This window comes from Kosakonia sp. CCTCC M2018092 (assembly GCF_003864115.1).
Taxonomy (GTDB): domain Bacteria; phylum Pseudomonadota; class Gammaproteobacteria; order Enterobacterales; family Enterobacteriaceae; genus Kosakonia; species Kosakonia cowanii.
The window spans coordinates 1778969-1833142 of the sequence record NZ_CP034225.1; the positions used below are offsets into that span (position 1 = coordinate 1778969).

At 53.9% G+C, this 54174-nt stretch carries 63 protein-coding genes, 5 tRNA genes and 1 pseudogene (2 of these 69 only partly in view); 30 read left to right on the plus strand and 39 right to left on the minus strand.

Translation table 11 applies throughout. The annotated features are described in order from the left end of the window. The 4 genes from ldtA to EH164_RS08345 all read left to right on the plus strand — a co-directional run. Positions 1-130, plus strand: the end of a protein-coding gene (gene ldtA, locus EH164_RS08330) for a L,D-transpeptidase (RefSeq protein WP_124971353.1). The gene continues 827 nt to the left of window position 1, outside the view; the window shows 130 of its 957 coding nt (coding positions 828-957); the start codon falls outside the window, past its left edge; its stop codon occupies positions 128-130. Between the two features lie 122 nt (positions 131-252). Further along, the gene (locus EH164_RS08335) at positions 253-1278 is read left to right on the plus strand and encodes an LLM class flavin-dependent oxidoreductase (RefSeq protein WP_124967902.1); all 1026 of its coding nucleotides are present in this window, start codon (positions 253-255) and stop codon (positions 1276-1278) included. Positions 1279-1645: 367 nt separating this feature from the next. Next, positions 1646-2503, plus strand: a complete 858-nt coding sequence (locus EH164_RS08340) for a glucose 1-dehydrogenase (protein ID WP_124967903.1) — start codon at positions 1646-1648, stop codon at positions 2501-2503. A gap of 16 nt (positions 2504-2519) precedes the next feature. Beyond that, the gene (locus tag EH164_RS08345) at positions 2520-3584 is read left to right on the plus strand and encodes a class I mannose-6-phosphate isomerase (RefSeq protein ID WP_124967904.1); all 1065 of its coding nucleotides are present in this window, start codon (positions 2520-2522) and stop codon (positions 3582-3584) included. A 59-nt stretch (positions 3585-3643) separates the two neighbouring features. Here EH164_RS08345 and EH164_RS08350 read toward each other — a convergent pair. Beyond that, a tRNA-Asn gene (locus EH164_RS08350) sits at positions 3644-3719 on the minus strand. A gap of 5 nt (positions 3720-3724) precedes the next feature. Here EH164_RS08350 and EH164_RS22915 point away from each other — a divergent pair. The 6 genes and pseudogenes from EH164_RS22915 (at position 3725) to EH164_RS08375 (ending at position 8377) form a co-directional block, all read left to right on the plus strand. Beyond that, positions 3725-3883: a DUF5951 family protein gene (locus EH164_RS22915; protein ID WP_219846320.1), complete on the plus strand. Its 159-nt coding sequence runs from the start codon at positions 3725-3727 to the stop codon at positions 3881-3883. Next, positions 3883-5370, plus strand: coding sequence for an EmmdR/YeeO family multidrug/toxin efflux MATE transporter (locus EH164_RS08355; protein WP_124967905.1), 1488 nt, complete (start codon positions 3883-3885; stop codon positions 5368-5370). The genes EH164_RS22915 and EH164_RS08355 overlap by 1 nt, the downstream gene beginning before the upstream one ends. Before the next feature lie 80 nt (positions 5371-5450). After that, positions 5451-5526, plus strand: a tRNA-Asn gene (locus EH164_RS08360). A 170-nt stretch (positions 5527-5696) separates the two neighbouring features. Beyond that, positions 5697-6976, plus strand: a pseudogene (locus EH164_RS08365) (tyrosine-type recombinase/integrase). Between the two features lie 175 nt (positions 6977-7151). Next, a complete protein-coding gene (locus tag EH164_RS08370) occupies positions 7152-8045 on the plus strand; it encodes a hypothetical protein (RefSeq protein WP_124967906.1) in 894 nt (297 codons plus the stop codon). 107 nt (positions 8046-8152) lie between these two features. Continuing rightward, positions 8153-8377, plus strand: coding sequence for a hypothetical protein (locus EH164_RS08375; protein ID WP_124967907.1), 225 nt, complete (start codon positions 8153-8155; stop codon positions 8375-8377). 61 nt (positions 8378-8438) lie between these two features. Here EH164_RS08375 and EH164_RS08380 read toward each other — a convergent pair whose 3' ends face one another. The 9 genes from EH164_RS08380 to EH164_RS08420 form a co-directional block, all read right to left on the minus strand. After that, complete coding sequence (locus EH164_RS08380; RefSeq protein ID WP_124967908.1) at positions 8439-8846, minus strand: hypothetical protein; 408 nt, start codon at positions 8844-8846, stop codon at positions 8439-8441. A 13-nt stretch (positions 8847-8859) separates the two neighbouring features. Then, positions 8860-9222: a hypothetical protein gene (locus EH164_RS08385; protein WP_124967909.1), complete on the minus strand. Its 363-nt coding sequence runs from the start codon at positions 9220-9222 to the stop codon at positions 8860-8862. 139 nt (positions 9223-9361) lie between these two features. Next, positions 9362-10816 carry an AMP nucleosidase gene (locus EH164_RS08390; protein ID WP_124967910.1) on the minus strand — a complete coding sequence of 485 codons (1455 nt, stop codon included), beginning with the start codon at positions 10814-10816 and terminating at the stop codon, positions 9362-9364. 133 nt (positions 10817-10949) lie between these two features. Next, positions 10950-11927: an MDR family oxidoreductase gene (locus tag EH164_RS08395; protein ID WP_124967911.1), complete on the minus strand. Its 978-nt coding sequence runs from the start codon at positions 11925-11927 to the stop codon at positions 10950-10952. After that, positions 11924-12625, minus strand: a complete 702-nt coding sequence (locus tag EH164_RS08400) for a TetR/AcrR family transcriptional regulator (RefSeq protein WP_124967912.1) — start codon at positions 12623-12625, stop codon at positions 11924-11926. Before EH164_RS08400 ends, EH164_RS08395 begins: the two co-directional genes overlap by 4 nt. A gap of 104 nt (positions 12626-12729) precedes the next feature. Continuing rightward, on the minus strand, positions 12730-12918 hold the full coding sequence (locus EH164_RS08405; protein ID WP_023479145.1) for a YjfB family protein: 189 nt from the start codon (positions 12916-12918) through the stop codon (positions 12730-12732). Between the two features lie 105 nt (positions 12919-13023). Continuing rightward, positions 13024-13332 carry a YciI family protein gene (locus tag EH164_RS08410; RefSeq protein WP_164483607.1) on the minus strand — a complete coding sequence of 103 codons (309 nt, stop codon included), beginning with the start codon at positions 13330-13332 and terminating at the stop codon, positions 13024-13026. Positions 13333-13342: 10 nt separating this feature from the next. Beyond that, complete coding sequence (locus tag EH164_RS08415; protein ID WP_124967914.1) at positions 13343-13957, minus strand: FMN-dependent NADH-azoreductase; 615 nt, start codon at positions 13955-13957, stop codon at positions 13343-13345. A 16-nt stretch (positions 13958-13973) separates the two neighbouring features. Continuing rightward, the gene (locus tag EH164_RS08420) at positions 13974-14651 is read right to left on the minus strand and encodes an alpha/beta fold hydrolase (RefSeq protein ID WP_370277129.1); all 678 of its coding nucleotides are present in this window, start codon (positions 14649-14651) and stop codon (positions 13974-13976) included. 205 nt (positions 14652-14856) lie between these two features. On the opposite strand from EH164_RS08420, the gene EH164_RS08425 reads away from it, so the two are divergent. Further along, entirely contained in the window at positions 14857-15849 is a 993-nt protein-coding gene (locus tag EH164_RS08425) for a GlxA family transcriptional regulator (RefSeq protein ID WP_124967916.1), read from the plus strand. A gap of 45 nt (positions 15850-15894) precedes the next feature. Here EH164_RS08425 and EH164_RS08430 read toward each other — a convergent pair. Continuing rightward, positions 15895-15970 (minus strand) — tRNA-Asn (locus tag EH164_RS08430). 341 nt (positions 15971-16311) lie between these two features. Here EH164_RS08430 and nac point away from each other — a divergent pair. Together nac and cbl are read left to right on the plus strand one after the other, a co-directional pair. Next, positions 16312-17229 (plus strand): nitrogen assimilation transcriptional regulator NAC, encoded by a 918-nt coding sequence (gene nac, locus EH164_RS08435; protein WP_124967917.1) that lies wholly within the window; start codon positions 16312-16314, stop codon positions 17227-17229. Positions 17230-17330: 101 nt separating this feature from the next. Next, positions 17331-18281: an HTH-type transcriptional regulator Cbl gene (gene cbl, locus EH164_RS08440; RefSeq protein ID WP_124967918.1), complete on the plus strand. Its 951-nt coding sequence runs from the start codon at positions 17331-17333 to the stop codon at positions 18279-18281. Between the two features lie 41 nt (positions 18282-18322). Here cbl and shiA read toward each other — a convergent pair whose 3' ends face one another. Continuing rightward, the gene (shiA, locus tag EH164_RS08445) at positions 18323-19639 is read right to left on the minus strand and encodes a shikimate transporter (protein WP_124967919.1); all 1317 of its coding nucleotides are present in this window, start codon (positions 19637-19639) and stop codon (positions 18323-18325) included. A gap of 243 nt (positions 19640-19882) precedes the next feature. On the opposite strand from shiA, the gene EH164_RS08450 reads away from it, so the two are divergent. From EH164_RS08450 to EH164_RS08460, 3 genes are all read left to right on the plus strand, one after another. Then, the gene (locus EH164_RS08450) at positions 19883-20422 is read left to right on the plus strand and encodes a DUF2058 domain-containing protein (RefSeq protein ID WP_042712065.1); all 540 of its coding nucleotides are present in this window, start codon (positions 19883-19885) and stop codon (positions 20420-20422) included. Positions 20423-20530: 108 nt separating this feature from the next. After that, on the plus strand, positions 20531-21007 hold the full coding sequence (locus EH164_RS08455; RefSeq protein WP_023479132.1) for a cold-shock protein: 477 nt from the start codon (positions 20531-20533) through the stop codon (positions 21005-21007). Positions 21008-21035: 28 nt separating this feature from the next. After that, positions 21036-21281, plus strand: coding sequence for a DUF2543 family protein (locus tag EH164_RS08460; RefSeq protein ID WP_124967920.1), 246 nt, complete (start codon positions 21036-21038; stop codon positions 21279-21281). Between the two features lie 74 nt (positions 21282-21355). Here EH164_RS08460 and EH164_RS08465 read toward each other — a convergent pair whose 3' ends face one another. The 3 genes from EH164_RS08465 to mtfA all read right to left on the minus strand — a co-directional run bounded on the left by EH164_RS08465 (position 21356) and on the right by mtfA (position 24473). Continuing rightward, on the minus strand, positions 21356-23329 hold the full coding sequence (locus EH164_RS08465) for a PhoX family phosphatase (protein WP_124967921.1): 1974 nt from the start codon (positions 23327-23329) through the stop codon (positions 21356-21358). 171 nt (positions 23330-23500) lie between these two features. Beyond that, a tRNA-Asn gene (locus EH164_RS08470) sits at positions 23501-23576 on the minus strand. 99 nt (positions 23577-23675) lie between these two features. Beyond that, positions 23676-24473 (minus strand): DgsA anti-repressor MtfA, encoded by a 798-nt coding sequence (gene mtfA, locus EH164_RS08475; RefSeq protein ID WP_124967922.1) that lies wholly within the window; start codon positions 24471-24473, stop codon positions 23676-23678. 93 nt (positions 24474-24566) lie between these two features. On the opposite strand from mtfA, the gene EH164_RS08480 reads away from it, so the two are divergent. After that, positions 24567-24656: transfer RNA gene (locus EH164_RS08480), tRNA-Ser, on the plus strand. Between the two features lie 190 nt (positions 24657-24846). Here the strand turns inward: EH164_RS08480 and EH164_RS08485 are convergent. Continuing rightward, positions 24847-25596, minus strand: coding sequence for an SDR family NAD(P)-dependent oxidoreductase (locus EH164_RS08485; protein ID WP_124967923.1), 750 nt, complete (start codon positions 25594-25596; stop codon positions 24847-24849). 97 nt (positions 25597-25693) lie between these two features. Between EH164_RS08485 and EH164_RS08490 the strand changes: the two genes are divergently transcribed. Next, positions 25694-26053, plus strand: coding sequence for a helix-turn-helix domain-containing protein (locus EH164_RS08490; protein ID WP_124967924.1), 360 nt, complete (start codon positions 25694-25696; stop codon positions 26051-26053). A 261-nt stretch (positions 26054-26314) separates the two neighbouring features. Here EH164_RS08490 and EH164_RS08495 read toward each other — a convergent pair whose 3' ends face one another. After that, positions 26315-26716, minus strand: a complete 402-nt coding sequence (locus tag EH164_RS08495; protein ID WP_241175015.1) for a GNAT family N-acetyltransferase — start codon at positions 26714-26716, stop codon at positions 26315-26317. A 319-nt stretch (positions 26717-27035) separates the two neighbouring features. On the opposite strand from EH164_RS08495, the gene EH164_RS08500 reads away from it, so the two are divergent. Beyond that, complete coding sequence (locus EH164_RS08500; protein ID WP_124967925.1) at positions 27036-27476, plus strand: hypothetical protein; 441 nt, start codon at positions 27036-27038, stop codon at positions 27474-27476. Between the two features lie 123 nt (positions 27477-27599). On the opposite strand, the gene EH164_RS08505 is transcribed toward EH164_RS08500, so the two are convergent. Next, positions 27600-28670, minus strand: a complete 1071-nt coding sequence (locus EH164_RS08505) for a LacI family DNA-binding transcriptional regulator (protein WP_124967926.1) — start codon at positions 28668-28670, stop codon at positions 27600-27602. 203 nt (positions 28671-28873) lie between these two features. Between EH164_RS08505 and EH164_RS08510 the strand changes: the two genes are divergently transcribed. The 3 genes from EH164_RS08510 (at position 28874) to EH164_RS08520 (ending at position 30773) form a co-directional block, all read left to right on the plus strand. Beyond that, positions 28874-29119, plus strand: coding sequence for a hypothetical protein (locus tag EH164_RS08510; protein WP_124967927.1), 246 nt, complete (start codon positions 28874-28876; stop codon positions 29117-29119). Beyond that, positions 29116-30381 carry an MFS transporter gene (locus tag EH164_RS08515; protein ID WP_124967928.1) on the plus strand — a complete coding sequence of 422 codons (1266 nt, stop codon included), beginning with the start codon at positions 29116-29118 and terminating at the stop codon, positions 30379-30381. The genes EH164_RS08510 and EH164_RS08515 overlap by 4 nt, the downstream gene beginning before the upstream one ends. A gap of 137 nt (positions 30382-30518) precedes the next feature. Next, positions 30519-30773 (plus strand): MafI family immunity protein, encoded by a 255-nt coding sequence (locus tag EH164_RS08520; protein ID WP_124967929.1) that lies wholly within the window; start codon positions 30519-30521, stop codon positions 30771-30773. A gap of 427 nt (positions 30774-31200) precedes the next feature. Here EH164_RS08520 and EH164_RS08525 read toward each other — a convergent pair whose 3' ends face one another. Continuing rightward, positions 31201-32103: a LysR family transcriptional regulator gene (locus EH164_RS08525; RefSeq protein WP_124967930.1), complete on the minus strand. Its 903-nt coding sequence runs from the start codon at positions 32101-32103 to the stop codon at positions 31201-31203. 124 nt (positions 32104-32227) lie between these two features. Between EH164_RS08525 and EH164_RS08530 the strand changes: the two genes are divergently transcribed. Next, on the plus strand, positions 32228-33634 hold the full coding sequence (locus EH164_RS08530) for an MFS transporter (RefSeq protein ID WP_124971355.1): 1407 nt from the start codon (positions 32228-32230) through the stop codon (positions 33632-33634). Between the two features lie 64 nt (positions 33635-33698). On the opposite strand, the gene EH164_RS08535 is transcribed toward EH164_RS08530, so the two are convergent. From EH164_RS08535 to EH164_RS08545, 3 genes are all read right to left on the minus strand, one after another. Further along, on the minus strand, positions 33699-34028 hold the full coding sequence (locus EH164_RS08535; protein ID WP_124967931.1) for a VENN motif pre-toxin domain-containing protein: 330 nt from the start codon (positions 34026-34028) through the stop codon (positions 33699-33701). 87 nt (positions 34029-34115) lie between these two features. Beyond that, entirely contained in the window at positions 34116-34511 is a 396-nt protein-coding gene (locus EH164_RS08540; protein ID WP_124967932.1) for a hypothetical protein, read from the minus strand. 640 nt (positions 34512-35151) lie between these two features. After that, entirely contained in the window at positions 35152-35538 is a 387-nt protein-coding gene (locus EH164_RS08545; protein WP_124971358.1) for a VOC family protein, read from the minus strand. A gap of 345 nt (positions 35539-35883) precedes the next feature. Between EH164_RS08545 and drpB the strand changes: the two genes are divergently transcribed. From drpB to EH164_RS08560, 3 genes are read left to right on the plus strand one after another with little or no spacing between them, the layout of a single operon-like run. Beyond that, positions 35884-36147 carry a cell division protein DrpB gene (drpB, locus tag EH164_RS08550; RefSeq protein WP_124967933.1) on the plus strand — a complete coding sequence of 88 codons (264 nt, stop codon included), beginning with the start codon at positions 35884-35886 and terminating at the stop codon, positions 36145-36147. A gap of 33 nt (positions 36148-36180) precedes the next feature. After that, complete coding sequence (locus EH164_RS08555) at positions 36181-36879, plus strand: phosphohydrolase (protein WP_124967934.1); 699 nt, start codon at positions 36181-36183, stop codon at positions 36877-36879. Between the two features lie 12 nt (positions 36880-36891). Further along, a complete protein-coding gene (locus tag EH164_RS08560; RefSeq protein WP_124967935.1) occupies positions 36892-37386 on the plus strand; it encodes a very short patch repair endonuclease in 495 nt (164 codons plus the stop codon). Here EH164_RS08560 and yedA read toward each other — a convergent pair. Further along, complete coding sequence (gene yedA, locus EH164_RS08565; protein ID WP_124967936.1) at positions 37361-38272, minus strand: drug/metabolite exporter YedA; 912 nt, start codon at positions 38270-38272, stop codon at positions 37361-37363. The genes EH164_RS08560 and yedA overlap by 26 nt on opposite strands. Before the next feature lie 212 nt (positions 38273-38484). Between yedA and EH164_RS08570 the strand changes: the two genes are divergently transcribed. The 3 genes from EH164_RS08570 (at position 38485) to dgcQ (ending at position 41445) form a co-directional block, all read left to right on the plus strand. Further along, positions 38485-39393 carry a DUF808 domain-containing protein gene (locus EH164_RS08570; RefSeq protein ID WP_023479229.1) on the plus strand — a complete coding sequence of 303 codons (909 nt, stop codon included), beginning with the start codon at positions 38485-38487 and terminating at the stop codon, positions 39391-39393. 73 nt (positions 39394-39466) lie between these two features. Further along, positions 39467-39649: a YodC family protein gene (locus EH164_RS08575; protein WP_023479215.1), complete on the plus strand. Its 183-nt coding sequence runs from the start codon at positions 39467-39469 to the stop codon at positions 39647-39649. Between the two features lie 86 nt (positions 39650-39735). After that, the gene (gene dgcQ, locus EH164_RS08580) at positions 39736-41445 is read left to right on the plus strand and encodes a cellulose biosynthesis regulator diguanylate cyclase DgcQ (RefSeq protein ID WP_124967937.1); all 1710 of its coding nucleotides are present in this window, start codon (positions 39736-39738) and stop codon (positions 41443-41445) included. On the opposite strand, the gene EH164_RS08585 is transcribed toward dgcQ, so the two are convergent. Beyond that, a complete protein-coding gene (locus tag EH164_RS08585; RefSeq protein ID WP_124971360.1) occupies positions 41409-42239 on the minus strand; it encodes a mannosyl-3-phosphoglycerate phosphatase-related protein in 831 nt (276 codons plus the stop codon). The genes dgcQ and EH164_RS08585 overlap by 37 nt on opposite strands. A gap of 206 nt (positions 42240-42445) precedes the next feature. Continuing rightward, complete coding sequence (gene yodD / locus EH164_RS08590; protein WP_023479164.1) at positions 42446-42676, minus strand: YodD family peroxide/acid resistance protein; 231 nt, start codon at positions 42674-42676, stop codon at positions 42446-42448. Positions 42677-42804: 128 nt separating this feature from the next. On the opposite strand from yodD, the gene dsrB reads away from it, so the two are divergent. Beyond that, on the plus strand, positions 42805-42993 hold the full coding sequence (gene dsrB / locus EH164_RS08595; protein ID WP_042718106.1) for a protein DsrB: 189 nt from the start codon (positions 42805-42807) through the stop codon (positions 42991-42993). 43 nt (positions 42994-43036) lie between these two features. On the opposite strand, the gene rcsA is transcribed toward dsrB, so the two are convergent. From rcsA to fliF, 14 genes are all read right to left on the minus strand, one after another. Continuing rightward, positions 43037-43660, minus strand: coding sequence for a transcriptional regulator RcsA (rcsA, locus tag EH164_RS08600; protein ID WP_023479186.1), 624 nt, complete (start codon positions 43658-43660; stop codon positions 43037-43039). A gap of 280 nt (positions 43661-43940) precedes the next feature. After that, entirely contained in the window at positions 43941-44729 is a 789-nt protein-coding gene (gene fliR / locus EH164_RS08605; RefSeq protein ID WP_023479183.1) for a flagellar biosynthetic protein FliR, read from the minus strand. Between the two features lie 8 nt (positions 44730-44737). After that, entirely contained in the window at positions 44738-45007 is a 270-nt protein-coding gene (fliQ, locus tag EH164_RS08610; RefSeq protein WP_023479157.1) for a flagellar biosynthesis protein FliQ, read from the minus strand. Between the two features lie 8 nt (positions 45008-45015). Further along, positions 45016-45753: a flagellar type III secretion system pore protein FliP gene (gene fliP, locus EH164_RS08615; protein ID WP_023479117.1), complete on the minus strand. Its 738-nt coding sequence runs from the start codon at positions 45751-45753 to the stop codon at positions 45016-45018. Then, the gene (fliO, locus tag EH164_RS08620) at positions 45753-46127 is read right to left on the minus strand and encodes a flagellar biosynthetic protein FliO (RefSeq protein WP_124967939.1); all 375 of its coding nucleotides are present in this window, start codon (positions 46125-46127) and stop codon (positions 45753-45755) included. Before fliO ends, fliP begins: the two co-directional genes overlap by 1 nt. Positions 46128-46134: 7 nt before the next feature. Beyond that, complete coding sequence (gene fliN, locus EH164_RS08625; protein ID WP_023479148.1) at positions 46135-46551, minus strand: flagellar motor switch protein FliN; 417 nt, start codon at positions 46549-46551, stop codon at positions 46135-46137. Beyond that, positions 46548-47552: a flagellar motor switch protein FliM gene (gene fliM, locus EH164_RS08630; protein WP_124967940.1), complete on the minus strand. Its 1005-nt coding sequence runs from the start codon at positions 47550-47552 to the stop codon at positions 46548-46550. The genes fliN and fliM overlap by 4 nt, the downstream gene beginning before the upstream one ends. A 4-nt stretch (positions 47553-47556) precedes the next feature. Then, entirely contained in the window at positions 47557-48024 is a 468-nt protein-coding gene (gene fliL / locus EH164_RS08635; protein WP_023479211.1) for a flagellar basal body-associated protein FliL, read from the minus strand. 101 nt (positions 48025-48125) lie between these two features. Then, the gene (gene fliK, locus EH164_RS08640) at positions 48126-49406 is read right to left on the minus strand and encodes a flagellar hook length control protein FliK (RefSeq protein ID WP_023479233.1); all 1281 of its coding nucleotides are present in this window, start codon (positions 49404-49406) and stop codon (positions 48126-48128) included. Next, positions 49403-49846: a flagellar export protein FliJ gene (gene fliJ, locus EH164_RS08645; RefSeq protein WP_042712910.1), complete on the minus strand. Its 444-nt coding sequence runs from the start codon at positions 49844-49846 to the stop codon at positions 49403-49405. Before fliJ ends, fliK begins: the two co-directional genes overlap by 4 nt. A gap of 20 nt (positions 49847-49866) precedes the next feature. Beyond that, entirely contained in the window at positions 49867-51237 is a 1371-nt protein-coding gene (gene fliI / locus EH164_RS08650) for a flagellar protein export ATPase FliI (RefSeq protein WP_124967941.1), read from the minus strand. Beyond that, positions 51237-51959, minus strand: a complete 723-nt coding sequence (fliH, locus tag EH164_RS08655; RefSeq protein WP_124967942.1) for a flagellar assembly protein FliH — start codon at positions 51957-51959, stop codon at positions 51237-51239. The genes fliI and fliH overlap by 1 nt, the downstream gene beginning before the upstream one ends. Continuing rightward, positions 51952-52950, minus strand: a complete 999-nt coding sequence (gene fliG / locus EH164_RS08660) for a flagellar motor switch protein FliG (RefSeq protein ID WP_023479131.1) — start codon at positions 52948-52950, stop codon at positions 51952-51954. The genes fliH and fliG overlap by 8 nt, the downstream gene beginning before the upstream one ends. After that, positions 52940-54174, minus strand: the 3' portion of a protein-coding gene (gene fliF, locus EH164_RS08665) for a flagellar basal-body MS-ring/collar protein FliF (RefSeq protein ID WP_124967943.1). It continues 469 nt past the right edge of the window; only the last 1235 of its 1704 coding nucleotides appear in the window; the start codon falls outside the window, past its right edge; it ends in the stop codon at positions 52940-52942. Before fliF ends, fliG begins: the two co-directional genes overlap by 11 nt.

The following is a 54174-nucleotide window of genomic DNA, read 5'->3' on the forward strand; positions in this document are numbered from 1 at the left end:
AATCGTCAAAGAGGCGGGCGCGGATGCAAGCCAGGTAACGATGGCGCTGGAGAGACGTTCAGGTATGCCGGTAAAAATCGGCGCGCCAGCTGTCAACAATAGCGAAATGCGAGGCAATGAGCGGATGTAAAAGCGGGCAGGCACTTGCTCAATTAATTTGAATGTTATTGTTAAATCAATGTTATTTCTTCTTATGGCGTAAAGCGTAGAGTAGGGGCACTTACGATTTCCTGAACGAAGGACGACGACGCCATGAAAAAGATCGGTTTTTTATCATTTGGTCACTGGACCCCCTCGCCGCAGTCCGGCACCCGCTCCGCGGCTGACGCGCTGCTGCAATCAATCGATCTGGCGGTCGCCGCAGAAGAGCTGGGCGCAGACGGCGCTTACTTCCGGGTGCACCATTTCGCCCGCCAGCTCGCCTCGCCGTTTCCGCTGCTCGCCGCCGTTGGCGCGAAAACCAGCCGCATTGAAATTGGTACCGGCGTGATCGATATGCGTTATGAAAACCCGCTCTATATGGCGGAGAGCGCCAGCGCGGCGGATTTGATTGCCGGTGGTCGTTTGCAGCTTGGCATCAGCCGCGGCTCGCCGGAGCAGGTGATTGATGGCTGGCGCTATTTCGGCTACCAGCCCGCCGAGGGCGAAAATGAGTCCGATATGGCGCGACGTCACACCGAAGTGCTGCTTGATGCGCTGCGCGGCGAAGGGTTTGCTAAACCCAACCCGCAACCGATGTTCCCCAATCCGCCGGGTTTGCTGCGCCTGGAGCCTTACGCAGAAGGTTTGCGCGAGCGCATCTGGTGGGGCGCAGGCTCCAATGCCACCGCGGTGTGGGCGGCGAAACTGGGGATGAATCTGCAAAGTTCGACGCTGAAAGATGACGAAACGGGCGAGCCGTTCCACATTCAGCAGGCGCAGCAGATCCGCGCCTACCGGGAGGCGTGGAAAGCCGCCGGTCATACGCGGACACCGCGCGTCTCCGTTAGCCGCAGCATCTTTGCCCTGATGAACGACCGCGACCGCGCCTACTTTGGCGGTAGCCGCGACGATGATGACAAAATCGGTTTTCTTGATGAGAAGACACGGGCGATTTTCGGTCGTAGCTATGCCGCAGAGCCGGACAAATTGGTTGAACAACTTAAGCGAGACGAAGCGATCGCCGAGGCGGACACCCTGTTACTGACGGTGCCGAACCAGCTTGGCGTTGACTATAACGCCCACGTTATTGAATCAATTTTGAAACATGTTGCGCCTGCGATGGGCTGGCGCAGCTAAGTAAACGCGCCTTGCCGCACGCGTGCCGGCAGGGCGTTATTTTACCGCATTACAGAAAGATGAAATAGCGGTAAACGCTTTTCCATATTATTGATTTAAATATAAATATACCTCTTTCTCGCTCTTCGCTTTTTCAGCCAGTTAAAAAGCAGCGTATTACGCGTTTTGTCTCGTATAAGACGCCATATTCCTCCCCGCTTCGCTTGAAATGCTTTCCACTCAAACTGTTACTCAGGGTTATCTCCCTTGCGATTTTGTGACGACTGCTACACTTATTGGCGTTATCGGTAACGACATAACGTCATTTCCGCGCGGTGAAACGCTTCGTTTTTGCAGGCGGTTTCGCCCCCACACAAGGAGATAAGGTATGACAGACCGTCCACAAAATCCTCAGCACGCGCAACAACAACAGTGGCCCGGCAGTTTTTTACAGATGGAACCGAAACCCGATCACGGTGAAGCGGATTATCAGGGTTCGGGTCGCCTTAAAGGCAAAACCGCCATTATTACCGGCGGCGACTCCGGCATCGGCCGGGCTGTTGCCATCGCCTATGCCCGCGAAGGCGCAGACGTGGTGATCTCCTATCTCGATGAGCATGATGATGCGAAAGACACCGCACAATGGGTTGAAAAGGCAGGGCAGAAAGCCGTCTTGATTGCGGGCGACATCACGAATGCGGAACATTGCCGCAATATTGTGGCGCAGACGGTGGAGCGTTTCGGCAAGATCGACATCGTGGTAAATAACGCTGCCTACCAGATGACGCGCGAGTCGCTTGATGAGATCAGCGATGACGAATTCGACCGCACCATGAAAACCAATCTCTACGCCATGTTCTATATCTGCAAGGCGGCGGTGCCGCATATGCCAGCGGGCGGGTCGATCATCAACACGGCCTCGGTAAATGCCGATCAGCCGAAGCCGAAACTGATTGCTTACTCCGCAACCAAAGCGGCGATTATCAACTTCTCTGGTAGCCTCGCTGCGCTGCTGGCTGAAAAAGGCATTCGTTCAAACGCCGTTGCGCCTGGCCCCATCTGGACGCCGCTTATCCCGGCGACCATGCCGCCTGAACAAGTTGAGAGCTTCGGCAGTGAAGTCCCGCTTGCGCGCATGGGTCAACCCGCAGAACTCGCCTCGTCCTATGTGATGTTAGCCAGCGATGAAGCGAGCTATATCTCTGGTGCGACCATTGCCGTCACTGGTGGCGTCGCGGTTATCTGACACTCAAGGAGGCGTGATGAAGGCTTATCCTCTGGCACTCAGTGTGCCAGTTGCCACGCATATCTTCGGCGGGCAACGCATTAAGCAGCAGTTGGGCAAAGCGGATCTGCCCGATTCACGCATCGCGGAGACCTGGGAGATCAGCGACGTTGACGGCATGATCGCCTCGGTAGTCAACGGTGAATATGCAGGTTGCAGCCTGCGTGAGCTGGTGGAGCGCTATCCCGATGAGATGGTGGCACCCGGCTGGCGTGGCCCGTACTTTCCGCTGCTGAGCAAGTTCATCGACGGCAGCGGAATGCTGCCGGTGCATCTGCATGCCAATGATAAAGTCGCGCAGGCCCTTGAGCAGCAGCCGAACGGTAAAACCGAAGCCTGGTACATTTTGTGGGCGGCGGAAAACGCGACCTGTCTGCTCGGCGTGCGCGAGGGCGTTGATAATGCGCGGCTGAAGGCGGCGCTGCTGGCCGAGGATTACGATGCGGTGATGCACCGGGTGCCTGTCAAAGCGGGGGATACTTTTTACGTACCTGGCGGCATGCTGCACAGTTTCGGCCCCGATACGCTGATTTATGAAATCGAGCAGACCTCGGATATCCAGCAGCACGCCATGCCGTGGCGCATGGAGGATGGCTCGCGCCTGAGCCAGCAGGAGTGGGAGCGTAATATTGATGCGCTGTTACAGGAGCTGCGCCCGGAACTGCGCTGTGAGCCGCAGCCAGGCCTTATGCTTGAAGCGCCAGACCTGAAGCGGCTCTTCTGCTGCGCCGGGCCCTACTTTGCGCTGGAGCGCTGGTCGTTCAGCCAGCCGCAACGTTTTCATTTCAACAGCGCGCGTATTCTCACTAACCTCGGTGCGCCATTAACCGTGGAGGCAAACGGCGTGAGTGTCCCGGTTGGCAGGGCTGCATCGCTGCTGCTGCCCGCTGCGCTGGATGAGGTCACTCTGCGTGATGCGGGTGAGGTGCTGATCGGCTACGTGCCGGATCTGATGGTTGATGTGCTGCAACCGCTGCGCGCAGCGGGCTACCGTGAAGATCAGATTGCGGCGCTGGGCGATATAGATGGGCAACTGCGTTAACTAAGTCAGGCAGAATGCAAAAAGCCCGCTCGGGTTTCCCTGAGCGGGCTTCTTAAATGTGGCTCCTCTGACTGGACTCGAACCAGTGACATACGGATTAACAGTCCGCCGTTCTACCGACTGAACTACAGAGGAATCGTGTGGAGGCTTATCTTAGCGGCGAAAAATCTTTTGTCAAACCCCATTTCAGGGGAGGGGAGTCAACTGCTGATTCCATCAGCGATTTGCATGTATTGACACCAATTTATGCTGAATTGCTTTGCAGGATCACCATTTCTCCCCCATCATTTGAAATGTAATTTCATCTTTTACGGCAAGGACTATTTTGAACGTCGTCACCCCCCTTCGCCAGGCCGTCATGCGTACCCCCTGGTATAGAAAGCGTAAAAGCTACCGTGTACTTTTCTGGCGGGAAATCACCCCGCTTGCGGTGCCGATCTTCCTCGAAAACACCTGTGTGCTGATGATGGGCGTGCTCAGCACATTCCTCGTGAGCTGGCTGGGCAAAGAGGCGATGGCGGGCGTGGGCCTTGCCGACAGCTTTAACATGGTGGTAATGGCCTTTTTTGCCGCTATCGATCTCGGCACCACCGTGGTGGTGGCCTTCAGCCTCGGTAAACTCGACGCCGAGCGGGCGAGGTCGGCAACGCGGCAATCGCTGATGATTATGACACTGTTCGCCATCGTGCTGGCGGCGGTGATCCACTACTTCGGCCGTGAAATTATCGATGTTATTGCCGGGGCGGCAACCCAGCCGGTGAAAGATCTGGCGCTTACCTACCTTGAGTTAACGGTGTTGAGCTACCCGGCGGCGGCGATTGCGCTGATTGGCAGCGGCGCGCTGCGCGGCGCAGGGAACACGAAAATCCCGCTGCTGATTAATGGCGGCATGAACATTCTTAATATCATCATCAGTAGCGCGCTGATCTACGGTGCTTTTGGCTGGCCGGGAATGGGCTTCGCCGGTGCCGGTCTTGGATTGACCATTTCGCGCTATATTGGCGCGGTGGCGATTATCTGGGTGCTGATGATTGGCTTTAACCCGTCGCTGCGCATCCCGCTCAAAAGTTATGTTGAGAAGCTGAACTTCAACATTATCTGGGAAGTGATGGGTATCGGCATTCCGGCCAGTATCGAATCAGTACTGTTTAACGGCGGTAAGCTGTTGACGCAGATGTTCGTCGCAGGAATGGGCACCAACGTGATTGCCGGGAACTTTATCGCCTTCTCGGTAGCGGCACTAATTAACCTGCCTGGTAACGCGCTGGGCTCAGCCTCGACGATTATTACCGGTAAACGCCTCGGTAAAGGGCAGATTGCCCAGGCTGAACGGCAGCTGCGCCATGTGTTCTGGCTCTCAACGCTGTTATTGACAGCGATTGCCTGGGGAACCGCGCCGTTTGCCGGCTGGTTCGCCGCGTTTTATACCCACGAAGAGGATGTAAAAGAGGTCGTTAAGGTGCTTTTATGGCTTAACGCCGCATTTATGCCAATCTGGGCTGCGTCATGGGTGCTGCCTGCCGGGCTGAAAGGCGCACGCGATGCGCGTTTCGCGATGTGGGTGTCAATGCTCGGCATGTGGGGCTGTCGCGTCGTGGCAGGTTATACGCTTGGTATCGTATTAGGCATGGGCGTGGTCGGCGTCTGGCTGGGGATGTTCCTTGACTGGGCGGTGCGCGGCGCGCTCTTCTACTGGCGAATGGTCAGCGGCCGCTGGCTGTGGAAGTATCCGAAGCCACAGAAAACGCCGACGGAACGGGTCATTTCCGCACAGAATGGAGAATAATTCGGCAAACGCGCCAAAATGTGAAATCAGGCTTTGACATAGCGCAGGGGCACCGCTAATATTCGCCCCGTTCACACGATTCCTCTGTAGTTCAGTCGGTAGAACGGCGGACTGTTAATCCGTATGTCACTGGTTCGAGTCCAGTCAGAGGAGCCAAATTTAAGAAGCCAGATGTCTACTGACGTCTGGCTTTTTGCTTTCTGTCAATTGGTTATTCCTTTTCCTATGTCTACACTTAGTCCACTAAAAAACACTCGAAGCTACATCTTCATTTGCTGGTAAAGCTGGTTCGATTTTCTCTTTACCAGCAATCAGAGGAAACCGTCATCCCACTTACTGATACCAAAGTAAAAAATGCAAAGCCTTCCGAAAAGTCGATTAGCTCACTGGCGGCTTCGGCCTTTACCTGCTAGTACATCCTAATGGCTCAAAATACTGACAACTGGGTTAGCGCTTCGAGGACAAACAGCAAATGTTTTCCATTAGTGTCTACCCCTCAGTTACTCTTGCTGACGCCAGACAGCGCCGCGACGAAGCCAAAAAGCTATTAGCGCCCAGAATTGATCCCAGCGCTAAAAAACAGTCTGGCAACAAAACCACACTGGAAAAGCGTAACAATATACGGGCTTTCAAAATTGTTGCCAAAAGCTGGTTTGCAACCAAAACAAACTTGTCAGGGGACTATTTGCGCCCGGTCTGCACTTGTCTTGAAACATGCCTGTTTCCTGATATCGACAACAAAGATATCGGTGAGTCAGGCAAATGTGATCTGTTAGTTCCAATCAAGAAGATTGAGATACTCTATTACCTCGAAATAGCTACACGGGTAAACCAGTACGTTACCGCAATCCTGCGATATTCTATTCAGCAAAAGATCATCTGCTTTAACCCTGCTTACAATCTGGAAAGTGCCGTTAAGAAACCTCAGATTGAGCATCGTCCTGCTATTGAACTGGAAGATATACCAGCCTTACTAAAACGTATTGATGGTTATCAGGGACGGAGTAGGCTCACAGTACTGACTATAACGCTCAACCTTTTGAAGTTTGTCCGTGCCAGTGAACTCCGCTTTGCTCGTTGGTTAGCAATCAATTTTAAAAGCGCCTTGTGGGTTATCGCGGAACAACGTGAAGTTATAGAAATGATAAAACATTCAGGTCGTGGTGCAAAAATGCGCAGGAAAATTTAGGTCCCATTATGCAAGCAGGCACTGACTATTCTAGAAGAGATAAAGACACTTACCTACGACGTGAGTGGTAAATATACTTTTATCTTTACGGGATGCTATTAGGCGATGAAGTCGATGAGTGAAAACACCATCAAAAAAGCACTACGTAAAATGATTGTGACACCAAAAGCGACCTCTATAGTCATGCTTTTCGTGCTCTGGCATTTAGCGAGTTAATGGAAGCAGGTATCTTGTCAGAAGATGTGCTTGAATTTCAAAGGAGCCATATGGAAAAGAACAATGTCTGCGCTGCCTATACCCATAAGGTCGGGCATCTTGAACAACGTTGCTTAATGCTGCAATGGTGGGCTACTTTTCTGGATGCCAACCGTAAGTGAAGATATGGTCAGGCCGTTTGAGTTTGCGCATAATAGATAAATTGAACGAATGCTAAGGATGGCTTATATTTAATTGAATTATTGTGATATTTAATCTATTATTTATTATTAGTATTTCCCAAAAATAGTAAAAAAATTAATTTGCCCTAAAATAGGAACTCATTTCTATCGTGATAATAGTATCCAAGTAAATCAACAAAAAGGATTATATTAATATGAATAGTAACAGAAATAAATTAAACGCTCTGGCAGATGCTATTTTAAAAAGATTAAACAAAGATGAACGTGAAAAAATCAGGAAAGAGTACGACGTTCCAAATACATTAATTATATTGGTTGTTTTATCTGGAATTTGTTTCATCTTAAGTATATCTAACACTGATCCCGATGATTGGTTAACGAAATGGAAATTTACATTGTTTATATTTACAATAATTTTTTCGATGTTATGGTTAGGTATTTCAATAGAGAGGTTATCATTTTTTAAAACGTTGTGGAGCTTTGGGGTTGTAAAGTTGGTGATTTCTTTGTCCATTTCTGCGTTATTACTCTTCTGCACAGCAAAATCATCATCTCTTATAAATAGTGTTTTCGGTATCGATTCCTCTGCATTTCCTTTTACCAGATCTTTTTTAAGTTTCTTCTTGTTTTTGAAATACTTATATCCTTTTCTTTTTTTATTCATTATCATTTCTGTATTTCATGTTTTTAATATAATAGGTTATTTCAAAAATAATGATAATTATGAAGCTTTCCCTGCATCATCATTTTGTTTTATAGTCTTTTCAGCAATCGTCGCCGGTTTTTTATCCTTATGTCTTTATAAATATTTTAGTGAGGAAAAACTTCTTGCGAAAACTTATGTTCTTGCCCGATCGTTAGATTTCAATGAAGAAAATCACTGCCTAAATCTTAAAAATAAAAAAGTTGGCGTTGTTTTTATTGGCTCATCACAAGACAAAATTCTGATTGATGAGAATGAAATTCAAGTTAATAACCTTGAGGATTTTTTTAAAAATGAATCGGTAGACTTTAATAGTTCTAATGGTTTCAAATTCAAAGTTGAACGATGTATCTTGGATACATCAGGATCTTTTTTAGATAAATAAGGAAAAGGACTTTGCTCCGTTGAAAGCATGCAGTGGTTTCTGAGTAGGTGCAGCTGCGCGGGTGTAATGAGAGCTTTTGCAGAATGTAATTGCGGAGGATTATCGAGATGAAAAAAGATGTCGATAAAGAGGTTGTCGCCATGGAACATATTCGTTTGCTGCCAGGAAACAATGCGTGTGTTGTGCAGTTTTCCCGGCCACTTCTCGCGCGTAAGAAACACTTTTGCCGTTTTCATTGCGGTAGCGCTTCCCCGGAAGGTATAAAAAATAGCGATGATAAAGACGACAGGCGTAGCGATGCCAATCATAAGAAAGGTCATCTCAAACGCTGACATATTTGTAATCCAGTTTTTAAACACCGCTATTCCTTTTAGGTTGTTTACTTACCCAATGCTAACCAGCATTCTCATGTTCACCGATGTGCATTACGGCAATGAGTTTCCATTTGCCCTTTTTAACCACGATCGGTAACCCATGCCGCAAAATATGTAGCTGGAGCGGGGAGACCAGAGCCTTGGCGCAATAACGATTGGGTGACGAATCAAGATAAAAAAAGAGATCGACGAAACGGGCATTTTCATAAAATGTATTGGTCTCTTCCCAGGACACAATCTGCGTAGAGTGAAGTTTGCCGGACCAACGGTGACGTGTAAGGTAGATAATCCCAGCGAGAATGCTGGTCGACCTGCCTTTAAAACCAAAACAGATCCACCAGCAAAAGAGTAGTGTGACGGAAATGCTCACCAGGATGCTCATCCACTCAACAGGCTTCAGGCTGGCGAAAAAATGCTGCATAGCCATTGATTTCGTTACCTCAGTTTATGCAATTACCCAGCACGACAAGTTTCGTCGGATCTTCTGCTAAATAGCATATCGTCACACTCTTTCCTGCCCTGAACTCATCAAGATGGAGCATACGAACAAAAACCTCGCGCTGTGTGACTCTCACTTGATTATCAGTACTAAATTCAAGCATGAGGTTGAGATGCAACACCCCCTCAATACTCTGGTTTTTATTCTGCTCGGTATGTGTGATCAGCGCGGTGGTCTCTTTACCTCTATTTTTTATCATTTCTTCCTCGCGCCCGCTGACCACTGAATTACGTACACCAATAAAGATGATCACGACAGAAAATATCAAAAAGAAAATGATCAAACAGAATCCTATCGTTGCCATATTTATCCGCTTAAATAAAAGCTTTATGTATTGGTGGGAAGATAACTATCAAACGTTATCAGTTGCCTGATTATTTACTCCTCTCTGATGGGGCATAGCTCTTCACCGCCAGCCGAAACTGGCGGTGAGAGAGGCAGGCTTATCGGAAAGGGGGTTCGTTAAAGGTACGCAGCTTACGCGAATGGAGACGATCGCCTTCGGCGCGCAGCAGGTCGATGGCGCGAATACCGATTTGCAGGTGTTCGGAAATCGCCCCTTCGTAGAAGCGGTTCGCCTGGCCGGGTAGCTTGATCTCGCCGTGCAGCGGCTTGTCCGAGACGCAGAGCAGCGTACCGTAAGGTACACGGAAGCGGTAACCCTGCGCGGCGATGGTGGCGCTCTCCATATCAATCGCTACCGCGCGGCTCAGGTTAAAGCGCAGCGCCGAAGCTGAGTAGCGCAGCTCCCAGTTGCGATCGTCGGTGGTAACCACCGTGCCGGTGCGCAGGCGCTGTTTTACCTCTTCGCCGGGCATCTCGCTCACCTCTTTGGTGGCGTCATACAGCGCGCGCTGCACTTCAGCGATGCTCGGGATCGGAATATCCGGTGGCAGAACCGCATCAAGAACATGATCATCACGCAGGTAGGCGTGGGCCAGCACATAATCGCCAATCTGCTGGCTCTCGCGCAGGCCGCCGCAGTGACCAATCATCAGCCAGACATCCGGGCGCAACACCGCCAGGTGATCGCAGATGGTTTTCGCATTCGACGGGCCAACGCCAATATTGATAAGCGTAATACCCTGACCGTCCGCCGTGACTAAGTGCCAGGCGGGCATTTGATGCTTCTTCCACGCCAGATCGGAGATTGCCTGTTCCGGCGCTTCGGTGTCGGCGGTGATCCAGTGTCCGCCCGCGCAGGAGAGGGCGATATAGGGGCTATCGGGATCGAGGATCTGGCTACAACCCCAGCGCACAAACTCATCCACATAGCGGGTGTAGTTGGTAAACAGCACAAATGGCTGGAAGTGCTCGACCTGCGTACCGGTGTAGTGGCGCAGGCGCGCCAGCGAGAAGTCGACGCGGCGGGCGTCGAAGTGCGACAGCGGGTAGAGCTCGGTCGGATGGAACAGGCCATCTGCCGTCTCATCGCCAATCTGCGCCAGTTCAGTGGTCGGGAAAAAGCGTGTCAGGCCAGCGCTCATTGAGCGATCCAGCGTCAGCTCTGAACCGTCTATCACATAAGGATAAGGGATCTCGTGGGCCGAGAGGCCAACCTCGATCTGCGCGCCGTAATCCTGGCACAGCAGTGTCAGTTGCTCGATAAGATAGGCGCGAAACAGCGACGGCCTGGTAACGGTGGTAGAGTAGCGGCCCGCGTGGGTAAAGCGCGCATAGGCGCGGGTTTTCGACGGTTTGCTGGCACTGCCGTTCCAGCTCACTGATAACTGCGGGTAGACGAACAGCCCTTTTTCACGCGCTTCAACGTCCGGAAGCTCACCTTTCTCAATATAGACACCAATCGCCTCGCGAAGGGCATTGACGGAGCGGTCATACAGCGCTTCCAGTTGATCCAGCGCCTGTTCCGGGGTCAGATTTGCACCCTCGTTGGTCATTTTTATCTCCTTATCTGCGTTACGGCTCTACCGATAATATGTCACGACTTTGTGAAACGAAAGTTGCCGGCCAGTGATTCGGAAGAAACGGGGGGAGAAAAGATCCGGCGCGCCAGCGCACGCCGGAAGCGGGTTACGCGTGGATGTTGACCAGCGTACGGCCATGAATATTGTTGTTGAGGAATTCTGCGGCAGTGGCAGGGACCTGTTCGAGCGCGATCTCGGTCGCCGCCTGCTGGTAATAGCTCTCCGGCAGCGTGCTCGCCAGCTTCTCCCAGACGGCGCTGCGCTTTTCAGCAGGCACCATCACCGAGTCAACCCCTTGCAGACGCACATTGCGCAGAATAAACGGCATCACGCTGGTCGGCAGATCGAAACCGCCCGCCAGACCGCAGGCCGCCACGCAGCCGCCATAGTTGGTCTGCGCCAGCACTTTTGCCAGCACCTTGCTGCCAACCGTATCGACCGCGCCTGCCCAGAGCTGCTTCTCCAGCGGGCGCGTCTCGTCAAACTCACTTCTTGGCAGGATTTGATCCGCGCCAAGCTGGCGCAAAAACGCGTGGGTCGATTCGCGACCCGTCACCGCCGCCACGCTGTAACCGAGCGCTTTCAGCAGGACAACCGCCGTGCTGCCGACGCCACCGCTGGCACCGGTAACCAGCACCGTCCCATCCTGCGGTTTCACGCCCGCCTCTTGTAGGGCGTTAACGCAGAGCATGGCGGTAAAACCGGCGGTGCCGATGATCATCGCATTGCGCGCGCTCAGGCTCTGCGGCAGTGGGACCAGCCAGTCGCCCTTCACGCAGGCCTGGGTTGCCAGGCCGCCCCAGTGGTTTTCCCCCACGCCCCAGCCGGTGAGAAGCACCGCCTGGCCTGGCGTGTAGCGCGCATCGCGGCTTTCACTGACGCGACCGGCGAAATCGATGCCCGGCACCATCGGGAACTGACGCACGATTTTGCCTTTGCCAGTGATCGCCAGCGCATCTTTGTAGTTGAGGCAGGACCAGTCGATATCGACTTTTACCTCGCCCTCGGCAAGATCCGCCAGGGCGATCTCTTGCACCGCGGCGAGGGTCTGTTTCTCATGTTGTTCCAGAACTAATGCTTTCATAACTGCGTTTTCCTCGTCATGAGGGGTGGATTTCGGCGTAATGCCGGCTCTGCAGGTGTTATTTGAATATGTTGGCGGAAGTAGGCCCAGAAGTGGTCGAGCGGCTCTGCGCTGCGAAAGAGTTTGGCGCGCATCACCGCGCCCTCCCAGCCGGACCAGAAGAGGCTGGCCAGCGCCCCGGGCGACGCCTGTTGCGGCAGTTCGCCGCAGGCTTGCGCTTCGTGCAGGCATGCCGCCACGCGGCACTCCCAGTCGTGCAGAATGGTTTTTAGCTGCTCCGGAAAGGCATCGGGTAACAGCGGCGTCTCCTGCAACAGGTTGCCGACCAGGCATCCGCGGCGGAAATCATACTTCGCCATCCCTTCACCAGCGTGATGGACAAAGGCATCCAGCCGCTGTAAAGGGGGAAGTGATGTATCGAGCAGAAAAGTGTCGAGTTTATGGGCGAAGAAGGCACCGTAGGCCTCAAGCACCGCCATACCGAACGCCTCTTTGCTCTTAAAGCAGTGGTAAAACGATCCCTTAGGTACGGCGATATTTTTGATCACCGCCTCGATCCCGGCAGCGAGATAGCCGGTTTCTGTCAGCACCTCCAGACCCGAGCGGATCAGCGCCTGACGAGTGTCGGTAAAGTCGCGAGCCTTTTGCGGCGGGCGGCCACGACGCGGCTTTTGCGTCAATGTATTATCGCCATCCATAATTTAGACCGATTGGTTTTAATCAGCCTAAGGCTACGCCGGACGGGGAGAAGAGGCAAGGGAGAAGGGGAGAGAAAAATGCCCGCACAAGGCGGGCAACTCCGTCAGGCAGTCGTATTAATGGTACGACCGATAGCCGGATTAGAAGGCAACTGCGGGATCTGTTTGATCAGATCCGTTGCAATAGCTTGTTGCGAATCCAGCGCCTTTTTCAGCACCAGGGTGTTCACCTGGTTATCGAGCTGATAAGAATCAAGGCTGCTGGCTAATGATGCGATCTGAATTGGATCCATGTCGATCATCCTTTTGTTGTCGAGCAACATCGCTCAGCACGGCGAAATAAACGCCGCACTCTGTTATCGGCAAGATGACGCAAAACTTTATGCTAAGCCTGCCCGCTATACCGCCTTCGCTGCGGCTGCCCACTGCGCGGGAAAATCCACTGAGCGCAGCCCCGGCTCAACTGCGACCCGCTCTACCGAGACGAGGGCGTTGATAATAAAGGGATCGCGCTGGAGGTAAGCCTCAATCTGCTTCTCATCTTGCGCTTGCAGAAGAATAAAGCCGCCGGAATGGTCGCTGAGCGGACCCGCGACAATCACAATGCCTTGCTGAAGCCCTTCCACCAGCCATGTTTTATGCCCCTCGCGCCACGGCTCCAGCTGCTCAGGCGAGGTTATCCAGCGTAATGTCACTGCGTATAACATTTTCGGCTCCTTACAGGTTAATGACATCGGCCACTGAGGCGATGGCGCGCTGAATTTCACGCTCTTTCACTGCATCTCCTTTCGAGATCCCCTCCGCGCGCACAAACGCAACGTTGGTGATGCCGAGGAAACCAAAAAAGGCGTTGAGGTAGCGCTCCTGGAAATCCATCTCCTCCAGCGGGGTATCGTGGTAAAAGCCGCCGCGCGAAGAGGCGATAATTACCCCCTTATCACCGGCAAGCCCGACCGGGCCCTGTGCGGTATAACTGAAGGTTTTGCCCGGCTGGGCAAGGCGATCCAGCCACGCTTTCAGCTGGCTCGGAATGGAGAAGTTGTACATCGGCGCGCCGATAACAATCAGATCGCTTGCCAGAAACTCCGCGACCAGCGCCTCGGAGAGACGGTGCTCAACGGCGACATCGGCCGCGAGATCGCTCTCTGCCACCGGGCGGAAGCCAGCGGCGATGGGCGCGGTCAGATGGCTTATCTCGTCGTCAACAACATCACGATAAACCACCTCGTCATAGCGCCCACTTTGCATCAGCCGGTCGACAATCTCCCGGGAGAGCAGGCGCGAGACGGAGTGTGCGTGATTAAAGCTCGAATCAATATGCAGGATGTTCATACCAATAGCCTCTGGTTCAGGGAAGAGTGCGGGCAGCCCGATCGATAAACTCAGCCACGCGATCGGCATGGGAGATCATCGACAGATGGCTGGAGTAGAGTGAAACGCGCGTCGCGCCGATCGCTTTTGCCAGTGCGTTCTGCACGGTTGGGTTGAGGGCGGCGTCATTTTCGGTCACCAGATACCATGACGGTTTATCGTGCCAGGCAGCATGGGTGAGGGTGTCGGTAAAAGCGCGTGCGGCAATCGGCTGCTGTGCGGCGGCAAGCAGCTGCGCCCGCTGGCGGGAGAGGTCGTTTGCCATCACCTTATGAAACAGTGCCGGGTCGTCGAGCCAGATCAGCCCCTGTTCGTCGGCAGATAAGCCCGTCATCGGCGCATGTAAACGCGTCAGCAAGTCGGCGACAGACTCGTGGCTGTCCGGCACCAGTGCCGAAAGATAGACCAGCCCTTTGACGCGCGGATCGTTACCCGCTTCGCTAATCACCGCGCCCGCCCACGAGTGGCCGACCAGCAAAACCTCGCCCGGCTGGCGGGCAACAACTGCGCGCGTGGCGTTAACATCATCCTTTAGCGAGGTAAGGGGGTTTTGCACCGCCGTCACGTGATAGCCCATCGCCTGCAGCCGCGCCATCACCGCTGACCAACTGGAGCCATCCGTAAACGCGCCGTGTACCAGAACGATATCAGGCATGGTCTGTTCCTTTGCCTGGGAGGAAAAAACGGTCATCAGCAGCAGGGTAAAAACCCGCATGGTTAACAGCGTGAAGTTGCGCCACATTGCCAGCCCTTAATCAGTGGAGGAGAAGTTGGGAGAAGTGTGAAAGAATCTGCGGCAGGCGAGTAGTGTCTTATTTGACATCTATAATGCAAAATCGGACAGAGTTATGAGGTGACGTATGCGCGTTGCGCTTCTGGCATTACCCGGCAGTATGCGCTCAGCGCTGGCGGGGTTAACGGATATGTTCTGGCTGGCAAACCAGGTTATCGGGCAAAATCATCACGCCACGGCGCGTTTTGAAACGCAGATCGTGACGGCCGGAGGCAAAGCCGTGCCCGATGCGCAGGGGCGGCTGATCGAGAGCGACGGTGGGTTTGCCGAGCGCCCGGATCTGATTATCGCCAGCGGCATGAAGCTGAATGAGGATAAGCACCCGATTGATGCAGAGGCGGTTGCGCAAGCCGCGCAGTGGGTAAAAGGCTGCCATACGAAGGGAAGCGTGGTGGCGGGTGCCTGTGCGGGCGGCTTTGTGCTTGGCGAGGCGGGGTTATTGACGGACAGGATCTGCACCACCACCTGGTGGCTGTTTCATACGTTTCGCGAACGCTACCCGCGGGCAAAACCGGTGTGGGGAAAAGCGCTGGCCGAGGATCGCAATGTCATCACCACCGGTGGGCCGCTGTCGTGGGTGGATTTAACGCTGCATATTGTCGCTAACCACGCCGGAAAAGAGATCGCTCGCCTGATGGCGGATATGGCGGTTGCCGACAGCCAGCCGCTCTCCCAGCAGCTCTATGCGCCCAAAGGCTTTCTTAATTCCGTCGACCCGCTATTAACCAAAGCGGAACATCTGGTGCGCTACCAGAACCCGGCCATCACCGTTGAGCAACTTGCCGCCGCGCTCAATATGACGCCGCGCACGCTGCACCGGAAAATGCGCGATCTATTACAAGAGAGTCCAAAAGCGTTTATCACCCGTGTGCGGATTGAGAACGCGATTACGCTGCTTGAGGTGCCCGGCAATAGCGTCAGCCAGGTGGCCTTTGCCTGCGGATATCAGGATGAGACGGTTTTCAGACGGGCGTTCAGCGCGGTGACAGGTATGTCCCCGGCGCGCTACAAGGCGTGGAGCAGAAGCCGGCAGAACCTGTCGATGGAGCAAGGCGGCTGATGCAGAAAAGCAAAAAGCCCGCTTAAAAGCGGGCTTTTCTAAATCTGGCTCCTCTGACTGGACTCGAACCAGTGACATACGGATTAACAGTCCGCCGTTCTACCGACTGAACTACAGAGGAATCGTGTGAACGGGGCGCATATTATCGATGACCATCGGGCTTGTCAAAGGGTGGATTGCAATGAGATGACCGTTTGCTGACAAATTGGGCAATCTGCGCATCCCGCGCCCATTTGTGCTGCTTTATACGCCGTTTTGCACCGCAGTGGTGCAAATTACCCCTTATGGGGCATAAGCAAACCGCTGTTTCATACTGCATTTATCACGTAGCGATTAGAAAGGCTTATTATCCAGCCGCTTAACCCTTCTTTTATTCATCCCAGGAAATGTGGCAAGCATATTGCAACTCTCCCAACATCATCACTCTTAGCGTTGGCATGGGTAATCCTTACAGGAGGCAAAATGAACTTAAGACGCCTGAAGTACTTCGTAAAAATCGTCGATATTGGCAGCCTGACGCAGGCCGCTGAAGTGTTACATATTGCGCAGCCTGCGCTGAGCCAGCAGGTCGCAACGCTGGAAGGCGAGATGGATCAACAGTTGCTGATCCGCACCAAACGCGGGGTTACGCCGACGGAAGCGGGCAAAATCCTCTATACCCATGCGCGCACCATTCTGCGCCAGTGTGAACAGGCCCAGCTGGCGGTGCATAACGTCGGCCAGACGCTGCGCGGCCAGGTATCGATTGGCCTTGCGCCCGGCACTGCCGCATCTTCCGTGACTATGCCGCTGCTGCAAGCCGTGCGCGCCGAGTTGCCGGAAGTGACCGTTTACCTGCATGAAAACAGCGGCACGGTGCTGAACGACAAATTGTTGAACGGCCAGCTCGATATGGCGGTGCTCTACGAGCGCGCACCGGGGGCCGGAATTAATAGCCTGCCGCTGCTGAAAGAGGATCTCTACCTCGTCGGCACGCGGGATTGCCCGGGGCAGAGCGTCGATCTGGCAGCGGTTGCCGAACTCAATCTCTTCCTGCCGCGCGACTACAGCGCCGTGCGTTTACGGGTGGATGAAGCCTTCTCCCTGCGCCGCCTGACTGCGAAAATCATCGGCGAGATTGAATCGATTGCCACCCTGACGGCGGCGATTGCCAGCGGAATGGGCGTGACGGTGCTGCCGGAATCCGCCGCGCGCTCGCTCTGTAGCGCCACAAACGGCTGGATGGCGCGCATCACCACGCCATCAATGAGCCTGCCGTTGTCGCTTAATGTCTCGGCACGCGGCGGCATGTCGCCACAGGCGCAGGCGGTGAAAGACATTCTGCTGTCGCTGGTCAGCCGCCCGACGATGGAGAATCGCGAGCTGCAACTGGCAAGCTAGTCTTTATTCCTTAAAAGTATAAGTTGCTGGTTTTTATTATTTGTTCTGCCTGGCCGCAGACTTTAACAATAACGTCATGATTGATGGGCCAGGAGCGAAGGGTGAACTTCCAGCAACTTAAAATTATCCGTGAGGCGGCGCGGCGGGATTACAACCTGACGGAAGTCGCCAACATGCTGTATACGTCGCAGTCCGGCGTGAGTCGACATATCCGCGAGCTTGAAGAGGAGCTGGGGATTGAGATTTTCATTCGCCGCGGTAAGCGATTGCTGGGCATGACCGAGCCGGGCAAAGCGCTGCTGGTGATTGCCGAGCGTATTCTCAACGAGGCGAGCAACGTCCGCAGGCTCGCTGACCTCTTCACTAATGACACCTCCGGCGTTCTGACCATCGCGACCACCCATACGCAGGCGCGCTATAGCCTGCCGTCGGTGATCAAATCCTTCCGCGCGCTCTTTCCTGAGGTTCGCCTTGAGCTTATCCAGGGGACGCCGCAGGAGATTGAAACCCTGCTGCATAACGGCGGCGCAGATATTGGTATCGCCAGCGAGCGTTTAAGCAATGACAGCGCGCTGGTCGCTTTCCCGTGGTTCCGCTGGCATCACAGCCTGCTGGTGCCGCAGGATCATCCGCTGGCGCAGGCCTCGCCGCTGACGCTGGAGGAGATCTGCCGCTGGCCGCTGATCACTTATCGTCAGGGCATCACCGGGCGCTCGCGTATTGATGAAGCTTTTGCCCGCAAAGGGTTAATTCCCGACGTGGTGCTGAGCGCGCAGGACTCCGATGTGATCATGACCTATGTCGAGCTGGGTCTCGGCGTCGGGCTGGTGGCGGAGCAATCCAGCGGCGAGCATGAAGCGGGGAAACTGGTGCGCCTCGATACCCGGCACCTGTTCGATGCCAATACCGTCTGGCTGGGGTTAAAGCGCGGGCAGTTGCAGCGCAACTATGTCTGGCGCTTTATTGAACTCTGTAATGCCGGGTTGTCGGTGGATGAGATCAAACGCCAGGTGATGGAGCCGGATGAAGCGGTGATTGATTACCAGATTTAACGCCAAAAAAAGCCTGCGCAGACGCAGGCTTTTTTATCGGATTAGTGTGGCTGCGGCCTGATAAATATCGCTGTCACCGCTGAGAGCAAGCAACCCGCCATCAGGTAGATCGCCACGCTGTGCCACTCACCGCCGGAGAAGGTTAACAGTGCGGCGGCAATAAACGGCGTAAAGCCACCGCCGACCACGCTTGCAACCTGATACCCGACGCCTGCGCCGCTGTAGCGGTAACCTGCACCAAACATCTCGGTAAACATCGGCTGCTGGACGCAGACCACCATATCGTGGGCGATATTCGCCAGCAAAATGGAGAAGATAACTACGCCGAGAATGGAGCGTGCTTCGAGCGCCATAAAGAAGGGGAAGGCGCTCATGGCACCGAGCAGCGCACCGGTAATATAGATGCGCCGCCGCCCGAAACGATCTGCCATCCAGGCGAAGAGCGGGATAGTAAAGCAACTGACGCCGCCCACCAGCAGCCCGATATTGAGGAACAGTTCGCGCGGCATGCCCAGGTTTTGCGTGGAGTAGTTAAGCGCAAACGCGGTGACGATATACATGGTAAGCAGTTCGCACAGCCGCAGGGCGATAATCTTGAGAAACGCGCCCGGATGGCGAACCAGCGCTTCAAACACCGGCGGGCGGGCTTTTACCTCGGCGGGCTTTTGTGCCTGCGCGCGTTCGAACTCGACCGACTCTTCCATGCCGTTGCGCACCCACAGCGCGCCAAGCACCAGCACAATGCTGAACAGGAACGGCAGACGCCAGCCCCAGCTCAGGAACTGCTCATCGGTGGTCAGCGTGCTGATCAGCGAAACCAGCCCGGTGGAGAGTAGAAGGCCGACGCCATAGCCCACCTGAATTCCGCTACTGTAGAAGGCTTTCTTACCGGCGGGGGCGCTTTCAACTGCCAGCAGCGCCGCGCCGCCCCATTCGCCGCCGACGGCGAAGCCCTGAATGGCGCGCAGGGTTACCAGCAGCACCGGTGCCCACCAGCCGATGGTGGCGAAAGAGGGGAGAATACCGATGCAGGCGGTGGCGATGCCCATCATCCAGACGGTCATCATCAACATCCGCTTACGTCCTAAGCGGTCGCCGAAATGACCAAAGACAATGCCGCCGAGCGGGCGGAACAGAAAGCCGACGCCAAAGGTAGCAAAAGCGGCAAGCGTGCCCATTGCCGGGTCGATCTGCGGGAAAAATTCGCTGTTAAATACCAGCGCGGCGGTAATGCCATAGAGGAGAAAATCGAACCAGTCGACCACGGCGCCCGCAAAGCTGCCCCATGCAGCGCGGCGTGCGCGGTGGGAGGATGGGGTCTGCTCATCGGGTCGGGGGGGAATGAGTGTGGAGTCCATAGCTGTCCTGTCTGTTCCTTACATCTTGCAATTTTTTATTATTAAAACCAGGGAAAGGATTACTCACATCGTATGCGGCAAAATTAAGGCCGCCCTTGAGACTACAGCGACAGCCCGCGCGAGAAAACCCTTTTACACAGATGTCGTACCTGACAGCGTTAAGCGGTCTGATCCTGCGCCTGGTATATCCTTAACAATTCCCGCTATAATCCGGGAAATTTGTTAACGGATTCAGAAGCGAAAATGGCAAAACTTACCTTACAAGAGCAGCTCCTGCAGGCAGGGCTGGTCAACAGCAAAAAGATGGCCAAAGTGCAGCGCACGGCGAAGAAGTCCCGCGTGCAGGCGCGTGAGGCGAGAGAAGCGGTAGAAGAGAACAAAAAGGCACAGCTTGAGCGCGATAAGCAGCTTAACGAGCAGCAGAAGCAGGCGACGCTCGCCAAAGAGTATAAAGCGCAGGTGAAGCAGTTGATTGAGATGAACCGCATCACCATCAACAGAGGTGATATCAACTTCAACTTCACCGATAACAACCTGATCAAAAAAATCGTCGTCGATAAGGTGACGCAGGCGCAGCTGATTAGCGGCCGTCTGGCGATTGCCCGTCTGATGACGGAAAACCGCAGCGAGCCGGAGTACGCGATTATTCCCGCAAGCGTGGCTGATAAAATCGCCCAGCGCGATGCCGACAGCATTGTGCTCAACAGCGCACTGAGCCAGGAAGCGCAGGATGAAGACGATCCCTATGCCGACTTCAAAGTGCCTGACGATCTGATGTGGTAATACGCGCAGAAGAATATCGGGCCAAAAGCGTGGTCTGCGCGGGCAATGTGCTTTACACTGCGCGCGGAAAAAATAGCACAGAACAACGAGTCAACAGGCGGTAAGGCGATGAACGGAAAAATCACAACCTGGTTTAAAGAGAAAGGTTTTGGATTTATCAAAGATGAGAACGGTGAAAACCGCTATTTCCATGTGATCAAGGTCGCCAACCCAGAGCTGATTAAAAAAGATGCGGCGGTGACGTTTGAACCCACCACCAACAATAAAGGCCTCTCGGCCTATGCGGTAAAAGTGGTGCCGGACAGCAAGTATATTTTTATCGCTGGCGAGCGCCTGAAGCTCACCTCGATCAAATCTTATGTTGTCTTCAACGAAGAAGTGCCTGCTGATACCCGTATCGATAAAGAGAGCCCGGTGCTCTCGGTCGGCGTGCTGATGAGCAGCATCCGGCCAAAATCTGATATCAAGCCAGGGGAGATGCGCACGCTGAAAAAGCTGGCGATCACCACCTTCCAGGGCTCAACGCTTATCTTTACGGAAGATGAGATCGATATCGACGCGACGGTGAAACTGCTTAAAGTTTGACGTTATCTGCTGCTTTTAAGGATCCCTTATGAACCAAGATATTCCGCTGAAGTTTTATGACATCGCCGATGAATATTCGACGGAGTCCGCGACGCCGGTGAGCGAGTCCGAGCGTGACGCGGTGGCGCACTACTTCCAGCTGCTGCTGACCCGCTTGTCCAACAATGAAGAGATCAGCGAAGAGGCGCAGCAAGAGATGGCCCGCGAAGCCGGCCTCAAAGAGAGCCGCATTGATGAGATCGCCAACTTCCTCAATGAGTGGGGCAACGAATAACGCGGCGTAAACCGCGATTTCGCTGCTCAGAAACGCAAAAAGCCCGCACAATGCGGGCTTTTTCTTTAACGGTATCAGGTGCCGATAATGCCACCGTCGGATTTGGTGATCACCACCGTGGAGGAGCGCGGTCGGCCGTCGGCTTTGAAATCCGGCCAGTTGGAGATAGCGTGCGGATTATTGGGATCGGTGATGTCATCACCGCCTTCACCGGGGTGCTGGATATTGATAAACAGCGTGCGGTTGTCCGGCGTAAAGGCGATACCGGTAATCTCACACCCGCGCGGCCCGGTCAGGAAGCGGCGATAATCATTGCTCCCCGGAATGGTTGCCACCATCTGGTTATTGCCCATCCCTTCATAGGCTTTTTTATTGATGGTGCTGGAGGAGACATCGGTCTGGATCCAGAGCACGCCGCGATGATCGAAGGAGAGCCCGTCCGGGCTGCCGAACTCCGCGCCTTTCATCGAGCCTTTTACTTTCGGATCGTCACTGTCCGTGCGCCCGGCGAGCACCAGGATATCCCACTTAAATTTGGCTGACGCCGGATCGGCGTTCTCTTCGCTCCAGTGCATGATGTGGCCGAACTGGTTATTGGCGCGCGGGTTGGCCGCATCCACCGGCGCTTTGCCCTCTTTGCCGCGATCGGAGTTATTGGTGAGCGTGCAGTAGACGCTGCCTTTCGCGTGGGTATCGACGGCGATCCACTCAGGTCGATCCATTTTGGTTGCGCCGACCTTATCGGCAGCAAGGCGGGTTTTGATCAGCAGATCGCCCTGGTTGTCGAAGCCGTTGCTTTGATCAAGGCCGTTTTCGCCGAAGATCAGCGGCAGCCAGTCGCCGGAGCCATCTTCATTAAATTTCGCCACGTAGAGCGTGCCCGACTCCAGAAGATTCATATTCGCCTTGCGATCGCTCGGGTCATATTTGTTATCAGAGATGAATTTATAGATGTATTCAAACTTCTGATCGTCGCCCATATAGACCACCACGCGGTTATCCGCCGCCAGCGTTACCGCAGCGCCTTCATGCTTGAAGCGGCCCAAAGCGGTATGTTTGCGCGGTGTCGAGGTCGGATCGTATGGGTCAATCTCCACCACCCAGCCAAAGCGGTTTGGCTCGTTGGGGGTTTTGTCGACGCTAAAGCGCTCATCCACTTCATTCCAGCGGTAGGACTCATCGCTGTCGCTGATGCCGTAGCGCTTCTCCAGCGCGTTGAGCGGCGCTTTTTTGACAAAAATATCTGACCAGTTCTCTTCGCAGGTGAGGTAGGTGCCCCAGGGCGTACGACCATTGGCGCAGTTTTGCATGGTGCCCAGCACCTGTTCACCCTGCGGATCGGCAGCGGTTTTCATCAGCGGCTGGTGGCGCGCCGGGCCGCTCAGCTGCATCGGCGTATTGACGGTAATACGGCGCGCAAAGCTTGAAGGGCGAACGACTTGCCAGCCCGCATCCGCTTTTTTCACCTCGATAACCGACACGCCCATCGCGTTTTGGCCTTTACGCGCCTTATCGAGATCCCAGTTGGCGGTCCCGTCTTTAAACAGCATGCCGTTATCAATGTACTCATGATTGAGCGCCAGCAGACCGTGCGCCGGGTTCTCTTCGCCCTGCGGCAGGCTAAACCACGCCATACCGTCATGGTGCATACCGGCCTGCGCCGCCTGCTCATCGGTGGTGTTGCTCGCGTCGAATTTAAATTCCGGCAGATTGTCCTTTAAGCCGACGGCATCGCCCCAGCGATAGAAGGGGCGGGCGATGTAGCCTTCCGGCACCGTGACATTATCGGCGGTCGAGACGGGAATGCTGGTGAAGCCGAGCGATACTGCTTTCGCTAAGGCGGACGGTTTGCTCATCGCCGCGAAGGCATTTTCGGGCATCAGTAAAGAGGGGAATGAGACCGCAGCGCCAGCGACCATCCCCATTTGCAGAAAGCGGCGGCGTGACATAAACGCGCTGACGACGTCAGAAAACGCGGCGTTTTGGCTTGGGTTACTGATCTCATCGCTGTGCTCTTGCTTGAACACCGATTTAAGGGGTCTGCTCATATCGTTTTCCTGTGATTTCCATAGGCTTGCGTCGCAATGGAGAGCAGTCTAAAAAACATTTGTTACAAATTTATAACGAAAGGGGCAAAGCGGTTTAATAAGACGTGTTTGTTTGGGGGAGGGTAAAGAATAAAAAGCAAAAAGCCCGCTAAAAAGCGGGCTTCTTAAATTTGGCTCCTCTGACTGGACTCGAACCAGTGACATACGGATTAACAGTCCGCCGTTCTACCGACTGAACTACAGAGGAATCGTGTGAACGGGGCGAATACTACTGACCGCGTACTTTAGTGTCAACACTAAATTTAACATGCTGATTCAATTGGCTAATTAACATCCAGGCGGCAGTTTAATGTACCGGATTCGCCTCATCGCCGTAGCTGCCTGGCTGACCGCGCAGGCGGCTCAAAGGATCCTGCTGATAGAAGTGGCAGAAGCGCTGCCACAGGGCAGGGAAACGCGGGGCAAACAGCTCTGGCGCGCTGAAGAAATACTCTGACAGCACCGCGAAACACTCGGCGGGATCGGTGGCGGCATAGGCATCAATGCTGGCAGCGCTTTCGCCGACCAGATCGATCTCATCCTGAATGTTCTCCATGGCGGCGCGCAGATCGTGCTCCCAGCCCGCTACATCACGCAGCGGAATGAGTGGAATGCCGCTCGCGCGATCGCCGTTGCGCATATCAAGCTTGTGCGCCACTTCATGAATAATCAGGTTGTAACCGGAGGCGTCAAAGGAGTCCTGAATATCGAGCCAGTTAAGCACGATGGGGCCCTGCTGCCAGCTCTGCCCGGAGTGAACCATACGCTGGTTATGCACGAGGCCAAAATCATCCTCCCACTCATCATCGACGATAAAAGGGGCAGGGTAGATCAGCACTTCATGAAAGCCATCGAGCCATTCGAGGCCCAGTTCCAGCACCGGCAGGCAAAACAGCAGGCTGATGCGCGCGCTTTTCAGCGCGTCCAGATCGAATCCCTGCAGCGCCACCAGGCGCTTTTGCTGCAAAAAACGGCTGGCCAGCTGGATCAGTTTGCTTTGCTCGTCTGGCGATAAATTCGCTAACACGGGGACTTTTAACGCATCTTGCCAGGGAAGATCTGCTTCATCGGCAGCTTCCCGGATTTTCCAGGGCCACTTAATCATCGTTTTGCTCGCAAACTCGCCACTTGAACCAAATCAACGGGACTGGGTCTGTTAAAATGCCAAATTTCCTGGCATCATGGCAACCATCTGAACGGAGAGATGCCGGAGCGGCTGAACGGACCGGTCTCGAAAACCGGAGTAGGGGCAACTCTACCGGGGGTTCAAATCCCCCTCTCTCCGCCATTATTCAAGCACTTACCCGCACAGCTTTCAACGATCCAGATCCCAATGAGAAAATCCTTTAAGAAAAAGCGAGCCTGAAAGCTCTCTTTTTTCGGTTCAAAGTCGCGCTCACTTTACCTTTCTGTCGTAAACCAGCACTTGCGATTCAGCCTTCCAGGCACCCCGGCGCTTACCGGAGCGCCAGGATTACTCATACCTGAGCCATGCCACCATCCACGAAAACTTCGCTGCCCGTCATAAAGCTGCTCTCATCACTTGCCAGGAACAAGGCCACGGCGGCCGTCTCTTCCGGGCGACCAATACGGCCAAGGGGCGTTTGTGCGGCCAGGCTGGCGAGCAACTCTTCCGACTGTCCACTGGCCCCGAACAGGTCGTGCAACCCCGGAGTTTCCGTACCGCCGGGTGAGAGCACATTGATGCGAATACCGGTTCCCTTCATGTCGAGGGCCCAGCTTCTGGCGAAGTTTCTGATTGCCGCCTTCGTTGCGCTGTAGATGCTGAAAGCGGGCGTTCCCATTGAGCCTGTGGTTGACCCGGTCAGGATGATCGAACCGCCAGCGCCCATGAGCGGAAGCGCCTTCTGAACCGTGAACAGCGTCCCCTTAACATTGACGCCGAACATGTGGTCGAAATCCGCTTCGCTGATCTCGCCAAGCGGGGCGAACGTTCCTAAGCCAGCATTAGCGAACAGGATATCGAGTTGGCCTGCTTCGCTCTTGATCTGCGCGTAGAGATGGTCGAGATCCTCCAGCCTGGAGACATCACAACGGATTCCCGTCGCGCCATGACCGATTTTGGCTATTGCCTTGTCAATCTCGGCCTGGCGACGTCCCGCGATATAGACGCGTGCGCCTTCTGCGGCGAAGCGTATGGCGCTTGCAAGGCCGATACCCGTGCTTCCACCTGTAATCAATGCTGTCTTGCCTGTGAGTCTGGACATAAGCGTCTCCTTAAGTGATTTGCCGACAGCTGCACTTTAGACGGGAAATTACTTTTGGTATAGTATGCACCTTTTGGTAAGTACCTAAGGAAACCCGATGACATCCTCTTTTACATGTGGTCTGGACGCAGCGCTGGCTGTAATTGGCGGTAAGTGGAAGCCTTTGATCCTGTTTCATTTAGCGCATGACACCCGTCGCTATGGTGAGCTGAAACGCGCGGTTGCTGGCGTCAGTGACAAAATGCTTATTCAGCAGTTGAAGGAGTTGCAGGCCGATGGCGTGGTTCAGCGCATCGACTACCAGACCATTCCGCCGAAAGTCGAATACTCGCTTACCGAATTCGGCGTCAGCCTTGCCGATAGCCTTGCGCCATTGTGTGCATGGGGAAGTGCACATATGAACGAGATTGAGAAGATTACGCTTGCCCGGCAGGGCGCGTTGACGTCGACAGAGTGATAGCCGTTGTGGCAGGTGAAATCAGTCGTAGTTGTTTGACTGTGCTCAAGGCCTTAAACGCTGTTAAAAGAAGTCAATGTCCGCTCTGTGCAAGAAGCGGAGCTTGATAAGAGCCGTAGAAGGTCAGTTACCACGTTGCTTCTCTAATCGAATAAAATCGCCATCTACTTATCTTGCCTGCCTTGTACAGCAAGAAAAGAGTCATACAGACATATTTCATATCAACACGCGACAACAGATTTAACGTTCAGGTTCAGCAGATTAACTAAATATCACAGGTAAAAACTCAAATCTGAGAATGAATGTCCGCCCCGCTTTTTTAGCAGTCTTTATCGACGGCAAATTTTCCGGAATGATAGTCCCTGTCATTAGGCAGGGTTCCCGGCTGGAGCGTTGAAGATGGTTACAAAGCAGGCGCTGAGCCCGGGAGGCCAGAGAGCGTCCGCGAAAGGCAGGAAGGATTACCTCTTCAGAAATCCGGTAGCCACTCAAAAAAGCAACGGCTCCTTTTTCGCAAATTATCAGTCCGACGCGTACTCCCTCTTCATAAACAATATGCGCATCGCCCTCTGAAATATGATGACTGAGTTCTTCGTCATCGACAGAGCACAGATTGCCTCTTAAGGTTGGGATAGCTAACAACGAATGCTGATAGGTATCCATGAGCGCCTTTCGACACCATTCAAAATCGGCGTATTTAGCAGGCCTCAGGGTTACTGTGTCATCCTGGTGTTCTGAGGCACCTGACAGGCAGGATGCATAGATGAATTGATCTGTTATACCCTGATTTTTTTGGTGGCCGGGTGTAAGAATTTGAATGTACAGCGGCTTTAGCTGCGCCCACTCCTGGCAGACAGATTTGAGTACAGAACAATCTATCCTGGCCAGGGGCGGACATTGCTTGCATCGCAATATATTAATTTATGGTGACCTGGTCACAGATCTGGGCAATATATGTGAAAACCGATATCAGAGGTAGAGGATGGTGCGTTTAGAGATATTCGAGAAACACCTGGCAGAAAAAATGAAGGTTGCAAGTGAAGAAAAACGAAGAAGTGCAGTCAGAGTGGCATGCGAACTCGCTGTTCAAAACTGCCCGGTAGACCTGCCTGTAGTGGACGAATCACTCAGGCAACTATTATCAGGATATAAGCTATCGTTCGAGCAAGTTTCTAAACTGGAAAGGCTGGCCGCACAGTTAGATGAAGAATATTTTAACCTGCATGAGAGTCAGAACGAAGAGAGGGAATTAAGTCCTCAAGCTTTGCATTTGTTTAGCCAGGCACGCGCGGTATCAGCCCTCGCTTTCGCCGGGAGAGATGATTCAACTGAGTCAGCAATCGAAGCGATTTATGAAGCAGCCACAGCCATCAATGATGACCAGGTTTTTAATGCAGTCTTTTCGGTTCTGTCAGAAATTTAGCCGACATCTATATCATGGTTCTGCAACGTCCACTGTTCGCTCATAGCTGTCCTACGCCCGCTCTGTGCAGGAGTAGACATTGATTAATAAGATGGGTCGCTCAACGGACAGAATCTGTAGATCTTACAGCTTCTTCACCAGTGTTTTTAATTGTGTAATTAGCTGCGCGTTGTCTTCCCCGGAGTGACCGGCTACAGGCCAGGTTGACTGACGAATAACCAGTCGTGTAGGCAGCAGTTCACGGATCCTGATTTGCGGGTCGGCCATGAATTGGATAAGCAGCTCCACGGCCCGCTTACCGAGTTTGTTGAAATCCTGTGCCACGGTCGTCAGCGGCGGCTGGAAGTAAAGGCTATCTGCCGTATCGTCATAACCCGTGACGGAGACTGCCTGGCTCCCGCTGCGATTGAGCTGCGCCAGGGCGCTCAACACGCCGAGTGCCATCTGATCGTTCGCCACAACGATCGCACTGATCTTCGGGTACTGATGTAACAGTTTGAAAGCGTTGTGCCAGCCGCTGGCCGCACTCCAGTCGCCAAAAACCGTCACCGCATTACTTACCTCAAGTCGATGCAACGTCTCACGCCAGCTGCTCAAGCGCATGCGTGCTGAAACAGAACTTTCAGGTCCGGCAAGCAGACCGAAATCCCGGTGCCCCAGCTCCCAGAGATGCCGGATGCAAGCGCTACAACCATCAAGATGGTCAAAGCGCACGCAGCAGACATCGGTCTCCGGCGAAATATCCAAAAACAGACAGCAAATATCCGGATTCTCACTCACCAGCTTTTCGGCAACACTGCCTTCCAGCGGCAGATTAATAATTGCTCCACGGATATTCTGTGCGCGAAACTCATTTAGCCGTGCCTGAAGTGAGGCGTAATCCACGATCGCCGGCATCGCAATAGCGACCTCCAGCTCGCGTGCGCTGGCGTGACTTTTTATTGCCGCGGCGATTTGTGAGGGCGCATGCAGGGTCAACGACGCAGTAATCAAACCAATCGACGGCGCAGACTTTCCCGCCAACAATTGCGCCGAACGGTTCGGAACATAGAGCAACGCCTGCATCGCGCTGATAACCTTGTCGCGGGTGCGTTCAGACACAACCTCGGGTTTATTCAGTACACGCGAAACCGTCTGCTGCGACACTCCGGCCTTGCGAGCCACATCTTCTAACGTTGCCGTACGGCGCTGCATAAGTCACTCCTTTAAACATCCGTAACAATGTCGTCCGCTAACATTTTATGTCTTAAAGACGACAAAATAACATCATTTCCGTGGTATTTCGTGATCGCGTATGAGTTTCACTTTCGCCATTGTTGTGGCTTTAAACAAAATATCTGATAACTCACCCATCTTGTCTGGCGAACGACATTCTCATTTCTCAGGCGAATATACCTATGCTTTATCACGATCCCCGGACGTCTCCGGGCCACCTGTTTTATGACGTGCTGGAGCGAGAGGAGTGGCAAAACCCGACAGGCTGCTACTCGCTGACGTTCAGCGTGGAGAAAAACTGGCGGGCTGGTGGCCAGGCGCAGATTATCTTCGATGGCGATAACTCTCTGGCCGGGGCGAAAGCGCGAAACCAACATAAAAGCGGCTTTAATAATGACGCGTATCACAGGATGGAATATAGACAATGAAACTCTCTGAACTCGCGCCAAGAGAACGGCATAACTTCATCTACTTTATGCTGTTCTTTTTCTTCTACTACTTCATTATGTCGGCCTACTTTCCCTTTTTCCCGGTCTGGCTGGCGGAAGTAAATCATTTAACCAAAACAGAAACGGGGATCGTTTTCTCCTCGATCTCACTGTTCGCGATTATATTTCAGCCGGTATTTGGCCTGATATCGGACAAACTGGGGTTACGCAAACACCTGCTGTGGACCATTACGATCTTGCTGATCATGTTTGCGCCGTTCTTTATTTTTGTGCTGTCGCCGTTATTGCAGCTGAATATTTTCGCCGGTGCGCTAGCGGGCGGCATTTATCTGGGGGTGGTCTTCTCCAGCGGTTCCGGGGCGGTAGAGGCCTATATTGAACGCGTCAGCCGTGCGAACCGTTTTGAATACGGAAAAGTGCGCGTTTCCGGCTGTATTGGCTGGGCACTGTGTGCGTCCATCACCGGTATTTTGTTTGGCATCGATCCCAATATCACCTTCTGGATTGCCTCAGGTTTTGCGCTGGTGCTGGGAGTGCTGCTGTGGATGTCACGCCCGGAAGGGAGCAACAGTGAGCTGGTAATCGACGCGCTGGGAGCCAACCGTAAGGCCTTCTCGATGCGCACCGCCGCGGAACTATTACGCATGCCACGCTTCTGGGGATTTATTGTCTACGTAGTTGGCGTCGCCAGCGTATATGACGTATTTGATCAACAGTTTGCCAACTTCTTTAAAGGCTTTTTCTCCAGTCCGCAGCGCGGAACAGAAGTATTCGGCTTCGTCACCACCGGAGGGGAATTACTTAACGCGTTGATTATGTTCTTTGCTCCTGCCATCGTGAACCGGATTGGCGCGAAAAACGCTCTGATCACTGCCGGCATTATTATGTCAGCGCGTATTCTGGGTTCTTCTTTTGCCTCTTCAGCTATCGAAGTGGTGATCTTAAAAATGCTGCATATGTTTGAACTCCCGTTCTTGCTGGTGGGCACCTTCAAATACATATCATCTGCCTTTAACCCGAAACTATCAGCAACGCTGTTCCTGATTGGTTTTAACTTATCGAAGCAGCTTTCAGGTGTTGTACTCTCCGTATGGGTCGGAAGGATGTATGACACCGTCGGCTTCCACCAGGCTTATCTCATTCTGGGCAGCATTACGCTGAGCTTTACCATCGCCTCCCTCTTTACGCTGAAAGGGAGTAAAACGCTGCTGCAGGCCACCGAATATAAAAGCGCAGCCTAATAATAAAAGCCCGCTCAGCAAAGCGGGCTTTATAGGTTATAGCCTTTGATGTAATGGCCGAATGACAGTTTGGTGCGAGAAGCAGACATTGATATATGTTAATTTATGTAGAGCAGGTCAGTTGAGGAGTTTTAAAAATGTTTGCTAATCGAATAAGGGAGTTTGGAAAGGCATTTGAAGGCAGATTAGAGCCTTTTTTGCTTGAAGGTGCTTTGGACTATATAAACTTTAACGAAGAACCATTAGCCTTTGAAATCTTATGCGACCATATTTGTGAGTATGATGTACAGCTTAGCCAAACTGAATATGATGAAGCCATAGCATTAGCTAAACATATGGGGTTAGATGTACTGGATGGACCCTACAAGCACTTAGCTGGCTTGATTGTATAATGAGTCGATTTGACCTATGCCCGTTGATTCTCAAAGAATGATTAGCAATTTTCGCTCTGTGCCAGAGGTGGTCATTGCTGGCGTAACTTTGTGTTAATAGCAGGAGAACATGTCATTCAACCGTATCCATTTTAGCCGGAGCGTCTACTGCCAGGATTCATTAACTATCTGGATAGCGGCCATTCATTTGTCACATCTCTTTTCATATCTCTGGCAAAGAGACTCATAGTGCGGCGAAATGCTTTACGCATGATGGCAACATCCGGGAATCTACTTACCTTTGTAATGACAGAAAGGAGGGGATTAATATTTTCGATTTTACTTCTGGCAAACCCCAGCCGCATAGTCTCGCCGGAGAGAGTCCCGTGTGGCTTACAACTTCCGTGATAACAGTGCAATTTACTTAGTTGATATGGGACGAAATACGTTAACGTTCCCGACACACCTCTAAAATTTTCTCCCGAAGCCAGCGGTGCCCGGGATCCTTTTCCATTCTTGGATGCCACATCTGCGACACCACAATGTTCCGCGTTTTAAATGGCAATTCAAAGAGATGTAAATTGTCTGTCATTCGTTGATTGCGCAAGTACAGCGCGGGAACCATGGCGATAAGGTCGGAGGCCAGCGCGACAGATAACGCAGTCGGAAAACCTGGAACTACGCTCACCACTTTGCGTGTGGCGCCTAAAGCCGCAAGGGCATCATCGACAAAACCATGTAGCACCCCGTCGGGTGACGCCACCACATGTCCCCAGGCAATATAATCTTCAACGCTTATTTCCGGCCGTGACGCCAGCGGATGCTCCTTGCGCACCGCTCCAATAAAGCGATCCTGAAAGAGTCTCTGCACCCGAATTTCTGGCCCCATATTGCTCTGAACACCAATCTCCAGGTCAACCAAACCCTCACGAAGATAACGAGACGTTTTTTCAGGTTTCGGCGCAAAGCGTATGCAAATACCTGGAGCCGCTTCGGCCACGGTGGCAATAAGCAGAGGGCCAAATGCCACCACAAAGCCATCATTGGCCCTGATGGTGAACAGCCGTTCGAGGTTTTCCACCTTGAGCGTCCCGGATGAGGGCTGAAGTACCGCCCTGGCTTCATAGACCGCGCTTCTGGCACGATCCCGGGTTGCTTCAGCCCAGGGGGTGAGCACCATGTTACGACCTGCTCGCACCAGAATGGGATCCCCCGTCACCTCACGTAGCCTGCTGAGCGTGCGGCTCATCGCTGAGGTACTCAGGTTTAAGCGTCGAGCCGCCCCCGCAACGCTGGCTTCTGCCAGCAAAACGTCGAGCGCGACCAGCAAGTTAAAATCAGGATCGGACATAGTGGTTCCTGGTAAGAGTTCAGATATGGCGTCGCATGCAATTATAGAGTGCAAATGCTGCATCTTCCGCCCTGTGTCGCTGCTGATTATAGTTTTCGCATCCTTTTCTTCACAGGCATTAAAGATGACAACGTTATTTTCAAATCAGCCGGGCGATGAAGGCCTGCCGGGACAAGAGCGTGCACGTGTGATGGCCGCCGTGATGACCACGACGCTGATGGGCGTGTTTGACGGCACAATGATTAACATCGCCCTGCCATCTATGGCAAAAGCGATGCAGGTACCGGCGAATATCTCGGTCTGGTTCGCCAACGGTTACCTGCTCTCCGCCGCCATGACGTTGGCTATCTTCGCTGCGCTGGCAGTACGCGTCGGTTACCGACCCGTGTTTCTTTCAGGCCTTACCCTCTTTACCCTCGCTTCACTGGGTTGTGCGCTGGCCAGTACGCCGGAGATGCTAATCGGAATGCGCATTATGCAGGGGATTGGCGGCGCAGCGACCCTGAGTATTGCCCCGGCGATACTGCGTTCTGTTTTCCCCGGGCGATTGCTTGGCCGTATTCTTGGGCTACATGCCTTGCTTATTGCTTCAAGCTCGGCCATAGCGCCTGTAATTGGCGGCACGGTGCTCGACATAATGAGCTGGAAATGGTTATTCGCCATAAACGTGCTGCCTGGCACTGTTTCCCTGTTGCTGGTTTTCAGGTCGCTGCCAACAAAACCGGCGTCCGATAGCACGCCGTTCGATACGCCTGGCGCTGTGCTTTCTGCACTACTTTTAGGCTCAATGGTGATGGCGGCAAACAGCTTCTCCTCAGACCATCACATCAGCGTCGCGGCTATCAGCTGGAGTCTGCTCGCGATGATCAGCGCCATCACATTTATCTGGCACATCCGCGGGGTAAAGCATCCTTTATTACCCCCCGTCATATTCAAAAATGGACGCTTTACTCTCGCTGCTTTAACTTCGCTGGCCTGTTTTGTCAGCCAGGGAATTACCTTTATTGCGCTGCCATTTCTGTTTCAGAGCGTGTATGGCTACAGCCCCGTAATTTCGGCGTTACTCTTTACGCCATGGCCGATCGGCATTGTGTTGATAGCGCCTCATGCGGGCCGCTGGGCCGACACATTTTCAGCGCCGCTGATTTCTACCGTTGGGTTAGCGCTTTTTGTTGTGGGTTTGATTTTGCTGGCCACGCTACCCGCCAGCCCTTCGGCATGGGATATCTGTTTACGCAGCCTGTGGTGCGGCATCGGATTTGGTTGTTTCCAGAGCCCTAACAACCGGGAGATGCTCTCTAACGTATCCCGCGACTATGCCAGCTACGCATCAGGCGTATTGTCTATCGTCCGGACATTCGGTCAATGTCTCGGCGCTGCTGTCATGGGGGTACTGCTGGCAATAAATGAGCTACAGGCTGTCCATTATGCTCTGTGGATTGCTGTCGTTGCTTCTGCGGCATCAGTGGTGTTAAGCGTGAGCCGGTTACGTAAAACAGGCCTGGCGGCAGGAGGAAGTAGATTCTTGTAAAGGACATAAAGCTGATTTCGGTCCGCTTCGTGCCAGGAGCGGACATTGATAACATTGAGATATGTTAGCTTATGGGGAGTAGGTCAAGTCGGTTATCAACGCTAATTGCGGTATATTTATTCTGGATGCTGCCAAATCCCCCTCCGGATTGATGACAGGCTGTCATTTCCTTATCGAAAGCCTGTGCTTCATCCGGGCTTAAATAGTTATTCTTAACCGTGGTTTTCCCTGCCTGTGCCGCTGTAACAGCATTTGCACCGCTGTCTCCCGCAAGCCCCGATGCCAGCGTCGCCAGTGCTGAACTGGTTTGCTTCTGATCCTCATTCAAATGATTGGTATCTTTTATACCCAGGCGTCGAGAGAAATTATTCAACCCATTCATCGGTTGCTGCATCGGTTCCGGTGCTTTGCACTTGGATTCAGGAAAACAGTTTTGCAGACGCTTAAATACTCTTTTTTAATTATATAGTTCTCTTTTCACTTACCCATCTACATAATAAGATTTAATCGCTATATTATTATTTTCGCTATAATTAAAAAAGCGAGAGAGGTAGGCATGATCATGAAAAGGACTTTGCACTCCATTTAAACGCAAAACATTAAAATCTCTTTTTTTGAGTTCGATAAATAACTCTTGTGCTTTATTCAATGCTTTCGCAGACTCGATGGAGATGTTGTTGTTAAGTTCGGTGGACTGAGCCATTATATCAAACTCATAGAACTCCAGAAATAATTTCCCTGTGGCAATAATTCTTAACCATACCATGGTATCATGATAATCTGCACTTCTTCCAGCAAGTAAAATATATTTATCACCGACATCAAAACCACGATTATCAGAGTGAAAATGTTTTTCTCCTCCATTTTGCAATAACATAAAGACACTTTTTTATCCATAACCACCCTTGCACGTTTTAATACTACAGTGAATATGCACTCCGGTTGACTAATATCGACTTCTTTTAACAATGAAGCTATTATGCTATTTGGATTCTGATCTATTATTGGAGAAAGCCAAATATCTTCATACATATTTATTTCGATATTCTCAAGAGTTACAACAAATTTATCATCCCCCCATGAAGATATTTCGGGAAAGGTAATATAATGCCGTAATCCGACATCACTACTCATACAGATAAATCGCTCATAACTATCGGTTATATCTAATAAGTATCTCTCCATTTTTCACTTCCTTTTAAATGTGTACTCTCTAAGCTTATCTTTAGTTATTGGGCTGCCATCATCCGCTAACACACGCAACACTTCGCTATTAAATGGCTGAAACCCATACGGATCCTCCATAACTATCTTACTTTGCGAGCCTGAAGCTTTCTGTGACAGATCATTCGTATCTCCGGCATGAACGCCATTTGCCATAGGATTGAATTGCAACTGTTTCTGTAGTCACTTTTGTGGGAGCAGACCATAAAAGTGACTACTTCCGCTTCTCGCTCAAAGCGGACCTTCAGTTCTGTTAAGTTGTCAGCTTTGTATCAGAAACCGACGTTGATATTTCATTCAATGTACTGGCTAAAGCGTAAAAGGTAACCATCCGGATCCTGTACGAGGAACTCTCTCTGGCAGGCTGACGTTTCTCCGGTACTGTAATGGCTATCTTGGAGATCCCGATAAAGCGTTACGCCATGCGCATGCACCCGGGCGAGAATCTGTTCAACGTCGTCCACTTCTATCTGAAAATTAATGCCTCGTCCGAATGGCCTGGTGAGTTCGCCCGTATTCCAGCCATCCGGATGATACTGCTCAAGCATCAGTTGTGCTTCACCAAGAGAGATATAAGCAAAATCAGGATCTTTGCGCTTTATCATGATGTTAAAGCCAAGCACGTCTGCATAGAAGTGCAGGGATGCTGTAAAGTCCGTTACAGTCAGTTCTGGAACCATTCGGTTCCAGAAGGGTTCATTCTTATCAATCAACTTTCTTATCCTCTATTAACAGACCCAACATCCGGCAGACCTTCTGAATCCTGCCCGTGCATGCTTATTCCTTTTTCGGCTTTGCTAATACCATATATTCATAAAAGATTTTCAAATACATCTATTTATCAATAGCTTAATAAATCAGTAACCCTGCAAGCGATGCGTATTTTTCCGCCGTTATGCCTTAAAAGTATCAATATTGTTGATATATCTTTAATTCATATTTTCTGACGATATGATGTCGGAGAACTCTGAATAGTGAGAACGTTTCTTATTAACAATCCACGACGAAAAAAGGAAAACGAGATTATGGACGATTTCGCAGTTCGTAGCGCAGGTGGAAAGCTCGCGCTATGGGTCTTCTGGATTTTCTGCCTCTATTTTTGCTGGTCTCTGGCGAGTAATCTCTGGCTTGTCGGCTCTGTTGATATTGCATCAGGCTTCGCCAGCGGCGCGGCGCGATCTGTCGAAAGCGGGTTAAACACGGTGTCTGGCATCGTTGCATTAAGTGCGGTAGGTGCGATACTGGGCGCCATTGCCTGGTATACACGTCCACGTGATATGCAAGCGTGACGTCAGGGCTTCACCGTTTTCACAGGATGATGCATGTCTCTTTTCGACTGGCAGCAGCGCTTTGACAGCTGGATGACGCAGCACTTTACCCACGCCGATGCCGCTCACGATCTCGCGCACTTTCGCCGCGTATGGCAAACAGCGCAAACCTTGATGGAAGGCGAAGAGGCTGACGCGCTGGTGGTGCTCACCGCCTGCTACTTCCATGACATTGTTAGCTTTGCTAAAAATCATCCGCTGCGTCACACCTCGTCGCAGCGGGCGGCAGAAAAAGCCGCCGACATTCTTGCTACCGACTTTCCTGATTTTCCTGAATCTGCCATCCCTGCGGTGCGCCACGCCATTGAAGCGCACAGCTTCAGCGCCGCTATTACCCCGCAAACCCTTGAAGCAAAAATCGTTCAGGATGCTGACCGTCTGGAGTCGCTTGGCGCGATTGGTCTGGCGCGGGTATTCGCCGTCTCCGGCAGCATGGGGGGCGCGCTGTTTGACGGCGACGATCCTTTTGCTGCCCGCCGCGAACTGGACGATAAACGTTTTGCCCTCGATCACTTTCGCTGCAAGTTGCTAAAACTGCCTGCCACCATGCAGACCGCCAAAGGCCGCGCGTTGGCCGGGCATAACGCCGATTTCCTGGTACACTTTATGGCAAAACTGAGCGCCGAGTTGCAGGGCGACTTTCAGCGTCTTGATGACGAGGTGCTGCGCCGCTACAGCGCGCGCCGAACCTGAGGAGAGGGAACGATGGCAGATGTGCATGACAAAGCGACGCGCAGCAAGAATATGCGCGCCATCGCCACGCGCGATACCGCCATTGAAAAACGGCTGGCGGGCTGCCTGGAGGCGCTGGGGCTGGAGTTTCGCGTGCAGGACGCCACATTACCCGGACGCCCCGATTTTATCGTTGATGCTTACCGCTGCGTTATCTTCACCCACGGCTGTTTCTGGCACCATCACAACTGCTATCTGTTTAAAGTCCCCGCCACGCGCACCGATTTCTGGCTAGAGAAGATTGGTAAAAACGTGGCACGCGACGCCCGCGACTGCGCTCTGCTGCTGGAGCAGGGCTGGCGGGTGATGGTGGTCTGGGAGTGCGCGCTGCGTGGCAAACTGAAACTGAGCGACGACGCGCTCAGCGTTCGCCTCGAGGAGTGGATCTGCGAGGGGCAACAGACCGCGCAGATCGACACTCAGGGGATTCATAGCCTTGAGCTTACTTCTCCACCTCACAGCGCTTAACTACCGGGGGCGCAGGCAGAAGATACTTGCCTAGCGTGACCAGCACTACCGCGAAGATAATTACCCCCAGCGCCAGCCACTCGATTGAGGAGAGGTGCTCACCCGCAAAGGTCGTGCCGAGCAGCACCGCGACCACCGGGTTGACGTAGGCATAACTGGTGGCAACGGCAGGCGTGACGTTGCGGATCAGATACATATAAGCATTGATGGCGATAATTGAGCCGAACAGCGCCAGGTAGCCGACGGCGAAGAAGCCCTCAATGGGCGGCACGGCGGTCAGGCGCTCGCCGCTGAGCGCGGAAGCCGCAAGCAGTACGATCCCGGCGGCCAGCATCTCAATCGCGCCTGCCATCATGCCGACCGGCAGTTCAATGCGCGATCCGTAGACGGAGCCAAACGCCCAGCTGAGTGAGCCAATCAAAATCAGCCCGGCACCCCACGGATTGCCGCTCAAGTTGCCGCCGCTGTTTAGCAGCACGATGCCGACCAGGCCAATGGCGATGCCCAGCCACTCCAGTTTGCGTGTGGCAATACCAAAAAAGCGGCTAAAGCAGAGGGTGAAGAGCGGAACCGTCGCCACTACCACCGCCGCGATGCCGGACGGAACATTCTGGTGCTCGGCAACCGTAACAAAACCATTGCCGACCGCCAGCAGCAGCACGCCAATTAACGCCGCGTTAAGCATTGGGCGCATCGACGGCAGCTTGTGGCCTGTCAGCAGCAGCACCACCGTTAGCAGCGTACCGGCGCAGAAAAAGCGTGTACCGGCCAGCATAAACGGCGGCCAGCTCTCAACGCCGATGCGGATAACAAAATATGTGGAACCCCAGATAATGTAGAGCGCAAAAAGCGCGCCAATCAGCGGTAAAACCTGCCTGAAACGCATAACCCACCACGGGAAAGGATAAGAGGCTTATAGTTAACGATAAAAGTATTTCTAAGGCGAGGGGTTAATCACACCTCTGGTGTTAAATATTTGTTGACATTATGTTCGCTCATTCACCAAGGTTATTCTCGCCTGCTATCTTTTACCGCATACTGTTACGCGTTCAACACTCGCTGGGCACTTTGCGCAGCTTAATTAAAAAGGAAGACATTTTGGCAGGAAGTAGTCTATTAACCCTTCTCGATGATATCGCCACCTTGCTGGACGACATTTCGGTAATGGGAAAACTGGCGGCGAAGAAGACCGCGGGCGTGCTGGGGGACGATCTCTCCCTTAACGCACAACAGGTTACCGGCGTGCGCGCCAACCGTGAGTTACCGGTTGTCTGGGGCGTAGCGCGCGGTTCTCTGCTCAATAAAGTGATTCTGGTGCCGCTGGCGCTGCTGATCAGCGCCTTTATACCGTGGGCTATCACGCCATTACTGATGCTGGGCGGAGCCTATTTATGTTTCGAAGGGGTAGAGAAAGTGCTGCATACCTTCGAAGCGAGAAAACATAAAGAGAGCCCGGAAGCACGGCAAAAACGGCTGGAAGCGCTGGCGGCACAAAACCCGCAGCAGTTCGAGAAAGATAAAATCAAAGGTGCCGTGCGCACTGACTTTATTCTCTCGGCGGAGATCGTCGCCATCACATTAGGTATCGTGGCAGATGCGCCGCTGCTCAACCAGGTGCTGATCCTCTCCGGTATTGCGCTGCTGGTCACCATCGGTGTTTATGGCCTGGTGGGGATTATCGTCAAGCTGGATGATATGGGCTACTGGCTGGTGGAGAAGAGGGGCGTGCTGGCGCAGGGGCTGGGCAAAGGTCTGCTGTTTGTCGCACCGTGGCTGATGAAGATCCTGTCGGTGGTGGGCACGCTGGCGATGTTCCTTGTCGGCGGCGGCATTGTGGTTCACGGTATCCCGGCGTTGCACCACGCGATTGAGCACTTCGCCAGCACGCAAAATGCACTGGTGCAGGCGATTGTGCCGATGGCGGCGAATCTGGTGATCGGCTTTGCTATCGGCGCGGTGGTTATCGCGGTGGTGAAAGGGATCGGCCGCCTGCGTGGCGCAAAATAAGCAGCACCTATTACGCAAAACTTAAAAACTTCGTCTATGGTGAAAACGTTTCACTCTGAATCAGGAGGCAGGTATGGTCTTTATGATCAGTGATGAGGTTCAGGCTAAAAAGGGTGGTCCGCGCATGATTGTCACCGGCTACGCCAGCGGTATGGTGGAGTGTCGGTGGTATGACGGCTATGGGGTCAAACGGGAAGCCTTTCGTGAAGATGAGTTAATGCCCGGCGAAGGGCAGCGCATTCACGAAGAAGCATAACCAAGGAAACGCCCGGCTCTGCTGGGCGTTTTTCTTGGCAACCGGCGCGCGACAAAGCAGTTAACCAGACTTTTCAGGGAGCCTCTGTGCGCCACTCCACCTTTAATAATGTTCCCGGACAAAGTCACGACGCCGGACGCTATTTCGATCCCACCTGGGTGGTTAACCTCTGTTTTGTGATCGTCATGGTCTGCTCGACCGTGTTGACCTGGCGCGAAGTGCTGGTGCTGGAGAACGCCTACGCCACGAGCCAGCGTAGCGCGCTGGAGAATGTCAGTAATGCGCTCGATATGCAGATGCAGGTTGGCGTCGAACGACTGCTCTTCTTCCGTCACACCATGGAGGCGGCGCTGCAAACGCCGCTCGACCTTAATATCCTGCGAAAACGCCACGGTGAGTTTGACAGTAAGCGCGCCTTGCCGCAGTGGCAAGTGGGTCGCGATAACCAGCGCACGCTGCCGGTGTATGGTGTCTCGGACTATTTTGTTGAACAAACGGCGCTACTGACCCGTGACAATCCCAACCTGCACAATGAACTGACCGCGGCGATGGAGCTCGGCTACCTGTTTCGTCTCTCAACCCATGCGCAGATGCTGCCGCGTCGCGCCTGGTATATCTCCCGCGCCGGATTCTTTATTACTACCGATACCCAGGCCAGCGAAGAGACGATTGTGCCGACCTATTACCGCCTGCTGATGCGCCCGTGGTTTACCGGCCAACAGAGGCAGGAGAACCGCGGGCGTGGCGTACGCTGGTTCAGCGACCTGACACCGGGCAGCGAGCATCATGGCGATGTCACGGCCAGCGTACCGCTCGATTATCATGGCGACTGGCTGGGGGCGCTGGGGGTCAGTTTCTCTGTTGATGCCATCCACGCTCTGCTGATGCATGCCAGCCCGGCCGGCGAGGAGACAGAGAAGGGAGAATATCTGCTCTATGACAGCCACCTGAAGCTGATTACCAGCACTTCGCCTGTCGATAACGCGCGACGCGCCTTTAACGCTGAAGAGCGCGCGCGGCTCAGTGCGGAGATGAAGAGAGATACCCTTGGCGGCCTGCGCCTCGGCGCGCGCTACATTAGCTGGCAAAAGCTGAAGCATTTCGACGGCGTGCTGGTGCGGATCCACACCTTGCGCGAAGGGATCACCGGCGATTTTGGGCGTATCAGCATTGCGATGGCCATTTTATGGCTGCTGTTTATGACCATGCTGCTGGTGGCCTGGGGCGTGATTCGCCGGATGGTGAAGAATATGTACGCCATGCAGAATACATTGCAGTGGCAGGCCTGGTACGATCCGCTAACAAGGCTCTGCAACCGCGGCGTGCTGTTTGAACGGGCAAAAACCCTCTCACAGCTGGCGCGCACGCAAAATCTGCCCTTCGCGGTGATCCAGCTCGATCTCGATCACTTCAAAGAGGTTAATGACCGCTTTGGTCATCAGGCGGGGGATTTGGTGCTGTCGCATACCGCCGGATTAATCAGCAGTAGCCTTGATGAGCAGCAGGTTGCCGGGCGCGTTGGCGGCGAGGAGTTCTGTATTCTTCTGCCGGGCTGCACGCGGGCCGGGGCCGCCGCGATAGCCGAACGCATTCGCCAGCGTATCGCCAGCAAAGAGATCCTGATTCATAAGCATACGACCATTCGCATCAGCGCATCGCTGGGGGTTAGCGATGCGCTGGAAGAGGGTAATTACGATTTTGAACACCTGCAATCCGTTGCCGACCGGCGTCTCTACCGGGCGAAACATCAGGGGCGTAATCAGGTTTGCGCCGAAGATGAGATGCCGAATAGCTGATTAAGCCCCTCGCGCCAGCCCGCAGCACCCTCAAGCTCGGTGTGATAGACGCGCTCAGGCGTATCACGGCGCACTGTCACCCCTTCACGGTTCAGGCCGCGGACGACAATCGCATAATCGACGCTGTCGAGCAGCGGCGCATCGTTCGGGCCATCGCCCAGCCCGACGGTGGTAAAACTTTTCCCGGCGTAATGGTGATATTGCCGCGTCAGCCAGTTCACCGCCTGATCTTTGCCGCCGCGCTCATCCAGCACATGCCAGAAACGCGCTCCCTGCACGAAACGCAGACCGAGCTGAGATAAGGCATCGTCAAAGGCCGCCATCTCTTCATCGCTGTCGCGCCAGATTAAGGTTTCAGAGGCTTCCTGTAACTTTGCCAGCGCCGCCTGCGCAGGCGGAAGGCCGGTCACTTCCGACAGAACGCTCTCATCAAGCTCAGAAAAGGGGGTAAATTTCCATCCGTGGGTGTTACGCAACTCCTCCAGCACGCGGGCAATCTCCTCATGGGGCGCACCGCTCATCAGACGCGGATAGTGCTCATCATCCTGCCAGGAGTCATCGAGCTGCACGACCGCCCCGTTTTCCGCAATAAACGGCAAACCTTCCAGGCTCAATATCTTTTGCAGGGCGGCCATCTCAGCGGCGGTTTTACTGCTGCATAAAATGACCGGAATGCCATGCTCACGCAAACGGCTCAGCCAGCCAGCAGCGGCCTGCCACTCACCGGTATGGCTATCCATCAGGGTGCCATCCACGTCGGTAAAAATCAGTAACGGATCGTCCAGGCTCGGCATCATTGGCTCCTTGGAATCAATAGGGCACTGCATAGTAATAAAGGGGAGGGCTCTGGGGCTAAATGCCTGTTTTATCGATATATCTTGTCAGAGCAAATAATAGCCGATAGAGTGGGCTCTACATCAGATTCCCCTGATGTGCGAATTTTGTAAGTGCTTCTTGCGTAAGCAAGTTTCCCCGGTCGTTAACCGGCCGGGGTATTTCTTTAGCGGTTCGCTTCCGTAATGCTGAAGTCATGCACATCCAGCTCAAAGGCCTCCGCCAGTTCCCGCCACGTATGATACTCACGCCCGTCGACGCTTACGCGCTGCCCTTCATCGTCATCAATGCGGCGGACTTCGCTTTCGCTGATCTCATTAATGGCCGCCAGTAGTGCATCGATATCAACCTGCACGTCACGCTTGGCCGTCTCGTCGTACTCTCTCACCGTTTTCATGCTATCACCTCATGGTTGCGTGCTGAGCTTAAGTATAGACGCCAGAAAAAAGGTCACGCTTATGGCATGACGCTGTCAGCCTGCGCATTTTGATCTACACTGGCGTAAATATGACTGGAGGAGTGATTATGAAGGTTAACGATCGGGTTACGGTCAAAACGGACGGAGGTCCACGCCGTCCGGGTGTTGTGCTGGCTGTTGAAGCATTCAATGAAGGTACAATGTACCTGGTTGCCCTTGAAGATTACCCGCTCGGTATCTGGTTCTTTAATGAAAAAGATCACCCTGATGGAGTATTTGTCGAGCTGGCTGAATAATTTATCGCCCTCCATTGCGGAGGGTAGATATAAGAATTTTGTCTTACCGCATATTCACAAATATACCGTTAGTAACATTATCTGTTAGCCGCACTACATGATAGATGACTTGTTTATTGTGCGTTTTAATTTTCCTTTTAATATTTCCTTTATGTGACGATACCGTTTTCGCTTTAATATTCATCTGATCGGATATTTGAATAGTATCTTGTCCTGACATCCACATTTTTAACATGCTGGATTCTGTCCGGCTCAGTGAAAGCGTTGGCAGATTAATAGTACCGATACTTTTTTTCTCTTTGCTCAAATAATCGCCTAAAATATTGTCCAGAGACTCAGGTTTTATCGATTTTGAGCTAATTAACAAGTTCTTACGGACTAACAGGTACTCATCAAAATGGATATTGGCGATGGCCATAAACACGATAAACAGTGTACGGGGATGCTGATTAATGACCTGCTTTATATGCTGACTGCTGTCTGGATCATGAATAAAGCAGTCTTCATTAATAAACACCACGGAAGGTTGAAATGTGGCGCAAGCTAATTCGAGTTCATCAACAGATTGCACGTCGTTGATATCTCGTTTTTTTACTCCCCGGCTTGTCAGATACCCTGTTAATCCCAACCGGGTATAACTGCATAAATCCATAATAATCGTTGACATGGCATACCCTCACTCAATGCGTAACGATAATTCACCACCCGCCAGAAGCTTCAGAAGCCATACAGGAATATATTACTGAAGTGCATGGGAAGACCTCAGGCGAATCCACTATCCCGTAAAGTTACGTATAATTTGCCAGGAATCATCTTAAAGTAAAGTAAATGTTGCGTTCTGTGAGAATGCTAAAAACAAATAAGCCGCGTCAGGGTTATCCTGGTGGCTGTTTTTAAAATTTCACTTTAGGATTATCCTCAGGATGACACTGTAAAGCGGAGGGGTACTATCTCTGCGGCAGCTCGCTCACGATATCCGCCAGCAGATCGAAGATCTCACTGAAGAGGCGTTCGCAGAAGGGAGCAATCAGCGGCATCATTGCCGAGATAAGCAGAATACCGACGCTCAATGTGACAGGGAAACCGATAACAAACACCGACAGCTGCGGTGCCATACGGTTCAGCAAACCAAGGGAGAGGTTGATGGTCAGTAACAGGGTAATAATCGGCAGCGCCAGCATTAAGCCGTTGATAAAAATCATTCCTGCCGCGCGCGTCAGCGCCAGATACGCATTGCTGTTGACCGGGTTACCGCCGATCGGCAGGGTGTGAAAGGTGTCGACCAGCATCGAAATCAGCCACAGATGGCCGTTAAAAGTCATAAACAGCAGCAGCGCCAGCATATCGAGAATGCGCGCCAGCACCGGCATGTTTAAGTGGCTTGTCGGGTCAACAAAGGTCGCGAATGACAGCCCCATTTGCAGGCCAATCAGCTCACCGGCGAGACGGATGGTGGCAAAGGCGAACTGCATGGTGAAGCCGAGCGCAATGCCGATCAGAATCTGTTGCATTCCTACCCACAGTGCGGCGGGCGCAAAGATACCGATATCGGGCGTGTCCGGCAGCGTCGGGGCAATAACAATGGTGATCAGAATCCCCAGCCCGACTTTAATCCGGCGGGGAATGCGCGATTCGCTCAGGATCGGCGCGGTCATGATCAGCGCCATTACGCGCAGCAGCGGCCAGAAGTACATACTGATCCAGTGCAGCCACTGGTCGCTGGTGACGTTCAACATAGGCCGGTTTACCCGATGATGTAAGGAATGTTGTTGAACAGGGTACGCATGTAATCAAGCAGCAGATTCAGCATCCACGGCCCGGCTACTACGATGGTGACAAACACGGCGATGATCTTCGGAATAAACGACAGGGTCATTTCGTTGATCTGCGTTGCCGCCTGCAAAATGCTGATCACCAGACCGGTAATCAGCGCAATCAGCAGCAGCGGAGAGGCGAGGGCAAGGGCGACTTTCATCGCCTCGGTGCCCATCATCATGACCGATTCGGGTGTCATTGCCGCTCCTAACTGTAAAAGCTTTGCGCCAGCGAGCCGACCAGCAACTGCCAGCCATCCACCAGTACAAACAGCATTAATTTAAACGGCAGCGCAATGGTCGCAGGCGGCACCATCATCATCCCGAGCGCCATCAGCACGCTTGCGATCACCAGGTCGATAATCAAAAACGGAATAAAGATGGTAAAGCCAATCTGGAACGCGGTCTTCAGCTCGCTGGTCACGTACGCCGGGAGCAGAATACGCATCGGTACCGCTTCCGGGCCTTCGATCGGCGCGCTGTTAGCGAGACGAGCGAAGAGCGCCAGGTCAGCCTGACGGGTCTGGCGCAGCATAAACTCGCGCAGCGGCTGAGCGCCACGCTCCAGCGCGACATCCACGGAGATTTTGTTCTCGCTGAACGGCTGATAGGCGTCGGCGTAAATCTTATCGATCACCGGCGACATAATAAAAAAGGTCAGAAACAGCGCCAGCCCGAGCAGCACCTGGTTCGGCGGCGCGGAGGGCGTGCCGAGGGCGTTACGAAGCAGGCCAAACACGATGATGATGCGGGTAAAACTGGTCATCATCAGCAGAATGGCGGGCAGGAAGGTGAGCGAGGTGATAAACACCAGCGTCTGCACCGGCAGCGACCAGGATTGACCGCCACCCGCCATCGGCTGGCTGATCAGGCCCGGCAATTGGGCAAACGCGGCAGGCGCCGCCAGCCACAACCCGGCGGCGGCGATAGATAACAAACGGCGCATCACGATCTCCCGGAACGCTTAAGCAGATTCTTCATCACGGCCTGAAAATCGACGTTTTTCTCGTTCACAGTGTCACTGTCGACGGGGGCGGGAGGAAGTTTGTGCAACAAATTGATGTGGGTGGGCGTTACGCCCAGAACCAGACGTGCATCTTCAACATCGACGATCACCACGCGTTCACGCGTGCCGACCGCGGCGCTGGCGGTGACTTTTAACCCCCGGCTGCTGGCGGTCTTGCCGCCAAAGCCGAAGCGTTTGGCCAGCCACGCCGCGAGTAAAATCACGGCGATGATGCCAAACAGTGCGCCACTCACCTGGATCAGTGGCGAACCGGAAACGGCGGACGGTTGCGAAACCGTGGCCTGTGTCTTCATACGTGCCTCAGCGGCTCAAACGACGCATACGCTCGGACGGGGTGATGATATCGGTAATGCGCACGCCATATTTATCGGCGACCACCACCACTTCACCCTGTGCAATCAAATAACCGTTAATCAGGATATCCAGCGGCTCGCCCGCCAGACCGTCAAGGGCAACCACCGAACCCTGCGTCAGGCGCAGCAGCTCTTTGATGGTCATCCGGGTACGGCCCAGTTCGACGGTCAGCTTCACCGGGATATCCATAATCAGATCGATATCCTGCAGATTGCCGCCCACTTCGCCACCGCCCAGCTGCTGGAACACGGCATCGGCCGCGCTCTTGGTTGCCGGCGGGTTCTTTTGTTCGTTCAACGCGTCAGCCCACAGATCGTCCAGTGCTCCGTTGTTGTCATCGGACGGATTGTTCATATCACTCATTTGGGCTGTTCCTCATTCAGCGAATTCAAAATCGGGTTTATCAAGTGCTCTACACGTAACGCATATTGTCCGTTGACCGTGCCGTACTGGCTGGTAAGCACCGGTACGCCGTCCACATGAGCGATAATGCGATCGGGTTTATCAATCGGCAGCACATCGCCGGGTTTGAGCTTAAGTATCTGCGACAGGCGCAGGGGAATGTCGGCGAAATTGGCAATCAAATTTAGCTCAGAGTGCTGAACCTGACGCACCAGGTTGTCACGCCAGTTCTGGTCCTCATTGCGTGAGTTCTCCAGCGGCGGGTTTACCAGCGTTTCGCGCAGCGGTTCAATCATGCTGAACGGCAGACAGATATTAAACTCACCTGTCAGGTTACCGATCTCAACATGGAACGGCGTATTCACAACAATATCGTTGGGCGACGTGGTGATGTTGGTAAACTTCACCTGCATCTCAGAACGCACATACTCAACATCCAGCGGGTGAATCGCTTTCCACGCGTCGCTATAGCCTTCAAGCGCCAGCTTCAGCATGCGGTTGATCACGCGCTGTTCGGTATGCGTAAATTCGCGGCCTTCTACCTTAGTCGGAAAACGCCCGTCGCCACCAAACAAGTTATCCACTGCGATAAACACCAGGCTCGGCGAGAAAACAAACAGGCCGGTACCGCGCAGGGGCTTTAAGTGGATCAAGTTAAGGTTAGTCGGTACGGGTAAGTTACGCGCAAACTCATGATAGGGCTGAATGCGGATCGCGCCGACGGTGATGTCCGGGCTACGACGCAGCAGGTTGAACAACCCCATACGGAACTGACGCGCGAAACGTTCGTTGATGATCTCCAGCGCCTGCAGACGTTCACGAACGACGCGGCGCTGGGTATTCGGGTCATAGGGGCGAATATCGCTATCGCCCACTTTACCCGGTTTCGGATCATCGCTGCTATCGCTGTCGCCGTTGAGTAGCGCATCGATTTCTGCCTGAGAAAGAATACTATCGCCCATGTCTTTACCGCAAAATGAAAGCTGTATAAAGAACGTCAGTGACTTCCTGCTTCGGTTGTCCTGGCACTAGTGGCGTTGCGATTGTCTCTTTAATCGCGTTAGCAAGGTTCTGCTTGCCTTCGTTGGTCGCAAGTTGCGCGGCATCCTGACGTGAGAAGAGCATCAGCAAGCGGCTACGTATTTCCGGCAGATATTCGCTCAGTCGTGCACGCGTGGCGTCATCTTTCAGACGCAGCGTAATGCCGACATACAGCACGCGATCGGCATCGCCCAGGTTCACCGTGAAGGTGTCGAGTGCGAAAAAGACCGGTGCCGGCGGCGGTGGCGCTTCTACCTTGGCATCAGCCGCAGGTTTTTGCTGCATACGCCAGTAACTATAGCCAGCTGCGGCGCATGCCGCGAGTGTGATTAAAACCAGCAGCGGGATCCAGATAGAGCGCTTGCGTTTTTTTGTGATAGCGGAGTCAGTCATCTGATACGGGCTTCCTGTTAACAGCTTATGCGATGATTATCCCGTGTCCTGCTCCGGTCAAAGGGTGGAAAAGACGGGGATAATCATGCTACCTCTGGCGTTTAGGCGAAGATATCGACTGCGCCAGTACCGCGGGCGGCGGATTGCAGGCTTGCAGGTGCAACGATAGCTTCATCTTCTTCGCCGCCAAACGCGCCATTGTTACCGGTGCGGGAAGGCTGCTGTTGCTGCTGAGAGGCCTGCTGTTGCTGGCCTGCAAAGCTTTCGCTACTGATATAGCTCTGACCCAGCTGGATACCGTTCTCCGCAAGGGAGGTCCGCAGCATCGGCAGCGCCGCTTCCAGCGCCTGACGCACATGGCTGTGGGCGGAAACCATCTGCAGCTGCGCCTGGTTATCTTCAAGCTTAATCGAGATCTGCACCTGGCCCAGATCTTCCGGATGCAGATGCAGCTCGGCGCTCTGCTGGCCCTGGCGGGTAAAGAGCGTAACGTGCTGGCTAATATTCTGCTGCCACTCGTGGCTGCCCAGCGGGGCGCTGATAACCGAAGCGGCCACCGGGGCGCTGGCCTGTGCGCCGCTGACGGCGCTCGACACCGGTGCCATGCTGGCGGTGGTGTTGGTAGTTTGCAGCGCTGCGGTTTCGTGCTCGCGTTTAACGGTGAAGGTCGAGGCGATCGGCGCATTTTGCTGGCCGTCATCCGCCGCTTTAAACGGTACGCCGTTTGCTGCGGTATCGGTTTTCCCGTTGCCGCGCGGCTGATCGCTATCCACGGCGTCGCTCAGCGTGCGGCCTGCAAGGGCGGTTTTCGCGCTTGCGCCCGCATCAATGGCGGTGGTCACAGCCGTCGGTTTTGCCTCTGTGCTGAGCTGAGCTGCTTGTTGATGCGGCAGCATCGCCATCAGGGCGCTCAGTCCGGCTAAATCTTCATTCGGCGTGTCGCTGTCGGCTTTAACATCGCTGGCTTTCGCCGTTTTGCTTAACGCGGCGAGCACATCGGTTTTCGCCGCGGGCGTCAGGCCGGAGAAGAGTTTCGCAATCTCTTCATCGCTCTGAGCGCTGGCAACGATCTCCGCTTTTGCATCCTGGCGCGCGAGCAGATCCGCCAGCTTCTGCGCCGGGGTTTGCGCGCGTGCGTCAGCGCCTGCCGCCGCCACGCCGGTCGCGTTGAGGGCACCTTTTGGCAATTTACCGCTCAGGGCGGCCGCCTGCAGATCGGCCAGCGTCACCGGGGCATCGCTGCCTGGATTTTGCATACCCGAAAGCGCACCGGTCAGCAGACCGAGAAAATCTTGTGCGCCATCAGCGCCTGCTTTACCCGCTGATGCGCCGGTTGCGACATCGTCGGTTTGAGTAACTACCAGTTTTGGCAGAGTGATCATTCTGTTTTCCTCGATGACGCTCGTTGTGCAAACTCATCCATTTTTTTCTGATCAAGACGGTTTTCCGCCAGCAACGCCGCGGCGCTCTGACGATCCTGCAGGGTTTGCCAGGCTTGTAAACGCTGTTTCTTCTCTCGCCAGCAGCCGAGCGCGAAATCGACTTTTTCGTTCCAGTGCTTCAGCTGCAGACGATGTTGTTCAATGGCTTTCTCCAGCGTCTGAATAAACTGCTGGTAGTTCTGCCAGCGCTGGTTATCGATCCCCTGGCTCATGGTGTTGTTCAGGCTGTTGCGATATTCGTGCTGATAATCGATCAGCATTTTTAACTGCTCTTCAGCCTGCTGGCAGGCGCGTCGCATCTCACCCAGTTTCAGTGCGGCGTCGTCGACCTCTTTTTCCGCCAGATCCTTTAGCGTCGTTAATGCGCTGTTTTGCGTCATAAAGTCAGCTCTCCACTACCTCAGACACCCGGGAAGATAAGCTCTAAAGCCTGCATTGAATCTTCCCACCCGGCACGTTCGAAAATGCCCTGTTGCAGAAACGCTTCCAGCTGCGGCCACAGTGAAATGGCTTTATCCAGCATCGGATCGCTGCCGCGCGCGTAAGCGCCGACGCTCACCAGATCGCGGTTACGCTGGAAGCTTGACAACAACTGCTTAAAGTTGCGCACGCGCGCGTAATGTTGCTCAGAGATCAAAGCGGTCATCGCACGGCTGATGGACGCTTCGATATCAATCGCCGGATAGTGTCCGGCTTCCGCCAGTCGGCGGGATAACACAATGTGGCCATCGAGGATGGCGCGCGCCGAGTCGGCGATCGGATCCTGCTGGTCATCCCCTTCGGTAAGCACGGTGTAAAACGCGGTGATGGAACCGCCGCCGTGAATACCATTACCCGCGCGCTCTACCAGCGCCGGCAGTTTGGCAAATACCGAAGGCGGGTAGCCTTTGGTCGCCGGCGGCTCGCCAATCGCCAGCGCGATCTCACGCTGCGCCATCGCATAACGGGTCAGAGAGTCCATGATTAGCAACACGTGCTGGCCGCGATCGCGGAAGTCTTCCGCAATACGCGTGGCGTATGCCGCACCCTGCATACGTAATAAAGGAGAGACATCCGCAGGCGCGGCGATCACGACTGAACGCGCACGGCCTTCAGCGCCGAGGATGTTCTCAATAAAGTCTTTTACTTCACGGCCACGTTCACCAATAAGGCCGACGACAATCACGTCTGCCTGGGTGTAACGGGCCATCATGCCTAACAGCACGCTCTTACCGACGCCGGAACCGGCGAACAGACCCATACGCTGTCCGCGCCCGACCGTTAACAGCGCATTGATGGCGCGCACGCCGGTATCAAGCACATGTTCAATCGGGGTACGTTGCAGGGGGTTAAAAGGTTGCGTGATCAGCGCACCGGTTTCACCGGTATCAGGTGCGGGCAGGCTGTCGAGAGGTTTGCCGGCACCGTCGAGCACGCGGCCGAGCAGGGCAGGGCCGAGCGGCAGCTGTTTGCTGCTTTGTAAACCATCGCCAAATGCGCTGCGGGCATAAACACGCGCGCCGGGCAGAATGCCTTCCACTTCTTCTAACGGCATCAGAAACAGGCGCTGGCCGTTAAAGCCGACCACTTCGCTCTCGACTTCACGGGTCTCCAGACCATCCTGACGCTCAATAATGCACGTTGCGCCGAGCGGCAGCTGTAACCCGGTTGCTTCCAGCACCAGACCGGTGGCGCGGGTCAGCCGACCGTAACGACGCACCGACGGGAGCTGCGTCATTTTGTGTTCGAAATTATCCAGCGTGGTCAGCCAGCGGGTTAAACGTGCGGTCATTACACGACTCCGGGTGCCGCCAGACGGCACAGTTCCTGCCAGCGTGTGGCGACGCTGGCATCTAAATCGCCCTCATCGGCGGAGACTTTGCAGCCGCCCTGATGCAGGGTCGGGTCGCCGCGCAGACGCCAGCCGTGCAGGCTGAGCGTTGCGCCAAGCATCTCTTCAACGCGCTGCAAATCGTCCGGGTGGACGCGCAGCTGCGGTTTGCCGCTAAACAGCGGCTCCTGCTGTAATAGTAGTTGGATCTGTTTGATGAGTGCGCTGTTATCCACCACCGGCGCATGGCCGAGCACCTGGCGCGCGGCTTCCAGCGCCATCTGCATCAGGCGGGAGGCGATCACGCTATCGAGGGCATCAAGCGTGTACTGGAATTCACTCACCAGCTGCTGCATGCGGGCGTGGATCGGGGCCTGCTGTTGACGAGCCTGGTTCAGACCCTGCTCCATACCCTGGGCAAGCCCTTCCTGAAACGCCGCGTCATAACCCGCTTTGCGTCCTTCGGCGAGACCGGCGTTGTAGCCGCTTTCGTGCGCCTGCATCTGGATCTGCGCCAGCTGCTGCTGTTGCAGCTGCTCGGCGCTCAGTTCGTCCTGCTCTGTCTCCTCACTCTCATAGAGCGAGGCAGTTTTTTCCTGCTTCAGCAGGGGAGCGAATTCAGCTGCCTGCGGGAACGCCAGATCATCTGGCGTCCAGCGTTTCCACGGCAATTCATTAGACATAGGTATCCTCGCCGCTGCCAATTACCATCTCGCCGGTTTCCGCCAGACGGCGAACGATGAGCAGGATAGCTTTCTGTTCGTTTTCCACCTGCGAGAGGCGAACCGGACCGCGGTTGGCCAGGTCGTCGCGCAGGATATCTGCCGCACGCTGCGACATGTTGCGCAGGAACTTCTCGCGCAACGGCGGCTCGGCGCCTTTGAGGGCGATAAGCAGCGATTCGGAATCCACTTCCTGCAGCAGGCGCTGGATAGAGCGGTCGTCGACATCCACCAGGTTTTCGAACAGGAACATCTCGTCGATGATCTTCTGTGCCAGTTCGCCGTCGAATTCGCGTACTGCGGTAATAACCGCTTCTTCCTGCTGCGTCTTCATCAGGTTGATGATTTCCGCTGCGGTTCTCACGCCGCCCATTTTGCTGCGCTTGAGGTTCTGGCCGTCGAGCAGGTTGTTCAGCACTTCGGTCAGCTCCGCCAGCGCGGCAGGCTGTACGCCGCCGAAGGTGGCGATACGCAGCATCACATCGTGACGCATACGCTCATCAAACAGGGCAAGAATATCCGCCGCCTGCGACCGTTTGAGGTGCACAAGGATGGTGGCGATAATCTGCGGGTGCTCGTCGCGGATAAGGTCGGCGGCACTCTGCGGCTCCATAAAGTTGAGCGTTTCGATGCCGCTGGTGGTATCGCGCGTTTCGAGAATATCTTCCAGCAGGCTGGAGGCGCGCTCTTCGCCGAGCGCTTTTACCAGGACGGAGCGCAGGTAGTCGTTGGCGTTGACGTTCAGCGCCGCGAACTGTTCCGCTTCGTTCTCAAACTCCTGTAATACGTCCATCAGCTGTTTGTTAGAGATCTGACGCACGCTGGCCATTGCGGTACTTAAGTGCTGGACTTCGCGGGCGGAGAGGTGCTTGAACACCTCAGCCGCGCGATCTTCACCAATGGTCATCAGCAGAATGACGCTCTTGTCCGTTCCGGTAAGATTATTGCTCATGTTCGTTACTCATCCACTGGCGAATGACCAGCGCCACGACGCGCGGATCGTTATCTGACATTTCGCGAATACGCTGGCTCATGACCTCGGCGCTCAGACGCTGATTACTGCGGCGCTGCTGCTGTTGCTCATCTTTGCTGAGACGTACTTCCACGGACTCTTCAATTTCATTGCGCGCTTGTGCTGCTTCCTGCACCGCTTTCGCTTCTTCCTGGCGGCGAACCAGCTGCGGACGGACCGCTTTACGCCACAGGATGAAGGCGACAATCAGTACCAGTAACCAGCGACCTGCGGTCATCAGCTGGTCGATAAACGACTGCTGTTGCCAGAACGGAAGCTCACCACCGACATCATCGGTCATGTTGAACGGTGAGTTCACGACGTTCAGCGTGTCACCGCGTTTCTCGGTATAACCCATCGCTTCGCGGGTCAAATCTTCAATCTGTTTCAGCTGATCGGCGGTCAGTGCGGCAGTTTTGCCATCGGCCAGCGTGCGGTAGTTCACCACCACGGCAACGGAGAGGCGCTGCACATCGCCAACATTCATCTTGGTGTGACGAATGGTGCGATCGACTTCATAGTTGTTCGTTTCATTATGCGTCGTGTTACGCGGGCCGCTTGCTGCGGTATTGGTCGAGGTCGTCTGCTGACCCTGCTGCTGGCCCTGCGCATTCTGCTGACCGTTCTGACCATTCTGCGGCGTAGTAATCGGCGCAGAGTTAGCCGGAGCCGGCTGGTTGGAGAGCGCGCCAGGCACGCCGCCCGGATACTGACCACCAATCTGCTCACTGCTGTTAACCTGGCGTGAACGCAGCACCGCTTGTGCCGGGTCACCGCCGTTCGGCGCGTACTGCTCTTCAGTCTGCTCTTTGCTGGCGAAATCCAGTTGGGCAGTTACCTGAGCGTGAACGTTACCGTTACCGACAATAGGGCCGAGGATCGCTTCGATACGACGCTGCACACGGCTTTCGACATCGGCGGTGTATTTCAGCTGCGCGTCATTCAGATCGCGACCGGCAACGCCAGACTGCGTCAGCAGGCGACCGCTCTGATCGACAACGGTCACGTTGCCCGGCGGCAGGCCAGCAACGGCGCTGGAGACCAGGTGCACGATAGCGCTGATCTGACCATCATCCAGCGCACGGCCCGGTTGTAAATTGACGGTGACCGACGCGGAAGGGGATTTCTGCTCACGCACGAACAGCGACGGTTTTGGCATCGCCA

Bases quoted from the DNA above. Each gene is read 5' to 3' on its own strand.
- EH164_RS08525 (WP_124967930.1), bottom strand. From the start codon at position 32,103: ATGTCCGATCCTGATTTTAACTTGCTGGTCGCGCTCGACGTTTTGCTG.
- fliQ (WP_023479157.1), bottom strand. From the start codon at position 45,007: ATGACACCCGAATCGGTCATGATGATGGGCACCGAGGCGATGAAAGTC.
- EH164_RS08505 (WP_124967926.1), bottom strand. From the start codon at position 28,670: ATGCAGCGCCGTACGGCAACGTTAGAAGATGTGGCTCGCAAGGCCGGA.
- EH164_RS08335 (WP_124967902.1), top strand. From the start codon at position 253: ATGAAAAAGATCGGTTTTTTATCATTTGGTCACTGGACCCCCTCGCCG.
- EH164_RS08370 (WP_124967906.1), top strand. From the start codon at position 7,152: ATGAATAGTAACAGAAATAAATTAAACGCTCTGGCAGATGCTATTTTA.
- EH164_RS08530 (WP_124971355.1), top strand. From the start codon at position 32,228: ATGACAACGTTATTTTCAAATCAGCCGGGCGATGAAGGCCTGCCGGGA.
- EH164_RS08515 (WP_124967928.1), top strand. From the start codon at position 29,116: ATGAAACTCTCTGAACTCGCGCCAAGAGAACGGCATAACTTCATCTAC.
- EH164_RS08390 (WP_124967910.1), bottom strand. From the start codon at position 10,816: ATGACCAACGAGGGTGCAAATCTGACCCCGGAACAGGCGCTGGATCAA.
- EH164_RS08380 (WP_124967908.1), bottom strand. From the start codon at position 8,846: ATGGCTATGCAGCATTTTTTCGCCAGCCTGAAGCCTGTTGAGTGGATG.
- EH164_RS08340 (WP_124967903.1), top strand. From the start codon at position 1,646: ATGACAGACCGTCCACAAAATCCTCAGCACGCGCAACAACAACAGTGG.
- EH164_RS08510 (WP_124967927.1), top strand. From the start codon at position 28,874: ATGCTTTATCACGATCCCCGGACGTCTCCGGGCCACCTGTTTTATGAC.
- rcsA (WP_023479186.1), bottom strand. From the start codon at position 43,660: ATGTCAACGATTATTATGGATTTATGCAGTTATACCCGGTTGGGATTA.
- fliN (WP_023479148.1), bottom strand. From the start codon at position 46,551: ATGAGTGATATGAACAATCCGTCCGATGACAACAACGGAGCACTGGAC.
- EH164_RS08410 (WP_164483607.1), bottom strand. From the start codon at position 13,332: ATGTTATACGCAGTGACATTACGCTGGATAACCTCGCCTGAGCAGCTG.
- EH164_RS08455 (WP_023479132.1), top strand. From the start codon at position 20,531: ATGAACGGAAAAATCACAACCTGGTTTAAAGAGAAAGGTTTTGGATTT.
- EH164_RS08555 (WP_124967934.1), top strand. From the start codon at position 36,181: ATGTCTCTTTTCGACTGGCAGCAGCGCTTTGACAGCTGGATGACGCAG.
- nac (WP_124967917.1), top strand. From the start codon at position 16,312: ATGAACTTAAGACGCCTGAAGTACTTCGTAAAAATCGTCGATATTGGC.
- EH164_RS08375 (WP_124967907.1), top strand. From the start codon at position 8,153: ATGAAAAAAGATGTCGATAAAGAGGTTGTCGCCATGGAACATATTCGT.
- yodD (WP_023479164.1), bottom strand. From the start codon at position 42,676: ATGAAAACGGTGAGAGAGTACGACGAGACGGCCAAGCGTGACGTGCAG.
- EH164_RS08495 (WP_241175015.1), bottom strand. From the start codon at position 26,716: ATGGATACCTATCAGCATTCGTTGTTAGCTATCCCAACCTTAAGAGGC.
- fliJ (WP_042712910.1), bottom strand. From the start codon at position 49,846: ATGACGCAAAACAGCGCATTAACGACGCTAAAGGATCTGGCGGAAAAA.
- fliR (WP_023479183.1), bottom strand. From the start codon at position 44,729: ATGTTGAACGTCACCAGCGACCAGTGGCTGCACTGGATCAGTATGTAC.
- EH164_RS08450 (WP_042712065.1), top strand. From the start codon at position 19,883: ATGGCAAAACTTACCTTACAAGAGCAGCTCCTGCAGGCAGGGCTGGTC.
- EH164_RS08420 (WP_370277129.1), bottom strand. From the start codon at position 14,651: ATGCCTGATATCGTTCTGGTACACGGCGCGTTTACGGATGGCTCCAGT.
- EH164_RS08575 (WP_023479215.1), top strand. From the start codon at position 39,467: ATGGTCTTTATGATCAGTGATGAGGTTCAGGCTAAAAAGGGTGGTCCG.
- fliO (WP_124967939.1), bottom strand. From the start codon at position 46,127: ATGAAGACACAGGCCACGGTTTCGCAACCGTCCGCCGTTTCCGGTTCG.
- EH164_RS08400 (WP_124967912.1), bottom strand. From the start codon at position 12,625: ATGGATGGCGATAATACATTGACGCAAAAGCCGCGTCGTGGCCGCCCG.
- shiA (WP_124967919.1), bottom strand. From the start codon at position 19,639: ATGGACTCCACACTCATTCCCCCCCGACCCGATGAGCAGACCCCATCC.
- EH164_RS08395 (WP_124967911.1), bottom strand. From the start codon at position 11,927: ATGAAAGCATTAGTTCTGGAACAACATGAGAAACAGACCCTCGCCGCG.
- EH164_RS08545 (WP_124971358.1), bottom strand. From the start codon at position 35,538: ATGGTTCCAGAACTGACTGTAACGGACTTTACAGCATCCCTGCACTTC.
- EH164_RS08405 (WP_023479145.1), bottom strand. From the start codon at position 12,918: ATGGATCCAATTCAGATCGCATCATTAGCCAGCAGCCTTGATTCTTAT.
- yedA (WP_124967936.1), bottom strand. From the start codon at position 38,272: ATGCGTTTCAGGCAGGTTTTACCGCTGATTGGCGCGCTTTTTGCGCTC.
- EH164_RS08560 (WP_124967935.1), top strand. From the start codon at position 36,892: ATGGCAGATGTGCATGACAAAGCGACGCGCAGCAAGAATATGCGCGCC.
- fliM (WP_124967940.1), bottom strand. From the start codon at position 47,552: ATGGGCGATAGTATTCTTTCTCAGGCAGAAATCGATGCGCTACTCAAC.
- fliK (WP_023479233.1), bottom strand. From the start codon at position 49,406: ATGATCACTCTGCCAAAACTGGTAGTTACTCAAACCGACGATGTCGCA.
- fliG (WP_023479131.1), bottom strand. From the start codon at position 52,950: ATGAGCAATAATCTTACCGGAACGGACAAGAGCGTCATTCTGCTGATG.
- mtfA (WP_124967922.1), bottom strand. From the start codon at position 24,473: ATGATTAAGTGGCCCTGGAAAATCCGGGAAGCTGCCGATGAAGCAGAT.
- EH164_RS08585 (WP_124971360.1), bottom strand. From the start codon at position 42,239: ATGCCGAGCCTGGACGATCCGTTACTGATTTTTACCGACGTGGATGGC.
- fliH (WP_124967942.1), bottom strand. From the start codon at position 51,959: ATGTCTAATGAATTGCCGTGGAAACGCTGGACGCCAGATGATCTGGCG.
- EH164_RS08385 (WP_124967909.1), bottom strand. From the start codon at position 9,222: ATGGCAACGATAGGATTCTGTTTGATCATTTTCTTTTTGATATTTTCT.
- EH164_RS08520 (WP_124967929.1), top strand. From the start codon at position 30,519: ATGTTTGCTAATCGAATAAGGGAGTTTGGAAAGGCATTTGAAGGCAGA.
- EH164_RS08465 (WP_124967921.1), bottom strand. From the start codon at position 23,329: ATGAGCAGACCCCTTAAATCGGTGTTCAAGCAAGAGCACAGCGATGAG.
- fliP (WP_023479117.1), bottom strand. From the start codon at position 45,753: ATGCGCCGTTTGTTATCTATCGCCGCCGCCGGGTTGTGGCTGGCGGCG.
- fliI (WP_124967941.1), bottom strand. From the start codon at position 51,237: ATGACCGCACGTTTAACCCGCTGGCTGACCACGCTGGATAATTTCGAA.
- fliL (WP_023479211.1), bottom strand. From the start codon at position 48,024: ATGACTGACTCCGCTATCACAAAAAAACGCAAGCGCTCTATCTGGATC.
- EH164_RS08490 (WP_124967924.1), top strand. From the start codon at position 25,694: ATGACATCCTCTTTTACATGTGGTCTGGACGCAGCGCTGGCTGTAATT.
- EH164_RS08460 (WP_124967920.1), top strand. From the start codon at position 21,036: ATGAACCAAGATATTCCGCTGAAGTTTTATGACATCGCCGATGAATAT.
- EH164_RS08415 (WP_124967914.1), bottom strand. From the start codon at position 13,957: ATGAACATCCTGCATATTGATTCGAGCTTTAATCACGCACACTCCGTC.
- EH164_RS08345 (WP_124967904.1), top strand. From the start codon at position 2,520: ATGAAGGCTTATCCTCTGGCACTCAGTGTGCCAGTTGCCACGCATATC.
- dsrB (WP_042718106.1), top strand. From the start codon at position 42,805: ATGAAGGTTAACGATCGGGTTACGGTCAAAACGGACGGAGGTCCACGC.
- EH164_RS08500 (WP_124967925.1), top strand. From the start codon at position 27,036: ATGGTGCGTTTAGAGATATTCGAGAAACACCTGGCAGAAAAAATGAAG.
- EH164_RS08425 (WP_124967916.1), top strand. From the start codon at position 14,857: ATGCGCGTTGCGCTTCTGGCATTACCCGGCAGTATGCGCTCAGCGCTG.
- EH164_RS08535 (WP_124967931.1), bottom strand. From the start codon at position 34,028: ATGCAGCAACCGATGAATGGGTTGAATAATTTCTCTCGACGCCTGGGT.
- EH164_RS08540 (WP_124967932.1), bottom strand. From the start codon at position 34,511: ATGTTATTGCAAAATGGAGGAGAAAAACATTTTCACTCTGATAATCGT.
- drpB (WP_124967933.1), top strand. From the start codon at position 35,884: ATGGACGATTTCGCAGTTCGTAGCGCAGGTGGAAAGCTCGCGCTATGG.
- EH164_RS08485 (WP_124967923.1), bottom strand. From the start codon at position 25,596: ATGTCCAGACTCACAGGCAAGACAGCATTGATTACAGGTGGAAGCACG.